This window comes from Mycobacterium sp. MAA66, from assembly GCF_041261665.1.
In the GTDB taxonomy this organism is placed as follows: domain Bacteria; phylum Actinomycetota; class Actinomycetes; order Mycobacteriales; family Mycobacteriaceae; genus Mycobacterium.
The window spans coordinates 171,746-229,416 of sequence record NZ_JBGCCC010000007.1; the positions used below are offsets into that span (position 1 = coordinate 171,746).

50 protein-coding genes and 1 pseudogene (2 of these 51 running past the window's edge) are annotated in these 57,671 nt (G+C 61.8%); 24 read left to right on the forward strand and 27 right to left on the reverse strand.

Annotated elements, in window-relative coordinates:
* Both ABIA30_RS19830 and ABIA30_RS19835 read right to left on the reverse strand, forming a co-directional pair.
* Window positions 1–778, reverse strand: the 5' portion of a protein-coding gene (locus tag ABIA30_RS19830) for an HpcH/HpaI aldolase/citrate lyase family protein (protein ID WP_370068467.1). It extends 17 nt beyond the left edge of the window; the window shows 778 of its 795 coding nt (coding positions 1–778); the start codon lies at window positions 776–778; its stop codon lies beyond the left edge, outside the window.
* A gap of 347 nt (window positions 779–1,125) precedes the next feature.
* Window positions 1,126–2,079, reverse strand: coding sequence for an NAD(P)-dependent alcohol dehydrogenase (locus tag ABIA30_RS19835; RefSeq protein WP_370068469.1), 954 nt, complete (start codon window positions 2,077–2,079; stop codon window positions 1,126–1,128).
* A 681-nt stretch (window positions 2,080–2,760) separates the two neighbouring features.
* Here ABIA30_RS19835 and ABIA30_RS19840 point away from each other — a divergent pair.
* The 4 genes from ABIA30_RS19840 (at window position 2,761) to ABIA30_RS19855 (ending at window position 6,659) form a co-directional block, all read left to right on the forward strand.
* A complete protein-coding gene (locus ABIA30_RS19840) occupies window positions 2,761–3,084 on the forward strand; it encodes a hypothetical protein (protein ID WP_370068470.1) in 324 nt (107 codons plus the stop codon).
* 381 nt (window positions 3,085–3,465) lie between these two features.
* A complete protein-coding gene (locus ABIA30_RS19845; RefSeq protein WP_370068472.1) occupies window positions 3,466–4,965 on the forward strand; it encodes a flavin-containing monooxygenase in 1,500 nt (499 codons plus the stop codon).
* Window positions 4,966–5,370: 405 nt separating this feature from the next.
* A complete protein-coding gene (locus ABIA30_RS19850; protein ID WP_370068474.1) occupies window positions 5,371–6,165 on the forward strand; it encodes an alpha/beta fold hydrolase in 795 nt (264 codons plus the stop codon).
* 239 nt (window positions 6,166–6,404) lie between these two features.
* A complete protein-coding gene (locus ABIA30_RS19855; protein WP_370068476.1) occupies window positions 6,405–6,659 on the forward strand; it encodes a hypothetical protein in 255 nt (84 codons plus the stop codon).
* 374 nt (window positions 6,660–7,033) lie between these two features.
* On the opposite strand, the gene ABIA30_RS19860 is transcribed toward ABIA30_RS19855, so the two are convergent.
* Window positions 7,034–7,699, reverse strand: a complete 666-nt coding sequence (locus tag ABIA30_RS19860; protein WP_370068477.1) for an SDR family oxidoreductase — start codon at window positions 7,697–7,699, stop codon at window positions 7,034–7,036.
* Window positions 7,700–7,701: 2 nt separating this feature from the next.
* On the reverse strand, window positions 7,702–8,538 hold the full coding sequence (locus ABIA30_RS19865) for an SDR family NAD(P)-dependent oxidoreductase (protein WP_370068479.1): 837 nt from the start codon (window positions 8,536–8,538) through the stop codon (window positions 7,702–7,704).
* Window positions 8,539–8,997: 459 nt separating this feature from the next.
* On the opposite strand from ABIA30_RS19865, the gene ABIA30_RS19870 reads away from it, so the two are divergent.
* The 5 genes and pseudogenes from ABIA30_RS19870 to ABIA30_RS19890 all read left to right on the forward strand — a co-directional run bounded on the left by ABIA30_RS19870 (window position 8,998) and on the right by ABIA30_RS19890 (window position 13,341).
* Window positions 8,998–9,513 carry a winged helix-turn-helix transcriptional regulator gene (locus ABIA30_RS19870; RefSeq protein WP_370068481.1) on the forward strand — a complete coding sequence of 172 codons (516 nt, stop codon included), beginning with the start codon at window positions 8,998–9,000 and terminating at the stop codon, window positions 9,511–9,513.
* The gene (locus ABIA30_RS19875) at window positions 9,510–10,538 is read left to right on the forward strand and encodes a zinc-binding dehydrogenase (protein ID WP_370068483.1); all 1,029 of its coding nucleotides are present in this window, start codon (window positions 9,510–9,512) and stop codon (window positions 10,536–10,538) included. Before ABIA30_RS19870 ends, ABIA30_RS19875 begins: the two co-directional genes overlap by 4 nt.
* A 108-nt stretch (window positions 10,539–10,646) precedes the next feature.
* On the forward strand, window positions 10,647–11,438 hold the full coding sequence (locus tag ABIA30_RS19880) for an SDR family NAD(P)-dependent oxidoreductase (RefSeq protein WP_370068485.1): 792 nt from the start codon (window positions 10,647–10,649) through the stop codon (window positions 11,436–11,438).
* Window positions 11,439–11,615: 177 nt separating this feature from the next.
* Window positions 11,616–12,900, forward strand: a pseudogene (locus ABIA30_RS19885) (acyl-CoA dehydrogenase family protein).
* A gap of 183 nt (window positions 12,901–13,083) precedes the next feature.
* Window positions 13,084–13,341 carry a hypothetical protein gene (locus tag ABIA30_RS19890; protein ID WP_370068487.1) on the forward strand — a complete coding sequence of 86 codons (258 nt, stop codon included), beginning with the start codon at window positions 13,084–13,086 and terminating at the stop codon, window positions 13,339–13,341.
* A 539-nt stretch (window positions 13,342–13,880) separates the two neighbouring features.
* On the opposite strand, the gene ABIA30_RS19895 is transcribed toward ABIA30_RS19890, so the two are convergent.
* A complete protein-coding gene (locus tag ABIA30_RS19895; protein ID WP_370068489.1) occupies window positions 13,881–14,327 on the reverse strand; it encodes a winged helix-turn-helix transcriptional regulator in 447 nt (148 codons plus the stop codon).
* Window positions 14,328–14,418: 91 nt separating this feature from the next.
* Here ABIA30_RS19895 and ABIA30_RS19900 point away from each other — a divergent pair, with 91 nt between their 5' ends.
* The 4 genes from ABIA30_RS19900 (at window position 14,419) to ABIA30_RS19915 (ending at window position 17,986) form a co-directional block, all read left to right on the forward strand.
* Window positions 14,419–15,324, forward strand: coding sequence for an enoyl-CoA hydratase/isomerase family protein (locus ABIA30_RS19900; RefSeq protein ID WP_370068491.1), 906 nt, complete (start codon window positions 14,419–14,421; stop codon window positions 15,322–15,324).
* 354 nt (window positions 15,325–15,678) lie between these two features.
* The gene (locus tag ABIA30_RS19905; protein ID WP_370068629.1) at window positions 15,679–16,581 is read left to right on the forward strand and encodes an NADPH:quinone oxidoreductase family protein; all 903 of its coding nucleotides are present in this window, start codon (window positions 15,679–15,681) and stop codon (window positions 16,579–16,581) included.
* Window positions 16,578–17,042 (forward strand): pyridoxamine 5'-phosphate oxidase family protein, encoded by a 465-nt coding sequence (locus ABIA30_RS19910; protein ID WP_370068493.1) that lies wholly within the window; start codon window positions 16,578–16,580, stop codon window positions 17,040–17,042. Before ABIA30_RS19905 ends, ABIA30_RS19910 begins: the two co-directional genes overlap by 4 nt.
* Before the next feature lie 194 nt (window positions 17,043–17,236).
* Window positions 17,237–17,986: an SDR family NAD(P)-dependent oxidoreductase gene (locus ABIA30_RS19915; protein WP_370068495.1), complete on the forward strand. Its 750-nt coding sequence runs from the start codon at window positions 17,237–17,239 to the stop codon at window positions 17,984–17,986.
* A gap of 348 nt (window positions 17,987–18,334) precedes the next feature.
* Here ABIA30_RS19915 and ABIA30_RS19920 read toward each other — a convergent pair whose 3' ends face one another.
* From ABIA30_RS19920 to ABIA30_RS19930, 3 genes are all read right to left on the reverse strand, one after another.
* Window positions 18,335–19,699, reverse strand: coding sequence for a cytochrome P450 (locus ABIA30_RS19920; RefSeq protein WP_370068631.1), 1,365 nt, complete (start codon window positions 19,697–19,699; stop codon window positions 18,335–18,337).
* A gap of 122 nt (window positions 19,700–19,821) precedes the next feature.
* Window positions 19,822–21,312: an adenylate/guanylate cyclase domain-containing protein gene (locus ABIA30_RS19925; protein WP_370068497.1), complete on the reverse strand. Its 1,491-nt coding sequence runs from the start codon at window positions 21,310–21,312 to the stop codon at window positions 19,822–19,824.
* Window positions 21,313–21,466: 154 nt separating this feature from the next.
* Window positions 21,467–22,084 carry a TetR/AcrR family transcriptional regulator gene (locus ABIA30_RS19930; RefSeq protein WP_370068499.1) on the reverse strand — a complete coding sequence of 206 codons (618 nt, stop codon included), beginning with the start codon at window positions 22,082–22,084 and terminating at the stop codon, window positions 21,467–21,469.
* 255 nt (window positions 22,085–22,339) lie between these two features.
* On the opposite strand from ABIA30_RS19930, the gene ABIA30_RS19935 reads away from it, so the two are divergent.
* From ABIA30_RS19935 to ABIA30_RS19945, 3 genes are all read left to right on the forward strand, one after another.
* Window positions 22,340–23,335, forward strand: a complete 996-nt coding sequence (locus ABIA30_RS19935) for an NADPH:quinone oxidoreductase family protein (RefSeq protein ID WP_370068501.1) — start codon at window positions 22,340–22,342, stop codon at window positions 23,333–23,335.
* Between the two features lie 59 nt (window positions 23,336–23,394).
* The gene (locus tag ABIA30_RS19940; protein WP_370068503.1) at window positions 23,395–24,441 is read left to right on the forward strand and encodes a phosphotransferase family protein; all 1,047 of its coding nucleotides are present in this window, start codon (window positions 23,395–23,397) and stop codon (window positions 24,439–24,441) included.
* Between the two features lie 896 nt (window positions 24,442–25,337).
* Complete coding sequence (locus tag ABIA30_RS19945) at window positions 25,338–26,828, forward strand: CoA transferase (protein ID WP_370068505.1); 1,491 nt, start codon at window positions 25,338–25,340, stop codon at window positions 26,826–26,828.
* Between the two features lie 84 nt (window positions 26,829–26,912).
* Here ABIA30_RS19945 and ABIA30_RS19950 read toward each other — a convergent pair whose 3' ends face one another.
* Window positions 26,913–27,794: an alpha/beta fold hydrolase gene (locus ABIA30_RS19950; protein WP_370068507.1), complete on the reverse strand. Its 882-nt coding sequence runs from the start codon at window positions 27,792–27,794 to the stop codon at window positions 26,913–26,915.
* A gap of 108 nt (window positions 27,795–27,902) precedes the next feature.
* The gene (locus tag ABIA30_RS19955; protein ID WP_370068509.1) at window positions 27,903–30,785 is read right to left on the reverse strand and encodes an AAA family ATPase; all 2,883 of its coding nucleotides are present in this window, start codon (window positions 30,783–30,785) and stop codon (window positions 27,903–27,905) included.
* 382 nt (window positions 30,786–31,167) lie between these two features.
* Between ABIA30_RS19955 and ABIA30_RS19960 the strand changes: the two genes are divergently transcribed.
* On the forward strand, window positions 31,168–32,097 hold the full coding sequence (locus ABIA30_RS19960; protein WP_370068511.1) for a PucR family transcriptional regulator: 930 nt from the start codon (window positions 31,168–31,170) through the stop codon (window positions 32,095–32,097).
* 135 nt (window positions 32,098–32,232) lie between these two features.
* Here ABIA30_RS19960 and ABIA30_RS19965 read toward each other — a convergent pair whose 3' ends face one another.
* The gene (locus ABIA30_RS19965) at window positions 32,233–33,282 is read right to left on the reverse strand and encodes a hypothetical protein (protein WP_370068513.1); all 1,050 of its coding nucleotides are present in this window, start codon (window positions 33,280–33,282) and stop codon (window positions 32,233–32,235) included.
* 1,063 nt (window positions 33,283–34,345) lie between these two features.
* Here ABIA30_RS19965 and ABIA30_RS19970 point away from each other — a divergent pair.
* The 3 genes from ABIA30_RS19970 to ABIA30_RS19980 all read left to right on the forward strand — a co-directional run bounded on the left by ABIA30_RS19970 (window position 34,346) and on the right by ABIA30_RS19980 (window position 37,904).
* On the forward strand, window positions 34,346–34,492 hold the full coding sequence (locus tag ABIA30_RS19970; protein WP_370068515.1) for a hypothetical protein: 147 nt from the start codon (window positions 34,346–34,348) through the stop codon (window positions 34,490–34,492).
* Window positions 34,493–34,963: 471 nt separating this feature from the next.
* Window positions 34,964–35,974 (forward strand): hypothetical protein, encoded by a 1,011-nt coding sequence (locus tag ABIA30_RS19975; RefSeq protein WP_370068517.1) that lies wholly within the window; start codon window positions 34,964–34,966, stop codon window positions 35,972–35,974.
* 1,009 nt (window positions 35,975–36,983) lie between these two features.
* On the forward strand, window positions 36,984–37,904 hold the full coding sequence (locus ABIA30_RS19980) for a hypothetical protein (RefSeq protein WP_370068519.1): 921 nt from the start codon (window positions 36,984–36,986) through the stop codon (window positions 37,902–37,904).
* A 316-nt stretch (window positions 37,905–38,220) separates the two neighbouring features.
* Here the strand turns inward: ABIA30_RS19980 and ABIA30_RS19985 are convergent, their stop codons facing one another.
* Window positions 38,221–38,973 (reverse strand): hypothetical protein, encoded by a 753-nt coding sequence (locus ABIA30_RS19985; protein WP_370068521.1) that lies wholly within the window; start codon window positions 38,971–38,973, stop codon window positions 38,221–38,223.
* A 179-nt stretch (window positions 38,974–39,152) separates the two neighbouring features.
* Between ABIA30_RS19985 and ABIA30_RS19990 the strand changes: the two genes are divergently transcribed.
* Together ABIA30_RS19990 and ABIA30_RS19995 are read left to right on the forward strand one after the other, a co-directional pair.
* Window positions 39,153–39,545, forward strand: coding sequence for a hypothetical protein (locus ABIA30_RS19990; protein ID WP_370068523.1), 393 nt, complete (start codon window positions 39,153–39,155; stop codon window positions 39,543–39,545).
* Between the two features lie 64 nt (window positions 39,546–39,609).
* Window positions 39,610–39,849 (forward strand): hypothetical protein, encoded by a 240-nt coding sequence (locus ABIA30_RS19995; protein WP_370068525.1) that lies wholly within the window; start codon window positions 39,610–39,612, stop codon window positions 39,847–39,849.
* A gap of 54 nt (window positions 39,850–39,903) precedes the next feature.
* On the opposite strand, the gene ABIA30_RS20000 is transcribed toward ABIA30_RS19995, so the two are convergent.
* The 6 genes from ABIA30_RS20000 to ABIA30_RS20025 all read right to left on the reverse strand — a co-directional run bounded on the left by ABIA30_RS20000 (window position 39,904) and on the right by ABIA30_RS20025 (window position 43,389).
* Window positions 39,904–40,047, reverse strand: a complete 144-nt coding sequence (locus ABIA30_RS20000) for a hypothetical protein (protein ID WP_370068527.1) — start codon at window positions 40,045–40,047, stop codon at window positions 39,904–39,906.
* Between the two features lie 27 nt (window positions 40,048–40,074).
* Window positions 40,075–40,422 (reverse strand): hypothetical protein, encoded by a 348-nt coding sequence (locus ABIA30_RS20005; RefSeq protein WP_370068529.1) that lies wholly within the window; start codon window positions 40,420–40,422, stop codon window positions 40,075–40,077.
* A gap of 98 nt (window positions 40,423–40,520) precedes the next feature.
* Window positions 40,521–41,687 (reverse strand): DUF6545 domain-containing protein, encoded by a 1,167-nt coding sequence (locus ABIA30_RS20010; protein ID WP_370068531.1) that lies wholly within the window; start codon window positions 41,685–41,687, stop codon window positions 40,521–40,523.
* A 51-nt stretch (window positions 41,688–41,738) separates the two neighbouring features.
* Window positions 41,739–42,230 (reverse strand): hypothetical protein, encoded by a 492-nt coding sequence (locus tag ABIA30_RS20015; protein ID WP_370068533.1) that lies wholly within the window; start codon window positions 42,228–42,230, stop codon window positions 41,739–41,741.
* Window positions 42,231–42,304: 74 nt separating this feature from the next.
* Window positions 42,305–42,709 carry a hypothetical protein gene (locus ABIA30_RS20020; protein WP_370068535.1) on the reverse strand — a complete coding sequence of 135 codons (405 nt, stop codon included), beginning with the start codon at window positions 42,707–42,709 and terminating at the stop codon, window positions 42,305–42,307.
* Window positions 42,706–43,389 carry a hypothetical protein gene (locus tag ABIA30_RS20025; protein WP_370068537.1) on the reverse strand — a complete coding sequence of 228 codons (684 nt, stop codon included), beginning with the start codon at window positions 43,387–43,389 and terminating at the stop codon, window positions 42,706–42,708. The genes ABIA30_RS20020 and ABIA30_RS20025 overlap by 4 nt, the downstream gene beginning before the upstream one ends.
* Before the next feature lie 540 nt (window positions 43,390–43,929).
* Here ABIA30_RS20025 and ABIA30_RS20030 point away from each other — a divergent pair.
* A complete protein-coding gene (locus tag ABIA30_RS20030; protein WP_370068633.1) occupies window positions 43,930–44,919 on the forward strand; it encodes a ParB N-terminal domain-containing protein in 990 nt (329 codons plus the stop codon).
* A 132-nt stretch (window positions 44,920–45,051) separates the two neighbouring features.
* Here the strand turns inward: ABIA30_RS20030 and ABIA30_RS20035 are convergent, their stop codons facing one another.
* The 9 genes from ABIA30_RS20035 to ABIA30_RS20075 form a co-directional block, all read right to left on the reverse strand.
* A complete protein-coding gene (locus ABIA30_RS20035) occupies window positions 45,052–47,391 on the reverse strand; it encodes an FtsX-like permease family protein (protein ID WP_370068538.1) in 2,340 nt (779 codons plus the stop codon).
* Complete coding sequence (locus ABIA30_RS20040) at window positions 47,388–48,155, reverse strand: ABC transporter ATP-binding protein (RefSeq protein ID WP_370068540.1); 768 nt, start codon at window positions 48,153–48,155, stop codon at window positions 47,388–47,390. Before ABIA30_RS20040 ends, ABIA30_RS20035 begins: the two co-directional genes overlap by 4 nt.
* A 244-nt stretch (window positions 48,156–48,399) precedes the next feature.
* Complete coding sequence (locus ABIA30_RS20045) at window positions 48,400–49,467, reverse strand: diacylglycerol kinase (RefSeq protein ID WP_370068542.1); 1,068 nt, start codon at window positions 49,465–49,467, stop codon at window positions 48,400–48,402.
* Window positions 49,464–50,855, reverse strand: coding sequence for an NAD(P)/FAD-dependent oxidoreductase (locus ABIA30_RS20050; protein WP_370068544.1), 1,392 nt, complete (start codon window positions 50,853–50,855; stop codon window positions 49,464–49,466). Before ABIA30_RS20050 ends, ABIA30_RS20045 begins: the two co-directional genes overlap by 4 nt.
* Before the next feature lie 5 nt (window positions 50,856–50,860).
* Window positions 50,861–51,733, reverse strand: coding sequence for a class I SAM-dependent methyltransferase (locus ABIA30_RS20055; RefSeq protein ID WP_370068546.1), 873 nt, complete (start codon window positions 51,731–51,733; stop codon window positions 50,861–50,863).
* Between the two features lie 36 nt (window positions 51,734–51,769).
* Entirely contained in the window at window positions 51,770–52,828 is a 1,059-nt protein-coding gene (locus tag ABIA30_RS20060) for an SDR family oxidoreductase (RefSeq protein WP_370068548.1), read from the reverse strand.
* Between the two features lie 18 nt (window positions 52,829–52,846).
* Window positions 52,847–54,505 (reverse strand): AMP-binding protein, encoded by a 1,659-nt coding sequence (locus tag ABIA30_RS20065; RefSeq protein WP_370068550.1) that lies wholly within the window; start codon window positions 54,503–54,505, stop codon window positions 52,847–52,849.
* Complete coding sequence (locus ABIA30_RS20070; protein WP_370068552.1) at window positions 54,495–55,484, reverse strand: acyl-CoA desaturase; 990 nt, start codon at window positions 55,482–55,484, stop codon at window positions 54,495–54,497. The genes ABIA30_RS20065 and ABIA30_RS20070 overlap by 11 nt, the downstream gene beginning before the upstream one ends.
* A gap of 17 nt (window positions 55,485–55,501) precedes the next feature.
* Window positions 55,502–55,747 (reverse strand): acyl carrier protein, encoded by a 246-nt coding sequence (locus ABIA30_RS20075; protein ID WP_370068554.1) that lies wholly within the window; start codon window positions 55,745–55,747, stop codon window positions 55,502–55,504.
* Between the two features lie 733 nt (window positions 55,748–56,480).
* Here ABIA30_RS20075 and ABIA30_RS20080 point away from each other — a divergent pair.
* A protein-coding gene (locus tag ABIA30_RS20080; RefSeq protein ID WP_370068556.1) for an amino acid adenylation domain-containing protein crosses the window boundary here: on the forward strand, window positions 56,481–57,671 show its 5' end (the start). It continues 6,027 nt past the right edge of the window; 1,191 of the gene's 7,218 nt are visible here — the first part of the coding sequence; it begins with the start codon at window positions 56,481–56,483; its stop codon lies off the right edge, out of view.

Sequence of the window (57,671 nt, forward strand, 5' to 3'; positions counted from 1 at the left end):
CATTCGACAGCGTGCTCTTTGCGTCGTTGAGCGCCCGGGTGAACGCCAGGAACAAAGCGGTGCGATCGCTGGTGAGATTGAATATCCGGGCATACTGCGCACAGTCAGACAATGACCCGGGATCCCATCCCAGTGTGGCAACGTATTCGATGCCGGCAGCCTGAACCGCATTGGTCACTCGGTTGTGCATCTCGATGATTGTGGGGTGGATGATGTTGCCTTCCAGGCCCGCCGACTGAGCGAGGTCGAACGGGCCGAACACCAGCCCGTCAAGACCGGAAGCTGCTATCGCCTCCACATTCTCCACGCCCTCCGCATCCTCTATCAGTGCAAAGACCAGGACGTCATCGTTGGCGCGACGGTGCACGGAGGGCCAATCGAAGGTGACGTGACCGACTGCACGGGTGAATGGGCACGCGCCCCTGACGCCGTCGGGCGCAAATTTTGCCGCAGCCACGATCGCGACAGCCTCCTCCGCCGTACGCATGTGTGGGACCATCACTCCGGTTGCGCCCAAGTCGAGCACGCGTTGGATGAAACTCGCACTGTGATCGGGTACACGGACGATGGAATCGATGCCGGCGGCGTCCGCAGCCCGTACGAGCAGGTTGATGTCGCCGAGGTCCATAGTCCCGTGCTCGGCGTCGATCCAGGCGAAATCCATGCCCACAAAGCCGGCGAGCTCAACGCAGTCAGGGCTTGGCAGCTGTACAGTTGCTCCGAACACCGGTTCGTCGGCTTCGAGCTTTGTCTTGATTCGTCGCGAAGGTACTCGCACGATGATCCTCCATCTATTTCGCTGGTGTGACGGTTCGCGACACCGCTGGTGCGACCAACAGCTACGCTCGAACTAGCTTGGGGGCCTGAGGATTTGAGCGAGGCCAACCGACCGCCCAGGCTATTCATATAGTGATCGTTCGGTGACTACTTATGATCTATTCTGCTGAGCGCGCACCAACCCAGCTCGGGTGAATCAAGGCGTCGCGCGATCTACTCTTCGACGGCGTGATGGTGCTCCTTCGATTGCGTTGCGAGTTCGGATAGTCGTCGCCGCAATGGGTTTCATGATGAACTCCGGGCTCGTGCTGGATGGATGACCGAAGTCGGTCATTGGTACGGGACGGGTCAGCGGACCTGCAGGACGAGTTTGCCGCGTGTGCGGCCGCTGCGGCTCTTGTCCAGGGCCGCAGCCGCATCGGCGAGTGGGTAAATGTTCTCGACGACCGAGCGGACGTGGCCCGCATCCATTAGTTCGATGATCGCGGCAAGTTGTGCGGCTTTGGGCGTGACCAACACCAACCGCGATCGACGGCCGCCAAACACGCCGGTGACCGCCGTGGTGGCCCAGTCGAGGGCCTCGCGAGGTTTCGGGTTGGTGGTCAGATAGTTTCCTGAACCGGCCAGCGCCGCAGCGCAATCGGCGAGGCTGCTGCTGCCGACGGTGTCGAAAACGACGTTCTGGTCACGCAAGACATCAGTGAACTTCTCGCTCTTGTAGTCGACGACCCGATCCGCACCCAGACCGCGCACCAGTTCGGCGTTGGCGGCGCTGCACACCCCGGTAACGATTGCGCCGGTATGGCGAGCAAACTGGATCGCGTAGTGCCCGACCCCGCCGGAGGCGCCGACGATCACGACCTTTGTTCCAGCTTGGATTTTCGCCATCTCGTACAACCCTTGCCACGCGGTCATGCCGGCGACCGGTACAGCAGCCGCGTCTAAATGGGAAACCGATGCGGGCTTGTGGGCGACCACATCTGCGTCGACCGCCATGTACTCGGCGAAGGCGCCCATGCCACCGAACGTGGTCTGCATCGCGAACACCTCATCACCGACCTGCAGATGCTCCACCTTCTTGCCGCAGTCGACGACCACGCCGGAGACATCGCTGCCCAGCACCATCGGCGGGCGCCCCGACAATCGCCGAAACGTGTAGTGCCCCTCGCGCATCTGCCAGTCGCGGGCGTTGACCGCGGCTGCATGGACCTCGATCAGCACTTGACCGGGCGCGGGCTTGGGTGTGGGCCGATCGCCGTACTGCACGACCCCGCCGAACTTGTCGATGTAGATGGCCTTCATGACTTTTGTCTCCTTCCGGGCGCTGCGCCGAGAGCCGTGATGAGCGCCGCAACCAGTCCCGTTCCCGAGACCAGCCCAACTGGGTGATATGCAGTTCACTACCGACCGTGGCTTGCCGATTTGCCGCGCAGGCTGGGCGGCACAGCGTCGCCCAGTCGGTAGTCGTCATGCCCCTCGACACCGACCAGTGGGCCGGCTTATGGCGGTTGGGGCACGGGCGTGACGTGTCGATGGCGCACAGTGCGGGGCGCCGCGCCCAAACTACGTTCGACTGAAGCCGCGGAAAAGCGGATTCAGTCCCGACCACGGGGCGCCTCCTATTGCAAAGAACAAGTACTTGCAATATGCTAGTTCACGTCGTAGGGCGGCGCAAGCCCTGAGTGAACGCGCCCCGGACGCCCGAGGGCACCTGCCTGGCGACGACGAATGAATGACCGTTCACTGAATTTTTTGCCTAAATCATCGCCATGCATTCGACACCGGGGGAGCAGTTGAACTCTTCGCGAACGCTCATGGCCGTCGAGCGAACCTTGGTCGCTCAGCTCGACGATCCCTGGGTCGCTGGGTCGATCCCGATGTGCGCGCTCGGCCAACTCCGGTCCATCAGCGCGGATGATTCCGGCCGCGAAGGAGACGGAGTTGCGTGAGGGCAGTCGGCGACGAGTGGAAGGTCTGGTGCGCATGTACGACGCCGGCGCGTGCGTCTTACTCTCGACGGATACGCAACTTCTGAGCCAATCCAACGGGTTGGCCGAGCGCCGCGACATCGAAGCGACGGTCGACGGCGGCACGCCGGCCTGCGATGCCCGGCGCGCTAGCACGATGCTTCCCGCTCAAGCGCTCGCGCTCGTCCACCGCGGTGTCGTGGTGCAAGGCAAGCGGGCTGACTTGGCAGTGCTCGCCGCTGGCCCAAAACCGGATACCCGGAACACGCGCAGGACTGAGCGTGTCGACCTCAGTGGCATCACCGTCGACTGGAAAGCCTCACGAGCACAATGGATTTAGTGGTTAAAGCTGCGATCTGTAGTTCTGCGGATGCACGACGGGGCGCGACTTGGCGCTTCGAGCCCGCGACCCGACGGCCCACGCGAGAACAAGAAGCTGCCGATTCAAAGGTCCACGGCGGCAACCACACCACCGATAAGGATGCGGCAGGCGAATTCCTCCGCATGTTATTCCACGAACCGGCGATACCGGCGACTCGGCCCCAGCTCGCCGAGCGCACCGGGCTGCGCTGCGACAACTTGAATGTCTTGAACGTCGTCCTATCGCTTCCAGACTGCGGCCTATTCCGTGGGACACAGTCGACGACGAATCAGACCGTACCGTGCCGCAACTGAATCCAGCCGCACCCGACACGAGGCCTAGTCACACCAAGGAGACGTCATGACCACTACAGCGGACCGGAGCAACACCGTCACCATCATCGGGGCTGGATTCGGCGGCATCTGCATGGGCATCAAGCTACGCCGCGCGGGCATCCCGTTCACCATAGTGGAGAAGGGCGATCGCATCGGGGGAGTATGGCGCGACAATACGTATCCGGGCGCGGCATGCGACATCCCGTCCCACTTATATTCGTATTCGTTTGAGCCTAGCCATGACTGGTCACGCAAGTACGGTACCCAACCTGAGATCCAGAGCTACATCGACCACTGCGCCCACAAATACGGTGTGGCCGAACATATCCGATTCGGCCACACGGTGCAGCAAGCGGATTTCGATGAGGCGGCGGGCCTGTGGACGGTCCGACTCGACAACGGCGACACCGTTGGCTCGCGCTTTCTGGTCGCCGCCACCGGCCAACTGAGCCTGCCCGCAAATCCGACGTTTCCCGGCCTGGAGTCGTTTAGCGGCAAAGTCTTTCACTCAGCACGCTGGGATCATAACTACGACCTTCGGGGCAGGCGGGTCGCCGTGATTGGAACCGGCGCCTCTGCAATTCAATTCGTCCCGAAGATCGCGGCCCAAGTTGCGCAACTCTACGTGCTGCAGCGTTCGGCGCCGTACGTTCTGCCTAAACCGGACCGTCCGTACACGCCATTAGAGAAATACTTGTACCGACATTTCCCGGCGATGCTGGTCGCCAGTCGCAGCCGCCAATATGCGTATCACGAGGCGCGAGTTTTGCCGATGACAAAAGGCATCGGCGTCAACGTGATCGAAAAAGCATGGGAACACTATCTCCGCACTCAGATCGACGACCACCACCTGCGAACAATACTGCGACCCGACTACGCGATCGGGTGCAAGCGCGTGCTGATCTCCAACGACTGGTACGACACGTTGAACCGACCTAGCGTCGAGGTCATACCCGCAGGGCTGTCTGAGATCCGGCCTGATGGCATCCTGGCGGCGAACGGTGCCGAGCGCGACGTGGACACCATCATCTTTGGCACCGGATTTGCCACCAATGATTTTCTTGCGCCAATCAACGTCACCGGGCGTCACGGCCACGAGCTGCACCAGGTGTGGAGTGAGCGCGGCGGCGCTGACGCTTTCAAAGGAATCTCGGTGCCGCAGTTCCCGAACCTGTTTTTGCTGTACGGGCCGAACACAAATCTCGGCCACAACTCGATCATCTACATGCTTGAGAGCCAGACGGAGTATGTCCTCGAAGCGCTGCATCACGCAGCAAGCCACGGGGTGAAGTGGCTGGACGTGCGCACTGAAGCGCACGCCGAGTTCAACGACGATTTGCAACGCCAGATGAAGAACACCGTCTGGCAGGCGGGGTGCGACAGCTGGTACGTCACGGACGCCGGCAAAAATACCAACAACTGGCCCAGCTTCACGTTCGACTACCGCCGCCAGGTCCGGTATTTCGACCCGATGAACTATCGGACGGATACGACGCTCCGGCACGAAATGGCCTCAGATTGCTAGCCGGCGACGAATGAACGTCGCCGAGTCCCGTGTGCCAACACTTCCACTGAGGTTGGTCAATCATCCGGCGCTCAACGAAATCCATTCTGTGCCTATTGAATTGAGTCTGAACTAGATGGCGTTCTACCTCGGCCCCGCCAACTACACTGGCAACCCGCGCCGGATCGGGTTCACCGACGCCGACCGTACCCAGCCTGGCAGTGATCGCATCATCGACGCCCCCACGTCGCCATCCAGCCAGCACAGCCGACGGCGACCCGCTCGCCACCCTCCGTTGCGCCGGCAACAACGCTCCCGTTCCAAGAGTGTGCCCGGTAGCCCCGCTTCCGATTGTGGTTGGAACTGCAAAACCAGAATGAACGCTGACGGGTGCCGCGCGCCCAGATGACACAAAGGAGTTGACTGATGACCAGATGGAATTACATCGAACGCGGCAACGGGCGGCCGCTGATCCTGTTGCACGGCGCCGGTTCCTCCGCACGGGCGTGGCTGCCGATCATGGACCGGCTGTCTTCGCAGCGGCACGCGATCGCGCTGGACTTTCCCGGTTTCGGGGAGACACCCGCGATGCGCGGGACGGCGTTCACGATGGACTGGGCGATGCAGGAGCTTGCAGCCGAGTTGACACACCACGGCATCGAGGGACCGGTCGATATCGCGGGAAATTCCATGGGTGGATGGTTCGCGCTCGAGGCAGCCAAGCGTGGGATGGCTCGGTCGGTAGTCGCGATCTCCCCGGCCGGCCTGTGGGCCCGCGGCCTACCGTTGCGCACTCAGGGTCAGTTTGCATTGGCCGCGTCCGGGGCGTGGATCGCTTACACCCCTGTTCGCTACCTGCTGCATGTGCCCGCGATACGCAAACGAGCCCTTTCAGTAGCGCTCGCTCACGCCGACCGAATGCCCGCGCGCGACGCAATCTCGAAGCTGCAGGAGGTCACCAGATCGGTACCCACCCTGCTGCGGATGCGGGGCGAGGCAGGGCGGACCCGGTTCGAGGGTGGGCAGCACCTGAGTATCCCGATCACTGTCGCGATAGGCACCGAAGACCGCATGGTCCGCCCCAGCGACGGTCAGTTCCGCGACCAGTTGCCCGCTCACACCCGCTGGCTGGAGCTGCCCGACGTCGGGCACACGCCGATGGCGGAGGCGCCGAACCTCGTCGCCGACACCATCCTGGCTGGCACGGACATCGGGACATGAACGGCCCCGTACCGACCAACAAATCGATGAGCGCACGTCGTCCTGGCGCGAGCGAGCCCTCAACGCAGAAGCGCACTGCAATAACGGTAAAACCGAAGTACGAGAACGTGACTCACGCATAGCAGACCTGATCGGGCAGCTCTACGACCCAAGCGGCACCCACCTCATTGATGAGGTGGCACGACTGCGCGACCTACTTCACCCAGCGCGGGTTTGTGCCAGACATGCCATGGCGGGCCATGGCCTACAGCGCCGACCGCGAGCTGAGACAGCTCGGCGCGGCTCTGCTTCCATACCTGCCCGAGCTGGATTACGACGCCATGGACGACATGGCAGGTGATGCAGCAGCCAACGTACGATCAGAGCTCGCGACGTCACTCAAAAAGATAACGACCAGCGGCGCCAGCCCCGACGAGGACAGAATCGCCCTGCTTGTCAACAAATTACGCGAGGACCCAAGCTTTCGTGTGCGCTCACAACTCAGCTTAAGCTGAGCAACTCGGTGCAAATTCGGGCAATTTGCGTGCAGTCCTGACGTTTCAAGATGAAATGTCATGCCAGGCAACTCATCTCGCAACTCATCGGCAACTCCCATTTGTGCCTCGACAATTCGCGGATGCTTTCGGCCGTTGCCCCAAGCACCTGGTGCGGGTAGCAGCGGCGCTCCTTGCCAGGTGATCGTCGCGGGAAGGGTACGACCGCTGATTCCTTCTGTGGTGAAAGCGTTTCGCGGAGTTCGTCAATTCCGACGCTGAGCTGGTTGAGTGCCCGGACCGTCGCTCAGACCGGTGTCGTATCTCGTGGCGGATACTCACCGTTGTCCTGCGTGCGATTTGACCTCACCCAGACTCGTCTTGGTCGGCGAAAACTACTGCGCGACAAACGGATTGACCAGTCCTCTCGACCATAACAACGACATAAGCGACTGGCGGTCTTCTGCAAGTCCTCCGTCGATGTTCAGTTCCGAGCCCGTGACGTAAGTCGAGTCATCAGACAGGAAGAACGCAGCGGCCGCAGCCATGTCATCGACGGTGCCGAGCCGATCCTGCAGCGGAATCGACGGATTGGGTCCCGCAGCGGGCAGCTCGCCCTGAAGGATTCCCGGTTGAATGACGTTGCTTCGGATGGCGCGATCCCCTTCCGCCACCACCCATCCTCGTGCAAGCCCGCGAAGCGCATGGCTCGCTGTGCTCAGTGCAACGATATCGCTATTGAACGCAGAGCCAGCAGAAGGCGTGATGATGACGATTGATCCATCAGTCGATTCGGATCTGCTGATCCGCCGCAGGGCGTCCAAAGCACCCTGAATCACCACGCTGACGTACTCCGCTAGGTGAATTGGGCCAATGCCGTAGTCGCTTGGGGTACCGGCGACGTAGACAGCACCGTCGAACGTGGCACCGTCGAAAGCTGTCTCGGTAACCGAAGCGAACATTGCAGATGCTCCTTCGTTTCGCAAGGCCGCGGCAAGCTGCTCGACGCGTTTGGTCTCCGGTCCCGACACGAGGATTGCCTTGTTATCGAGTGCGCCCACGCTCAATTACCTCCTGCGTTCGATTCAAACTGCATGACCTCGCTGCGGTAATCTTGTAGTCGATTCGGGAAGCGCACGGACTTGCCGCCGTCGATGACGACTTCGGCTCCGGTGATATAGCCCGCGCGATCAGAGCAAAGGAATGTCACAAGAGCCGCGACGTCTTCTGCGATTCCGGCGCGATCATCGGTTCCTGCCCGTCGCAACGGAATTTTGCCGAGAAGATGCTGGGGCGTAGCACCAGTCATGCCCGTTCGGACGAGTCCCGGGAAGATGGCATTGACCCGGATTCCATATCTGCCGAGTTCGATTGCGGCTGACTTGGTCAGCCCGCGCACGCCAAACTTCGCCGCGACGTAGGGAACCAAGCCGATGTCAGCCTCTCGGCCTTGCAGCGACGAAACGTTCACGATCGAGCCGCCGCCGGCCCTTTTCATGGACGGCACGACGGTCCTGATCCCCCACAGCGTGCCCTCGAGATTCACCGAGATTGCGCGCGCCCAATTGTCCGGGTCACTCTGCTCGATAAATCCGGGGGTGTGGGCGCCGGCGTTGTTGAAGAGGACGTTTACGGGGCCAAAGTGATCCTCCGCCTCAGCGACCACGCGCGCCCAACTGTCCTGCTGGGCAATGTCTTGGCGAATAAAGACTGCGCGAGGGCCAAGTTTCGCGGCACCTTCCTGGCCAGCAGCCATGTTGACGTCGGTCATGACGATGTTTGCGCCCTCAGCTGCGAACCGTTGGGCGCACGCAGCTCCCATTCCGGACGCAGCACCGGTGATGATCGCTACCTTGCCCTCCATCCGACTCTCAGGCGGGCAGTAACTCAGATTCGACATGGATACCAGCCCTATCCCTTGAAGGCGGCGGCAACGTCGCCCCAACTCAAGCGCACAGCGCCGGCCCCGTCCAGGGCGGCAACGCGCTCGGGATGCCACCGCGTCGAATCCAAGAGCGCTGCAGGCACGCTCGACCGACACAGCGGAGAAGCGGATTCGGTCTCGACCACGACAGGCCTTTCATTGCAAAGAACAAGTACTTGCAATATGCTAGTTGAAGCACGTTAGACGGTGCAAGCCCCAAGGAGTCATCAATGCCCCGGCGAGACGAAACCCGCATGAGCGAGGCCGAAGTAGGCGCCTTCCTGGCCCAGGAGTGCAAGGCCCGCTCCGTTCGCGATGGGGAGACGCAACTCGTGGACAGGCAAGTCGCCAAAATTGTTGGCCCGCGCTCCCGCCGGACGCGCATCATCAGCTGGGACCACAGAAAGCTCAGCGGTGTCTACTAGCCTGCCCATCATGGCCGACCACCGTCCCGCGAACCGTAATCCCGGCGCCGCCGCTGTCGAATTGATCGGTGAGCGGTGGAATTACCTCATCCTGCGCGAAGTGTTCTTCGGAGTGCGGCGCTTCGGCCAGTTGCAGCGCGCGCTCGGCATCGCACCGAACATCTTGACCTCACGGCTCACCGTGCTCGCCGACGCTGGATTCATCACCAAACATCGTTACCGCGTCGATCCCGACTGGTACGAATATCACCTCAGCGACCATGCGCGCGACGCCGTACCGGCACTGCTGTCATTGGCGCAATGGGCTGAGGAACACCTCGGCGACGAACCTGTGGTGCGCGCCCTACGGCACACGTCCTGCGGACAGCTGACCACCCCTGTGCTGATCTGCAACTGTTGCCGAGAACCACTGCGCGCGCGCGATCTTCAACCCGAAACAATCAGCCGCGAGTCCAAGTCCACACCCGACGAAGTCAACGCTACGTTGGCCCCCGACAAGACGCCCGGAAGGCGAAAAGGGACATGAGTGGTGCAACGCACAAGCGCATCGTGGCGCGCCGTTTTGGTGGACCCGATGTCCTTGCTCTCGAAGAGACGGTCACCGAGGAGCCGACCGGCGATCGTGTGCGAATCCGCGTGCTCGCTGCCGGCGTGGCCTTCGGCGACGTGCTGCTGCGCGAAGGCTTGCGCCGTCAACCCCGCCCGCCGATGGTCCCTGGCTATGACGTCGCCGGCGTAGTCGACGCGGTTGGGCCTGACGCCCCCACCTCCCTGGTGGGCGAACACGTGGCCGCCTGGACCGGCGGTGACGGTGGCTACAGCGAAGTCGTCACGGTCCCGGCTTGGGCGGCAGTAAGGCACGCGCCCGAACTGGACCCGGCCAGGGTCGTTGCCGTCGTGCTCAACTACATCACTGCATGGCAGATGCTGCACCGCGTCGCCCGTAGCCGGCCCGGAGATCGCATCGTGGTTCACGGCGGCGCTGGCGGCGTCGGTACTGCGATGCTGCAACTGACCGCAGGCACCGACATCGAAGTCTTCGCCACCGCGTCGCGGCGAAAGCACGATCTGATTCGGTCGCTCGGTGCTCACCCAATTGATTACAACGCGGAGGACTTTGTAGCCGTCGTCAACGCTGCCGGCGGTGCTGACGCCGTGTTCGATCCGATCGGAGGCGACAATTGGCGCCGATCGCTGCGGGCGCTGACCAGCGCGGGCATTCTCGTGGGCTACGGATTTTCCGCCGCTACCGAGAACGGACGGCGCCGCCTGCGCAAAGCGCTGCCTGCCTTCGTGAAACAGCCTTTCCTCACCCCGCTCACCCTCATCCAGCAATCCAAATCTGTCGCCGGCTATCGCATCGATAAGCTCACCGACCATCGACCGGGCTGGTTCTCGGAAGACCTGGGCCACCTGCTGGCGCTGCTCGCCGACAAGACGATTGACCCGCTCATCGACCGCACCTATTCGCTGGATCAAGCTGCCGACGCCCATCGACAACTCGGCTCAGCCAACCTCACCGGCAAACTAGTTCTGCGGGTCAACAGTTGAGTGTGGGTCCGCGTCTCGCCGCGCAATCGGCCCGGCACGGTCCCCGAACCAAGCGGATCAAACAAGCGCGTGAATTTGGCACCACCAAATGGCAGAAGGTGACGAACGTTGACGGTAGACAAAGCACGCCTTTCCAAACTCCGTCGAACGTTATCGGAGAGCGTCGTCGTGGTCACGGGGGCGGCCAGTGGTGTGGGCCGCGCGACGGCTTGCTTGCTCGCAGACGAGGGAGCTGCGGTTGGACTCGTGGATCGAGACGCTGAACGACTGGAGGCGGTTTGGCACGAGCTCACTCACGTCGGTGTCCGCGCACATGCTGTGGTCGTCGATCTTGAAGAGGCTGGGGCGCCCTCGCGGGCGGTCCTCGAGATCCGCAACCAGCTAGGGCCGATCGACGCTGTGGTGAATAACGCTGGCTTTGCCGCCGTCGCCGGAATAACCGATGAGAGATTCGATTCGGTTTGGTCGGCTAGTTTGACGGTGAATCTGAGCGCGTATGCCGAATTCGTGCGTGCCACTGTCGACGATCTCGCCCGAAATGGCAACGGACGCATAGTGAATATCGCGTCATCGGAAGGATTGGGCGCCACCGCTGGCCTACTTCCTTACACCGTGGCCAAGCATGGGGTGGTCGGACTCACACGGTCACTGGCCGTCGAGCTGGGCCCCGTAGGCGTGACAGTCAATTGTGTTTGTCCGGGCCCGATTGAGACTGCGATGACTGCTGCCGTGTCAATTGATGCCAAACGAGCCTTCGCTCGGCGACGAACGGCCTTGCGGCGTTACGGTGACCCGGAAGAGGTCGCCCACATCATCGTGTCCTTGTTGATGCCTTCGGCTTCTTACATCACCGGGGCGGTTATCCCCGTCGACGGCGGCCTGATGGTGAGAAACGCATGAGCGCCCGTCCGTTTCTCGCCAGACAAGTGAGCCCGGGTGTCCTTGGGTGAGCGCTGGAGTCCGATGCCGACCATGTCACCCACCACGACGGCGGGCGCTGGGCACGCCTCCTGCTGCCCGAGCGAGTTCGCCGCCTTCGTGCTGGCTCGCACCGAATCGACCGGAAGGCCCCAAAGAATGTGGGAGTTCAGCACCGACCCGGACTACGCCGCAAAGCTGGATTGGGCGCGTAGCTTCGTCCACGACGAGATACTGCCCTTGGAAACCGTGCAGTGGGAACTTTCCGATCTCCGCACCGCCATCGCTCCGCTGCAGGAGCAGGTCCGCACGCACGGACTTTGGGCAGCACACTTGCCACCCGAACACGGCGGCCAAGGTTTGGGCCAGGTTCAGCTCGGCCTGCTGCATGAAATCCTCGGCACCTCACCCTATGCGCCACTGGTATTCTGGTTGCTCTGCACCGGATTCGGGCAACACCGAGATTCTCGCTCTGGTCGGCAACGAACAGCAGAAATATCGGTGGCTGCGGCCGCTGTTGGCCGGCGACATCTATTCATGTTTCATGCTGACCGAGCCCGGGGCCGGAGCCGATCCCACCATGATCACCACCTCGGCAGTGTCCAACGGTGACGGCTGGATTCTGAACGGCGACAAATGGATGGCCACTAACGCTTCCATCGCCGACGTGTTTCTGGTTGTGGCGGTCACCGACCCGGATGCGCTCAGACACGAACGAGCCTCAATCTTCGTCGTTCCGGCTGCAACACCGGGTCTTTCGGTGGTCCGCGACATCGCTACCATGGAGCATCCCGAGGAGACCTTCGGCCGCTTCGGCAACCACGCCGAAGTGACTCTGCGCGACGTCCATGTCGGTGCGGACGCGCTGCTCGGCCCTCGCGGCAAGGGGTTCATGATCGCCCAAGCACGGCTGGGCCCGGGCCGCATTCATCACTGCATGCGCTGGCTTGGTCAAGCCCAACGTGCGCTGGACGCGTTGTGCGAGCGGGCGCTGTACCGGTACAGCCACGGCAGTCTGCTCGCCGACAAGCAGACCATCCAGAACTGGATTGCCGACTCGGCCGCCGAGCTACAGGCCGCTCGGCTGATGACGCTGCACGCCGCATGGAAGATCGACACCCAGGGCCAACGCGCCGCTCGCACTGATATTTCCATGATCAAGTTTTTTGGGGCCAAGGTGCTGCACGACATCGTTGACCGGGCGGTGCAAGCCCACGGATCGCTGGGTTACTCCACTGATCTGCCACTAGAGCGTATGTACCGATTCGCGCGCGCCGCGCGGTTCTACGACGGACCTGATGAAGTGCACCGCCAATCGGTAGCCCGCGCAGTGCTCAAGAACTACGCGCCGCCGGCCGACGGAATTCCAACCGAGCATGTTCCCACCCGCCGTCGCGCCGCCGAAGTACGGTTTGCCGCGGTACGCACGAGCGACGTCTCCTGAACGCCGCTTACGCCCATCCGCGTTGTCGCGCGATGATCGGCTGTGGGTGCGCTTCCGCCCACGTGCGAGCGGTGATACGAACAATGGCGCCCTGATGCTGACCTCGGCGCGGTCGACACATACCTCCGACGGTACTGCGACCAACCTGCTACGAGGTTGGACCGGAGAAGTTCGATCTCACCGTTGGGAGGCGGCACCGAGCGGTTGCAGCAGAGCAGTGCAGCACTTCAGCAGGCCGGTACTCGGATTAATGCCGTCGCCGCGACCCAATATCACGCCGCCGCGTCGCCAACCACGGTGATCGATCAGCTGTCTGCCAGTCCAGATCCGTTGGCCGGCAGAGCCGCCGGGACATCGCGTTCGGCGCTCGATCCAGTAGGTGTGGGTGGATGGGACCACTTCGCCAAGCTGACCAGACCGCGCGGCGGCGTCCAGCAGTGAGCATCCGGGCGAAACCTGCAAGCGGCATGGCCAAATTAGATGACCCAACACGCACCTTACAGTCGTGTCCTGCCCTGGCGCGGTTCGTCGATCACATCCGTGCTGACCAAAATGTTTGCAGCACAGTCAAAGACAGACCACGGGCGGTCGATGCGACTTCGGCGTGGCGGCGGAGATGATCGGCCGGTTCCGGATGGTTCGCCCATGCGATCGAAGCTCGATCTGTGCTTGAGGGGTGAGACGACTTGCCGCCGATTGAGCTGACTAGAGTCGATCCAAAAGCAGCTGCCACTCGGCGCATTCCGACTCCGGCATGCATTGAACCGTTTTGCGTTCCAGGCCTGGAGTTTGACGCCGCGGCCTGAGGCGATCATCGTCAGCAAACATGCCCGTGCGCACCGAGTCCGGCGTGATTATCGGTCAAAGAAATTGGCCCGCAACCGATTTGCATTACGCAATCCGACTTGATCGCTGCTGAGGCGAGGGTCTGGGCACCGCCACAGCCGCCTGGAACCTTCGAGGCGCTGACGGTATTGCGCTCAGTCGTTAGCTATCTCGGTGGGCTGGTACTCGATATCGTTGACCGCGAGGTGATCGCCGCAGCAGGTGCAGCGCAGGACTTGTTCGATCTGTCCTCCGTCAACCTTGTGTCGCAGTGTCAGTGGGGGTTTGTCGACGATCCAACGGTCCGCCCAAGTCATCAGTGCCACCGTCACGCCATAGAGATCGCGTCCCTTGTCGGTCAGTCGGTATTCGTCTCGTGGCGGTCGTTCGGTGTAGCGGTGTTTCTCGAGGATCTGCAGGGCAACCAACCGGGTGAGTCGGTCCGCCAAGATGTTGCGCGCCACCCCAATGTTGCGTTGCATGTCGGTGAACCGTCGTACCCCGAAGAAGCATTCGCGCAGCACAAGAAAAGTCCACCGGTCGCCGACTTCTAAGAGAGCTGCTGCCACGGAGTCGTTGCGGTGATCGTCGAGGGATCGCATGCACAAAACTTTACCCATTAGTCGGTTGCAGATCAGTACCTTCTGTGCTTCACTTTGTCGGTAGTAATTTACTACCGACAGCGAGGGAGCAATGACTCACACACCCATGCAGGCAGCGCCTGCACCGTCGGCGCACAACGTTGATGGCAACTACAAGTACCTCAAGTACGTTGAGGACGGTCCGGTGGCTCGGCTCACACTGAACCGACCGCAAGCACGCAACGCTCTGTCGATCGCACTATCCGACGAACTCATCCACGCCATTGAGCGCGTGCGCGACAGTTCCGCGCTGAAAGTGCTGGTCATCCAAGGTGCCGGCGGAACGTTTTGCGCCGGTGATGACATCACCGAAATGGGCCAATGGGGTAACCCCAACGAGGCCATGCGCCGCGTCACCGGATACCAACACATGGCCGACACCCTCGAACAGCTCGACAAGGTGACAATCGCCCGCGTCGACGGCTACGCCGTCGGTGGCGGGTTGGAAATCACCATGGCGTGTGATTTCGTCGTCGCGGCCGCGTCAACAAAATGGGGGATGCCGGAGGTCGACGTGGGCATCACCCCCGGCTGGGGCGGCACCACACGTATGGCCCGTCTCATCGGACGGCGTCTCACCAAGGAAATCAATCTATTGGGCGCGCTGCAGCCCGCCTCACGTGCTGCGCAGCTGACCCTGTGGAACCGCGTCGTGCCTGACGAACGACTCGACGCCGCTGTCGATGAATTGGTCGCTGTCGTGCTGAGCAAGAACCAGCAGGCTGTTCGGCAGTTGAAGTTCATCATCAACAACGGCGTGGAGGCCGATCTGAAGACCGCTCAAGCTTTCGAGAAGCTTTCAGCCGGTCTGACCGGTGCGGTCAACGGAATCTGGCAGATCGCCGATGCCGACCACGGAACCGGCGTCATCGGCTTCCGTGACAAGAACGAACTCTGGGAGCGGCGGCGTGGCCAAGCCCGCGACTTCTGGATCGACGGACCGATCGAAAACGCCTAGCAGCGCGTCTTTGGATTTGCGGCCGCTCGGCGCGACGTTCCCGTTGAGCCGAGCGGTTTCGTCGTAGTGGTCCACGGAAAAGGAATGCCCTGATGAGCGAAAGCACGACCCCGCTTTGAACACCTCTGGTAGCTGTCCCGACGATGAAACGGTCGAAGTGTGATGCGCCCATACGCCGATGAATCTCGATAAGCATGTCAACCAATCGATGGTGCTGCCGCACCACACCGGAACATCGCATAGTTGCCATACGAAGGAGGACTTTCTGTGAAAGCGTTGGTGTGTAACGAGTTAGGGTCGCTGGATCGGCTAGCAGTCGAGGAAGTCGCCGAACCAGTCGCCACCGGCTCCAACGTGGTTGTCGAGGTGGCCGCCGCCGCAGTGAACTACGTCGATTCCCTGATGGTGCTGGGCCGCTACCAGCTCAAACCGCCGACACCGTTCACTCCTGGTGTCGACATCGCTGGAACGGTCATCGCCGCCGGTCCTGACTGCACACGGTTCGCTGTCGGCGACCGCGCGCACGGACTGGCGCCGCTGGGGGCATTCGCCGAGCGCGTGGCGGTGCCTGAGACGCTACTGCGGCCGACACCCGATGGACTGCCTTCGGACATCGCGGCCACGACAGGGACGAACTGCCGTACCGCGTTCGACGCTCTGTATTCGATTGCGAAGCTGTCCCCAGGTGAAGATCTGGTCATTCTGGGCGCGGCCGGGGCAGTCGGATCCACCGCCATCGGGATCGGAAAGGCACTGGGCGCACGGGTTATCGCCTGTGCATCGACACCACAGAAGCGAGCCTTTTGCATCGCATCTGGTGCCGATGAGGTCATCGACAACTCCGTTGACAGTCTCAAGGACGCGATCCGGGCAGCATGCACCGACGGAGCCGACGTTGTCCTTGATCTCGTTGGCGGCGAAGCTAGCGAACAAGCTTTACGGGCCACGGGATTCGGGGGCCGCTTCATCGTCGCAGGGTTCGCGTCAGGGGCAATTCCAAACGTGCCACTGAACTTGGTTCTGTTGAAGGGCAGCAGCATCGCAGGCTACGAAATCGTCGATTTCGAACGCCATTGTCCGCGCGATGCCCGAACAAACCGGGATCGCCTGGAGGAGTTGGTCGCTAATGGCACAGTCAAGCCTGCGATCACCGCACGCTTCAGTCTTGACGAAGCGCCGCAAGCGTTGGCACACGCCAGTCGCCGCGACAAATTTGGAATAACGATCCTTGATCTGGCCGATGGCGGCAGCCGATGAGGCCACAGCGGCGCGGTCAGTCGATCGCCATGACGTCCGAGGAAGTCGACTCCTTCCTCGATCGGGAGCGCACCTGCAGAGGTGCCACCATCAGCGCATCAGGGCGCCTGCACGTTGCACCGCTATGGTTCGTCTGGGACGGCGATAATTTGTGGTTGTACTCGATCGTGAAAAGCCAGCGCTGGACGGACATTACCCACAATCCGCAGATCGCAATCGTTGTCGATGCCGGAACGGAATATCTCGAGTTGCAAGGAGTCGAGATACACGGACAAGCAGCAGTCATCGGTGAAGTTCCGCGCACCAGCACGACGGATCCGGAGCTAGAGCACCCGGAACGGCTCTTCGCGCTCAAGTACATGGGAACCGACCAGTTCTTTGCGGATCGGCGACACGCCTGGCTTCGGGTGGTTCCCGACAAGGTGACGAGTTGGGACTTCACGAAGCTCACCGGCGGATAACTGCCGGACTACAGGAAGCAGTTGACTTCGCGCCGCGAATCTTGTTGCGGCCGCTCCTATCACGCTTCGAGCGGCCCGCGGTATTCCTTAACGGCATCGCGCCGTGCTCGGCCGCACTAACCTATTCTCCCGGAATGACCGCCGAGCGCCGGTCGCTCGATCGTCGAGGGTCTCGATCGGTAAGGAGTTATCACATGAAGGAAGCTGATCTGACCGGCAAGGTCGCGTTAATCACCGGCGGCAGTAGGGGATTGGGGCGGGAAATGGTACTCGCTTTCGCCGAACGCGGAGCCGATGTCGTCATCGCAAGTCGCAAGGTGGAAAGCTGCGAACAACTCGCTGTCGAGATCCGCGAGCGGTTTGGCCGCACGGCCCTGCCGGTCGCCGCGAACGTCAGCGACTGGGACCAGTGTGATGCTCTGGTTGACACTGCATACACCCAGCTCGGAACCGTAGATATTTTGGTCAACAACGCTGGAATGTCGCCGCTGTATCCCAGCATGGACCAGATCACAGAAGCCTTGTACGACAAGGTATTCGCCACGAACCTGAAGGGTCCGTTCCGGCTCTCCGCCCGTATCGGCACGGCGATGGCGGCCGGCAACGGTGGGGCCATCATTAACATCTCGTCAGTGGGCTCGATAAGGCCCCATGCGGCGATCCTGCCCTACGCAGCCGCCAAAGCCGGGCTGAACGCCCTCACGGAAGGACTGGCTCAAACGTTTGCGCCGAAGGTCCGGGCCAACGCGATCATGTGCGGCACCTTCAGCACGGACATCTCCAACGCTTGGTCGCCGGAGTTCGTCGAATACATCGAGGCGCAAATCGCCATGCGACGCATTGGGGAGCCCCGTGAAATCGTGGGTGCAGCACTTTACTTGGCATCCGACTTGAGCTCATACACCACCGGCTCGATACTGCGGGTCGATGGGGGAATGAAATAGCGTCCGGGGCTTTTGTACCGATTGCCAGTTGCCGGAACCGCTCAACAGGACGGACAGCTCGCCCGCGAGCACGCGGAGCCGCTGGAGCACCCGGCGCTCCCGCATCGCTGATGCCGTCGCCGGTGGGGGCTGGGGGCCCAGAATTCGGGAAACGGTTGCGCGCCTGCATCGTTGCGCATAAGACGTGGCATTGACCGAGGGTGCTGTCGAGGCATTTGTCAAGAACAACTTGGCCGGGTGCAAAGTGCGGGCGACATCGTGCCACCGCATCGCTGAAGAGAATTCAGTGACTGTTGACAGGCAAGATGAGGAAGCTGATACCAGCCGCGCGAGGGTGTAGGTGAGCCGTCATCCGGGGGCTGCGGGCCGTTGTCCTGGAGCGGCCGACGGAATATCTTGCGACACGCGCGGAGTTACCCGTGCGAGTCCACCACGTCCGGGGGCAAACGCGATTCCGCGGTTGTGCCACTTTTCGTTTTCGGCGGTCGTGGTCGCCAACTGGTATTCGCGCAAAATAGTCCGCAACACGACGTTCATCTCCATGTTGGCGAACGCCGCGCCCAAGCAGCGGCGGGTGCCGCCACCAAACGGCACCCACGAGTAGCTGTCAGGGACAGTGTCGAGGAACCGGTCCGGGTTAAACCCGTTGGCATCTGGGTACACCGCGTCACGGTGATGGGTCAGAGTGATGCCGACGATCACGGTGTGGCCGCGCGGAATCGTCCATTGACCCAGGGGCATCGATTCGGCGCACACCTGACGCACGGCGCCGTTGATGACCGGACGGACGCGCTGCACCTCGTAGATGGTGGCCTGCAGGAGATCCGCATCCCCGGCGTCGACTGCCGCGACCAGACGCTTCAATACTCGCGGGTGACGACGCAGCCTTTCGATCGCCCAGGCCAACGAGGTGGCGGTAGTTTCGTGTCCAGCGGCCAACAGAGTTAAAAGTTCATCGGCGACATCACTGTCGGTCATTGGCGTGCCGTCCTCATACCGGGCCTGCAACATCAGAGATAACACGTCGGCGCGTTCGGCCAGCCGAGGGTCAGCTTCCGCGGTGGCGATCAAACTCCCGACGATGCCGTTGAACTGGCGTCGCAGCCGCACGTAGCGCCCCCAGGGGCTGTACTTGCCCAGGTCGCGGTGCAACGCCGGGAACAATGCCAATTTAGAACCGAGATCGACAATTTTGGGCATCAGATCGCGTAACACATCAAGCTCGGCACCCTCCGCGCCAAACACCGCTCGCAGAATGGCGTTGAGGGTGATACGCATCGTCGATGGCAGGATAGGAAATTCGCGGTCCTTGGGCCACCACGCGATCTCTTTGAGGGTCTCCTGCTCAATCAGCCCCTCGTAGGCCCGCATCCGCTTACCGTGAAACGGCGGCACCAGCAGTTTACGGCGGCGACGGTGCGCCTCGCCTTGCAACCCGAACGTCGAGCCGGGTCCAAGAACGAGGTCCAAGTTAGGCTCCATGCCACGGGCAACGTCAGTGGATGTCTGGAAAAGCTGCTTGATCAGATCGGGGTCGCTGATGATGACAGCCCGTCCCACGGTGGGCAACCGCACCGAATAGGCGGTGCCATATCGGTTTTGCATGCGCTGCATCGTGTTGTGGCGGTCGGCGAGAAACATCAAGCCCTGCACGATCGCCGGAGCGCGCGGGCCCGGTGGAACGTTGTTCGCCAGCGGTATTGAGGTATCCATCGGTGTTCCTTTCTCGATTTGACGGAGGCCGCGAGGCCGCGGGTTGTTGTTGACGCACACGCCTGCGTGCGCACCCGGAGTTCACAACGGCTCAACACGTCGCTCGGCGTCGGCCTCCTGCGTTACTCCGATTCCTCGAGGTCACTGGATGTGCCGGTGACCGGTTCGGCCAGAGTCGTGAGGTCTTTTCGCCCGCGCAGCAATACCTCCTCCTTTGTGCGCCAACGTATTTGCTCACTCGCACCGCTCTGGGTCACCGCAGTAGCACTGGCCAGGATGCGGCCCGATCGACATTTGGCCAGGTCTGACAGGCGTGCCGCCTCGTTCACTGGATCACCGATCACCGTGTATTCGTAGCGGTCTTCGGCGCCGATATTGCCAGCGAACACCCGACCACAGGTGACGCCGATTCCGAAGTCAGGCATGTCAGAGTCCTCGGAGAGCGCGTCATGCAGCGATCGTGCGGCGGCCAGCGCGCGCGCCGCGGGATCGGCCAGTGGCAGTGGTGCCCCAAAAATGGCTAGGGCGGCGTCTCCCGCGAATTTGTTGATGTACCCGCCGTGTTCATTGATGATTCCCACGACGATCCGGAAGAAGCTGTTCAATACAGCGGCAACGTGATCGGGCGCACTGCTAGCCGCCAGGGCTGTTGAGCCGGCAAGGTCGATGAATACGACTCCGGTTTCACATACTCGCCCGGTGAAATCGCCGCCGCGCTCTAAAGCATGCTGCGCCACATCACGTCCCACGTGACGGCCGAAGAGTTCTCGCATCCGCTCCCGTTCGGCCAGACCAGCCACCATCTCATTGAAGCCAGCCTGCAAGATACCGATCTCAGAGCTGTCGTAGACCCGCGTGCGGGCCGCGTAATGCCCTGCGCCGACGCGTCCCATCTTTCCGGTAACTTCGCGCAAAGGGTCGGACACCGAGCGCGCGGCAAGGGTCATCCCACGGACTCCCGCGACGAGGCCTACCGCAGCGAGGATAAGCACGGGCGCGCCGATGGCCGCCCCGCTTGGTATGAGCCAATCAAAATGAGCGCCAAGCACAATCCCAGCAATGCCTGCCAGCGGGATGGCGCTGTACAACCCCCATGTCACGAGGAGCCGCGTCCCCACACTTTGGTGTCGCCGCGGCGGCGGCGCCGTGCCGCCTGAGAGCGCGGCATCGAACACCGGCCGAAGCACGCGCTGCAGAAGCAAGAAACCCATGAATCCTGTTGCTGCGCCGGCCCCGATCACGCAGATGCCAACCAGGACCAGAATGTTTGCTGCCGCATCGTGGTGAACCGCGATCAGTGCAACACCGATGACAACCCAGATGATGGCGTGCATGCGGGCATGTCGAAACGGCAAAGTCGCTGCCGCGGACCGCTGCTGAGGGGTCGGGACTGTGCCAGCTGCGTACCACTCGAGGTCTGAGGACAGGGTGAACGCCATTACGCTCGCGCCTATGATGGCGACGGCCATTGCGACGAAAAGGGCTGCAGCGACATGAATACGGGGGCCGATGATCAAATGCAGAATCGCAATGATTTCGACTGATGAGACAAGGAAGCTGTAGAGCAGCGCGAGTAGGTAGCGAACACCTACGCGGTATTGAAACGTCTGCATGGCGGGTCCTTTGTCAGACTGACTACACCGTCGCAGGAACATCGCCGCGACCGCGCCGGACAGGGTGATCTGACCGTCTGACACCGCTGCGCAATCGAGTTCCTGGGCGTTTCGCGATCACCGATGCCGCACCGCTACTCGATCCCCGACAACGTCACTGTTGCGGTCCGCGGCGACCGGCGAGAGCTCCACGGACAAAAGTGGCGAGCGCACGTGCATGAAGATTGGCCTTCAGGGACACGTCGGCTGCCCGTTGTAGCGCCAGCCCTTGTGAAAGTGCGATTTGCGCCACGCCGAATTCGTAGGGGGTGAGGTTGGACTCGATTCCGAAGCGCTCGAATTGGCTGGCGAAGAGCTCACCGAGACGACGGCGATAGGACTCGTAGATCTCCTCGAACTCCTCGGCTCGGGGACCCCCGCGCATCGAGTAGAGCTGGAATTCGGTGGTCAGCAGGCACCAGCTGCTGTCCTCGCCGAGAACGTGGTAGCGGCGCTCGATCGCCGGAACGAGGTCAGAAACAGACTTGATGCGACCGAGCGCACAGCTGAGAAATTCAAACTCCGCATCAAGATGCTGGCGGATGAGCGCGAGGAACAGATCGTCCTTCGACTCGAAATTCGAATAGAAAGCGCCACGCGAAAAACCTGCTTCTTCGGCGATGACATCAATCGGTGCGGCCGCGAAGCCGACACGGCAGACTACTCTGCGGGCCGCGTCCACCAGACGTTGGCGAGTCTGCTCCCGCTGCTCAACTCGGGTCAGCCGAGCCATTCGCGGCCTCCTGATCGCACATCGCTACCCGTGTTCCATCTGCGCTTGACACGAACGCAACAGAACCACATTATCATACACAACTGTATCTGAAGCCGAATTTTCATGCAGATTTGGTCGCGAATCAAGAGGTAAAGGCGCGGTGAGAGTCAAGCAGCCATTCCGAGGACGTTGTCTTGCCCCGCCCGGTGACGCGCCAACCGGCCGTCGTCAGCTGATCAGGCAGGCCACCGCAACGACAGTGCGGATGAACCGATGATCGGCAACACTCATCGCGCCGCAGTATGCAACGCACTCGATGGTCCGGAAGCCGTTACGACACAAAGCGTTCCGAACGCGCCGATTGGCCCGGGACTGGTGCGTATCGCCGTTCGGGCAGCAGGTGTCAACTTCCCCGACTACTTGCTGACCCGCGGCGAATATCAGCTTAAGCTGCAGCCGCCATTCGTTCCTGGCATGGAAGTCGCGGGCGTCGTGACTGAATGCGGTCCCGGTGCCGCGGGCGTTCCGTCGTGGTCGCCGGGCTCGCCGGTCATCGCACTAACCCAGAACGGCGGATACGCCGAAAAGCTGGTTACCCGGGGCGACACTGTCTTCCCGTTACCTGAGACCTTCTCGTACCAGGAGGGCGCAACATTCTTGGTAGCTGCGAGAACCGCGTATCAGGCGCTGGTCAACCGAGCGGGGGTGCGTGCCGGGGAAACCGTATTGGTATTGGGGGCGACCGGCGGTGTTGGCCTCGCCGCAGTCCATCTGGCTAAGTACCTTGGGGCGCGCGTTGTGGCAGTCGGCCATCCGGCGAAACTCGCCGTCCTCGAAGCAGCGGGTGCCGATCACGTCGTCAGCTACCACGCCGGCGATCTCGTGGACTCTGTTCGCGAGCGTGTAGGCGGAGCCGACGTGGTGTTCGATCCGGTAGGAGGGACACTTGCTGCACGGGCGATGCGCCTGCTGAGGTGGGGTGGCCGCTACCTCGTTGTCGGATTCGCCAGCGGCACGATCTCCAGCTTTGACGGCAACCGCATTCTGCTCAAAGGCGCCTCGGTTGTCGGCGTACGAGCCGGCGAGGCGGCCAGACGAGACCCAGACGCGTTTCGGCAGAGCATTGGCGAACTACTTTCGATTGCGTCGCTGGGCGGCTTGCGGCCCCACATCTCTCACGAATTCCCGCTCAATGAAGCCGCAGCCGCGCTGGGGACACTCTCCGAACGTCGAGCAATTGGTCGGATCGTCCTCAGTACCACCGTTTGACCGGAATAAAGAACTCCCACCCTCTCGCGAACACGAATTCGTTGAACAAGGAGCCTTTCATGACGCCGCAAGAATCAACCCCTTACATCCCTGAGAGGTTCAGGTTCGACGGTGATGCGCTGCGCCAGTACCTGCTCGGGGTCGTGCCCCAACTTTCAGGGGGCTTCGAAATCTCCAAATTCTCTGGTGGGCAATCAAACCCAACGTACCTACTTCAAAGCGCAGACAGCCGGTACGTTTTACGGCGCAAACCGCCCGGAGCGGTGCTATCGACTGCACACGCGATAGATCGCGAAGCTCGCGTGATGAAAGCCCTTGCACCCACTGGCTTCCCGGTACCCGCAGTCGTACACGAGTGCACCAACGCCGACATCATCGGCAGCCCGTTCTACATCATGTCCTTCCTGGACGGACGAATCTTCTGGGACCAGCTCCTCGACGGCACCGAGCGCGCCGAACGCGCGCCGATCTACTTCGCACTGACCGACACACTCGCCGATCTGCACGCGGTCGACATCGATGCCGTAGGACTCGGTGACTTCGGCCCGCGAACGGGTTATTTCAACCGACAAATCCAACGCTGGTCTAGCCAAATGCAAGCCGTCGGCCGCTACCCCACCGAGGCAGGCCGACTCGTTGACTGGCTGACCTCGCACGTACCTGCAGATGATGCAATCGTCTTAGTACACGGCGATTATCGAATCGACAACGTAGTCTTCGATTACGATGCCCCTTCTCTGATCGGGGTTATCGATTGGGAATTGGCGACATTGGGCAACCCCATGGCCGATCTGAGTTACTTTCTGCTCAGCTGGATTTTGCCCGTAAACCACACTGGCGGACCATCGTTGGGCAGCTCGGATCTGGCCAGTTTAGGCATTCCCACGGCAGAGGCAATCATAGACCGTTACTTTGCGCGGTCCACGCACAGTCGACCAGATAGTTTCGCATTCTACTACGCCTACAACCTCTTTCGGGCGGCCGCCATCCTGCACGGCATCTCTGCTAGGCACCGCAGTGGGAACGCATCGAGTGAGCATGACTCAGGACTTGGCGCATTCGTTAGCCCACTACTTGAATTCGCCGGCCATGTAGTCGGACTCTAAGAATCGGCGCGTCCCGCTCGGTGGCCAGCCGGGCCTTATCCGCCCACAGCGCGTAGACCTCAGCCAGGAGTTCTCTAGCGTGTTTCCAACTGTTGGTGTCGGAGGTTAGTACCCCGTTATCTGTAACGATTTGACGCAGCTGGAGAGTTTGCTCCTTTCAGACCGTTGGTGACCTGTCTGAGAGGTTCGGCCAATGGCCTTGCCCCTCCTGCACATCAACCTGACGAATCTCCCGTGCAGATTCCAGCTCCTGCCAGCCGGGTTGATGCTTTGGTGGCACCGTAGATGCCGCCCGCTCGGTGGCAGGGTGGTCGCGACGACGCTGCTGAGGTTGACGATTGCCCCGCGCCAGCGTTCGGGCATGCCTGGGGCGAGCTGTTGCACGAGATGTGCGTGGCCCGCACGTTCGGGTTGAAGTGATCGTCCAAGAGCTCGTCGTCAACGTCGGTCGACGAGCCGGGGCAGTGTGGGTCGCCGAGTCCCGTTACCCGCGAGATGGGGCACTGCGCGGCGGCATTCGAAACCCCAGAAGCCTTGCGGGACTTCCGCCTATCCGCCGAAGTCGCGGAATCCGTCCCGTCGGGCGAAATCACGACGACAGCTGGAAGTTGTTAGTCTCAAGCGTTCCCCGTGCTATCCGCTGGTGGAGGGACGGTCTGTAGCTTCTTCGAAGCGTGACTTACATCGGGGATCGTAGGGAACTCGGCGCGGGCGTCGTCCCGTTGCAAAGAGACGCTTCTACAACCGACCGCTCTGTCCAATGTGTGCTGAGTACAACGTCCCGCGCGGTTCACTGTTCCCGAGACATTGATTCCGCCATGGAGTCCCGGAATGATTCAAGTAAGGGTCGCCTCCGGCCCGGTAATTTCCGTCAATCGCCCTAAGGGGGTGGGTTCATGGACGCCGCTGACGAATTGGCTAAACGCATATTGGCAAATTATGCGCATCCATTGCAGAACGTGATCGACGTGCCCGCGCATGTCGAATCCCTGCTGCAGTCGTTGGGGGCAACGACTTCCGACTCGGGAGGCGAGGTCACCTATTACGGCGCCGATCCCATTACGCCTGATCGCCTTCCGTATGGATCGATCAGCGCCATATCACTGGCCGCCAAGGCAATCCTGATCGCAAAAATATGGAAAGAGCGCACCGGCGAGGGGCAAGATATTCATGTCGACGTGCGGAAAGCTCTGCGGCGCCTCACCCCGTTTCTGGAAGGAAAATGGGAACTGGTCAACGGATTTCCTGGCCGCACCGACCCATACAGCCCCTACCTCGACGGTCCAGATATCGTGCCCACCAAGGACGACAAGTGGGTCATGTTTGCCGAAGTGTTCCCCGCTCTACGCCAGCGCACATACGACCTCCTGAAACCCCGTGGCGGCTCGTACGGAGCCCTCGCCGCGGCCGTCAAGGAATGGGATGGCGCCGAGCTCGAAGCGGCCAGTGAAAAGGCCGGCATTCCCTTGCCGCTGGCCCGCAACATCCCGGACGTCCTGAAACTCGACGCTTTCACCAAGAACATAGGCCTGACTCCCGTGATCAGTGTCGAGAAGGTCGGCGACAGCGATCCGATACCGTTCACCCCCAATCCGACGACGCCGCTCGACGGTATCCGTCTGCTCTCCGCGACTCATGTCATCGCGGGCCCGTCGATCGGTCGAGCCGTAGCGTTACACGGGGCCGATGCGCTCAACATATGGCGGCCATCGGATGTCGAACATACGCTGTGGCACTACACCTCCCACGTCGGCGTGCGCTCGGCCATGCTGGAGTTGGCCGCCGCTGAAGGCCGAGAAAAGTTCAGTGAACTCCTTTCCCAGGCAGACATTTTCGTCTGCAACCGCCGTCCGGGTTGGCGTCAACGATTCGGCATTACACCCGAGGAACTGATCGAAGAGCGTCCCGGCCTGATCGACACGCAGCTCACCTGGGCCGGCGAATCGGGACCGTGGTCGAATCGCGTGGGCTTCGATGTGACGGCCGCCTTCGCTTGGGGTCTGGACAATATTGAGGGCAGCGACGAGAAGCCCGCCCACCCGTCGATCTACGTGGCGTGCGACTACGTCCTGGGCTGGCTTGCAACCTGCGGAATCCTGTCCGCACTAATGCGTCGTGCGAAAGAGGGTGGAAGCTACCGTGTCCGCGGTTCGCTGGCACGTACGTCTCTGTGGCTGCCTGAGCTCGGCATCTTCGACCGCGATTACGTCACCAAGACGGCCGGCGCAACCGAGGAACATTTCTACCCGGACCCCGACGGATTTGTGGTCGATACGCCTATGGGCCGCTACACCGGGGTAAAGGAAATGGTCGAGATGTCCAAGACGCCAGGTGAATACAAGTACCCACTCACTCCGTTGGGGTCGTGGCAGCCCAGCTGGCTGTAGCGGTTGCGCGGCTCGGCGTCTCTCGCATTTCGCGTCAGACGCTTCATGGGCGTCGAGCACCGAACGGACGCACGATGATTCGGATCAGCGCGGACAGTTCTGTACACCCAGCTTAGGGCTGGTGGTGTGCCACCAGCTTCTGACTAGGTCTGCGTATTCGCGCGATTGTTCTTCCCACACGAAGTGCCCAGCATCGACGCTCACCAATCGGCAGGTGCGCAAATGGCATGATAGAAACTCGGCGTTGCCCCATGGCACGAGCCGGTCGTAACGGCCGGCAATGATTTGAACAGGGGTCAAGATCTGCGACAGCATTTCTTCAAATGCTGGCAGCTGGGTTGAGCAATTCCTAAGGTAGGCAAGCGATTCGATAAAGCGGTTGCCATCGTAGCTGCGCAGATAATCGGCGCGAACGTCATCGGGGAGACTGCAGCGCAGCTCGTGCTCAAAGAACGCCTGTAGTACTCGCGGTGAGTCGAGCAGACGCTCATCAACCACGCTGTCGGGCCGAACCCAAGTTCGAAGCTCCTCACCCACCTCCAGCGGCGCGCACAGGGGGCCCGGTCCGATCGTGAGGCTGGCGATTCGACCGGGATGGCGCGCCGCTGTGAACAGGCTCGCAAGCGTGCCGATACTGGGTGCGACCAAGTGTGGGCATCGCATGTCGAACGCATCGGCAACGGTGACAATGAATTCGCCCATCGCCGATGGGGACAGCAAGTGCTCTCGCCGCTCGGAACGGCCGAAGCCGGGAAGGTCAACTGCGACAAGTTCAGCGTCGCCGGCCAACGGCAGCCACATCTGCTGATACGCCAACAGGCTCTCGGGCCAGGGGCTGAACAGGAGCGCCTGCGTTTCGTTGGCCTTGTCGCTACGGGCGTATCGGATCGTGATGCCATCAACTGTGGTGAACCGGGGCTGCGGCGGTGTCGAAGACCATTGAGTCACGGCAACAACCACTTTCACGTCACGACACCCGAGTAAGCACCGTTAAGCGTCGCACGTTGAGCCCGAATATCGCATCCGCCAACGGCTAGCCCCGACGCTAGCCGCAGGCGGTGTCGAGTGCCGATGTCAGTGATCGAGTTCGCTCGTGCCGGTGTGGGCGTCGAGGACACGAGCAAGTTCGGTGCGCGACCGAATACGGAGCTTACCGAATACTTTGCGAAGGTGATATTGCGCGGTGCGGGAACTGATGAACAGTCGGACGCCGATCTCCGCATTCGAGAGCCCATCCCGAGCGAGCAGCGCTACCTGCATTTCCTGACTGGTCAATGTACTGCGCGCGGCGTCCGTGGACCGTTTGCGAAGCGTCTCGCCGCTGGCACGAAGCTCGCGACGCGCACGCGCAGCGAACCCGCTCGCACCGATTGCTGTCAGGTGGCTTTCGGCTACTCGAAGCTGGGCGCGGGCGTCGACCCTCCGGCCCGCGCGACGAAGCCATTCGCCGTAAAGCAAATGGGCACGTGCGGTTTCGGTCTGTAATCCCGCACGGTCGAGATGGCCGATCGACTGCCGGTAGAACTCCTCGCCGTCCTCGACTGACAGGGCGTGTAATCGTGCCTGCATACCCAGAAGCCAACCGGTAGAGGTGGCCTGGGCACGCTCGTCGATCCAGTTCAGCGTTTTGCGCACGGTGTCCACGTCACCGGCGCGTGCAGCCGCTTCGGCCAGCTCAGGCACCAGGAACGTACTCATCCCGAATAGACCGTGGGCCCATGCCGCCTGTGCGCTTTCGAGCGCCTCGCTGTGACGGCCCAGACCGTTGTAGAGCACCGCTTTGGCATATAGGCACAGGTCGGTGACCAAGCCCAGATTGCTTGCCGCGGCCGCCGCGATAAAGGTGTCGATCAATCGGGCTGCATCGCCGTCATCGCCCCGCCACGCGGTGACCACGACACTGAGGAAAGGCAGGCGGGCATTGCCGGACGCTTCAGCGACCGCCTGGTCTTCGCTCACGCGCAAGGCGGCCGCGCGTAGATCACCGCTGTATATCTCCGCCCATCCGAGGTTGCCCAGCGCCGATTGCAGGTAGAGCAGCGCGCCCGCGCTGCGCGCGAAATCGGTTTGACTTCTGGCTATTTCGCGCCATGAGTCAAAGTCCCACACTTCTGCAGCGAGCAGCGAGTTGCATCGAGCTCGCATCAGCCACGACCAATCACGATCGTCCCGTCCGTCTCGTTCCAACTCACAGCTCCGGGCCACCGCCGCCGATAACATCGGTGCCGCGGCGGAGTAGTTGTCGCTGATTCGTAGGGACAGGGCATCCAGGAGAACGTCGATGGCACGGTTGGGCTTGGCCGCCACAGGCCCAGCAAGAGCCGCTGCAGCGACCTTGGCCAGACCGTCAGAACCTTCGTGCTCTCCGACCCATACTGCCGCGACAAGTGCATCCAAACGCGCTTCGCGCGCCAAGGGAGCATCGAGCGGTTCGAAATGAGTCGCCGCGGAGTTCAAGAGTACGACCGCATCCGCTGCGCGGAGTTGATCGAACGCTATTTGCCCACGCAAGTGGGTAATTTCGGCCTCCTGGTACTCGCTGTGAGGGATCGCTTCGGCGGCTACGAGCAATCCCAGAGCGCCATCGAGCGAGGCCGCGTCACGCTTGGCTCTAGCTGCGGCAATCATGCGTTCAGCACGACGTTGCGCTGAGGAGGTCAGCATCGCCGAATGCTCCAGAAACGCTGCGGCGGCAGCGAATCCACCGCGGCTATAGGCGCGTCCAGCGGATTGTTGCAGTTCTTCGGCGACGTCTTCGTCGGGCATTGCGCACGCCTGGGCTCGGTGCCAGGCTCTGCGGTCTGGATCGCAGATCGGGTCGGTTACTTGGGCCAGCGCCCGGTGCACATCGCGGCGCTCCGATAGTGAGGCCGACCGGTACGCCGCTGAACGGGCCAGTGGGTGACGAAAGCGCGTCCGCGAACCGAACGTCACGAGCCCAGATTCAGAGGCGTCCAGTGCGGCGTTTTCGCCGATACCTAGAAGTGTCGCCGCACGCCACACGCGCTCCGTGTCACCGACAGGGTCAGCGGCGGCCAACTGAATGAGTCTGCGACTACTCTCGCCGAGGGCGGCAACACGTCGTGCAAAACTTTCCTCAACTCGCCCTGCGACGGCCGCCTCAGGTAAGCCAAAACCTCCCGCCAGCTGTGCAGGCGTACTACCGCGAGGCAACTCCAAGATCGCCAGGGGATTGCCAGCGGCCTCAAGTATCAGCTGGGCACGCACGTGCGGGTCGATAGGGCCACTGAGCGCAGTGCTCAGGAGCGCGTCGGCATCCGCGGCGGCCAGGCCTGAGACCGTCAATTGGGGAATGCCGAGCAGTTCTTCACTGGGCGTTCTGGCGGCGAACACTAGCGCCACCCGATCAGCATCGAGGCGGCGCGCCACAAAAGACAAAGTCTGCGCCGTCGCGCGGTCTAGCCATTGTTCGTCGTCGACCAGACACAGCACGGGCCGCGTTTCGCTCGCCACGGTCAGCAGGTTCAACGCAGCCAGGGCGATGAAGAAACGGTCAGGAGTCGGACCGTCTTTGATCCCGAAAGCGACAGTCAACGCGTCGCGCTGTGGCGGAGCCAACCTATCCAGGTGCCCCATGATGGGCGCGAGCAGTTGGTGCAGACCTGCGAACGGCAGCTCCATCTCCGCTTGCACACCGCCGGTGCGCAACTGAAGACATCGGTCGCACTGATCTGCCAGCTCGTCGAGCAGTGCCGACTTGCCGATGCCAGGCTCGCCGCGCACGACTAAGGCCCGACTTGTCCCGGCGCAAACGTCGTCCACCAGTGCAGCGAGTTTGCGCATCTCGCTGTTGCGACCAATGAGCCCGATGGTCACCACAGCCTCAAATGACTTGCGGACATATCGAGTGACGTTACAACCGGCGGTTGCAGGGTGCGCACCGATCAGCACACCCGCGCCGACCGGGCGGTCGCAGCCCAAAGGAGAGCCTTGCACGTGCAAACAACTTCGAAGCCATCGGGACACACAGGACAGCCAGACGACTAGCCGATTGGCGGACGCGGACGGCAGACGCCGAGGACAACACTGGCGTAGTCACGCTCGCGACAGGCGAAATCACCGATACCCACCTATTGCCGCCAGGAGATTGACACCGAAATGACAGCGAACACCACTGGCACAACTACATATCGCGCAACGGTCGACCAATCTGCGAACGGACTCGGCCGGAACCGATTTCGGCATAACAGTCTAAATAGGTGATATTTCTTGTCCCACTTCAACTCCACAGCATCGAACCAGACGCCAGCGCAAGAGAGCGCAAGGGAGACAGTCGCGACCATGGCCGTACATCAGAGGTGCATACCAGTAAGTCGAGGTGCCGGCCGAGCGGATCGCCGGTGCGGTGCGGCCACTTGCGGCCTCTTGGGTCCGCACGACTATGACCGTTAACGACATGCACATCAGGTCCAACGGTGCGCCCCACCAACCGACGCGCGCTGTCCGACTGGTCGAGGGCACTCCTGAGCTAACCGAACTGCTGGAGAAGGCGTACGCAGGCCACGGGTCTTCATACCGCGGCGAGGTCATAGACTCGCTCCTGCAAGGCAGGCATCGAAACCTTCAGGCGATTTGGTTGGCCGCAAACCATCTGTGTCTGCCGGCCGCAGGGCCGTATGTCGTTGTTGCTGCGGAGGTTTCCACAGTCGGATCCGTCGCACTGCCGGAGATCGAATCGAAACTGCGCAGCCTGGACGTGTACTCGGCCTGGCGGACGCTACCCGACCTGCAAATCGGGATCGCGCACGTGATATCACCCATGCATTTGCAACGGATGGTCGCGCTGTTGACGCGGATGTCGGCCAAACACTGCTGCGTCGGGGTCAGTGCGCCGTTCGACGACCTCCAGGATTGCGCCGACGCGCTTCACTTTGCCAAGGTCGCGATGCGATCTATGAGTAGACAACCGCCCGCGGTGGCCGTGTTCGACGGGAGCGTGCTAGCGACCGCAGCCGCCAGTGCACCCGAGCTCATGGTGAAGTCCGTCCGCCCCATCCTTGAGCGATTCGACGAACTACCGGAAGACGACCGGGCACTGCTCTTCCGGACCTTCCACGTCTGGCAGGAGACCGGAGGATCGTTCCGTGCAACAGCCGAACTCCTTGCTTGCCACACAAATACGGTTCGCCACCGGATTCGACGAATCGAACAACGGACCGGCAGATCCTTGGCTCGCCCGCGCGACCTCGCTGAGCTCTGCCTGGCGTTTGAAGTGCGTCGTTGCCTGTTGGAGGAATGGGTCTCTTGACACCGCATCACCTACGGGGGGCCAGTGATCACCACTTTTCGTTTGGGGTCAGCGGCCAGCACGTCCAGGTAGGTGAGCATACGTTGCAGGTCCGCGGTGGAATACCAGGTGAGTTCGCGGGTCCCGCGGCGCCACTCACCCCTTCATGAGGCGGGCGAGTGCTTTAACGCCGGCGCTGACCTTGTGCACCGAGGTGTGCGGGGTGATGGTGCCCACGCTCGCGGCAGGCAGGGCGTCCAGTCGGCGCAGAAGCCGCGCGAAGCTGTCCACCTGCCGCGCAAGCAGCCCTACATCCACATAGTCACCGGGCTCGGTGCTCAGCAGGTACTGCGGGACGGTGACCAGCGAAATGTTGGGGATCCGCTCCAGATACAGGGGCTGGCCCTCACCCAACTGCATCAGTTCATTGGGCATCGACACCCGGACCAGCCCGGGTTCGGCGCCCCGCCATTCGAGGTCGGCGAGCCTGCGCAGCTCACGGGTCGACGCGTACAACAGTTCCGGCTCAGCACCGCCAGTCGGACCGTAGTCACCCGCAACCGGATCGTCGCGGTACTCGCGCGCACCCAGATGCTCAATAACCAAGCCGGACACCGCCCGCCGCTGCGCCGGGCCACCGGCCCACCACTGGCGATGATCGGCCAACCAGCGGGTGGTGTCCTGCCCGTGCCCGGTAACTACGGCGGGGATGCGCAGGTGCCCCGCGGTGAACACGAACACGATGGTCCGCTCGGTCGGTCGGGCCATCACGTCACGCGCGAGCTGCAGCAGGCCGATATGTCCGTTCTCCTCAACAACATTCGTGCCGTCGCTGTGACTGACCATCAGCACGGTTTCCTGTGGGCGCTGGGTCCCTTCCACGGCCGCCCGCACGGTTCGCGTGGAAGCGTTCTCGGTCAGCGTGGCGTCGAGCACAAGTTCGGCCTGCCCACCCTGCTGCGCCGCGTGCAACACGGTGTCGGCGTCCTCACCGGCGACGAAGACCGCTGGAATACCGCGGTAGGACAAGGTGAATGGCGCGTACTGACCGCGGGCGTTGGCGGCGCTGACACCGCGCCAGAGCAAGATGACACCCTTGACCCCGGCCCGCGCAGCGCGTCTGAGTCCCAGTCCAGCGAGCATCGCCGGTCCCAACGGATGCGCCAGCGTGCCCCACGGGTCGTCCGGGTCCCAGCTGCCGACCACGGCGCCATGGCAGGACCGACTCCTGCTCGGGGGTCTCGATCCCGACCCCGTCACCACCAGCGGCGGGGGTCGATCGGCGGTGCCGGATCGCAACTCCGTGCGTCTTGCACGAAAGGCCAACAGGAACAACCCGATACCCAGGGGCCATCTCACCTGCGCCCACACGCCACCTCAAAGACGCACAATCGAAATCAACATCACCGAGAGGTGATCGGTGGATCGAGGCTAAGGAGAAATCCAGCGTCGGGTCGACGTTATAGGTGGGGCCCTACGTCACTGGAATGGGGATCGAGATGCCCTGATCTTGGTGTGCCGGAATCCATGTCGATCCAGCATTCGTCTCACCGTCGGCTCGACGAATCGGTACTTCGCCTTCGGACCGATGACCACGTCGACAAGAGAATCGGGGTCGAACGGGAGCTCCGTGTATGGCGTAAAGCGGCGGGCGGCAAAATTGCCATCTCGATGAGCGATCGTGTCGGCAGCCCCGACTATGCCGGATTTCTGACTGTGGAGGGCCCTCCTTCGCGACGGCCCCGGCCCCGGCTTCGCGAGAAGGCTGTTTCTGCTTCATCTGGCGCAACGAATTGCCTGGCCGTCGCCCTCGTTGGCAATGAATAGTACAGTGCGGCAACACTATTGGGTGTTGACGCGGGCCGGTATCCTCGCGATGAGGATATGGGTACCCAACGTAATTGAACGTTATCGGCGGCTGGATACTGCGGTGACTCTCGCTTGTGTCAGTCGCTGGCCGGCGGACTACGGCCTGTACCGCACCCGATTCGGTTGCGGTCCAATAAGAATCGAACGAACTCGTCTTTGGCCGCTACTGGATCGGATGCACTTCGTGAGTCGCTGATCGCGATCGCTAATGTCACTGATGTCAGCCATCGTTACGTGAGGGCTGTCGACGACGCTCGCCTCGCCAACCGACACGGTCCTTGTGGCGTCGATGCTGAATCGGGCTCGACCCCAGATGTCCTCTGGGCGGCCTCAGCGCCGGTGGTCACGCCACGCGACAGTTCTTTAAACTCGTATCAATCGGTTTGCGACAATGAAGTGCGTGGCGTTGGACATGCGCGCCGTGATCGCTGGCGCTGGTCTGGTCGATGGTGACGGCGCTCGGAAACGCGCGGGGCTGGGGGCGAACACCGAAGCGCTGGTGGCGTTGTCAGTTCTGATCATCGTCAGCTATGTTGTGCGGCTTTGAGCCGAACGGGTTTGTCAGATAGTGCGACGACAACACGCGATCGGCGGTGTCAGAGGTGTCGTCGTCCTGCGGCGCAGTCTTTTTGGCCGACTTGGTACGTTCGTGTTCTGCTAGCGACTCCCGGAGTGCCTGCTGGTAGGACATGCCCGGATGCTCGACTTGGTATCTGCGTGCTTCGCGTTTTGCGCGTGCATTCTTTACCACCAGTCACCTCCAGGTCGTCGGACGCTTACCCGCGATCTTAAGTCTGACGCCCAGATAATCGTGAGGCTTCAGTTGCGCTGTCATGTGCGGATCTCACGGCGTTGATTTGCCGGTAACCCACGGTATTCGAGCGATGGTTGCCTGCAGGGTGTGCCGCCCGTGGGCCAGGGTGGGGGTATCCGACGTCGCGCATAAGGTTGACCTCGCTTGGACAGATCACGCAATGCGACGGGGGAGAGCGCCAGGATGGACCCGAGGCTGGCGGATATGGACCCTACCGAGTTGTTCACTCGACTGTCCGAGAAGCTGACGACCGCTGACGCGATGCACCGCACCCTGATACGGGCACAGCGAGGAAAGGAGCTGTACGCATGGGGGCTCAACCCCCAGCGCGCGGACCCGAACAGTAGCCTGGCCGCCGATGACGCGGGGTTCTTGAACGAATACGCGGGCGACATGGTTAGTGGGACAGCCCGGTTCCCGATCATGAACGCTATCGACTGTCTCTGCGCGACAGCAGAACTCATTGAGTGGCGACCAAAGTCGCGTGACAGTCACACAACGTCGATCCTTGCCCAGTGTCGAACTGCGATTGAATCGTCGGCGACGACGATATGGCTACTGTCCGACCGTGATCGTCAGATGCGGCGGAGTTTGAGCGTGCGGTTCACCACCTCGGAGTTGAATACTCAACGTTCCTACCACGCGTCGACCACCAAGTGGTTCGACACTGACCCCAATCATGCTGATACCCAACAGTATAAGGACTTCGCGGAGCACGTTCGGCTGTTTGACAATCGCGTGAACATGCTGCGACGAGGCGAGAACATCACACCTAAAGCACCCGTACGCAAGAACGACGGGGTCGTGCGGTTCGCGGCGAAGTGGCTGGACAAACACCCACCTGCCCACGCGGCAGAGGGCGAGCCATACGGCCGCAAAGTGTTCGGATTCGAAGATACGGCAGCGGGTTTCTACCTGACTAGTTCTGCCATCATGCACGGGCTCAAATGGCCGCTGGACTACATGCCCAGCGGCGAACTGGACATATCACGCTTGATGGTGGACGGGGTCAGCATCGCTGTCGGGATGGCAGAATGCGCCGTCGCGTTGTTCGAGGTACACGCCCAGCAGCGAGTACCCAAAACACAACGAAAACCACTGTATCCGGATCGACTTCGGCCGACGATCAAACGGTGGGCTCGACACTTTTACGAGCCGGTACACCCACCCGTCGATCCGTCGTTGCTTGCGCTGCACGGTCCGGCGAGCATCTAGCCGTTCATGACCCGCAGGTTGGCCGGCGACCGTGCGGCCACCTCGTGGTAGCACCAGTCCGGTCTCAGTGCAGCTCGTAGGCGAGAGGACTCTCAAAACCATTGGACCACAATCAAAAATGACGTACTCAAACCGACATAGCCGGGAGTTATCGGCGACCGATGAGCTTCACGAGCCTAGCGATCCTCCAGTCCGCCGATCCCCCGTGGACTGCGATTGGAACATGGCGCACAACTCCCTTCGTCACGGTTGATGCGACCGGTTTGAGACCTCATGAGCTGGCCGAAGGCGGTGACGCATAACCGGAGCCCGCAACGAACCCCGAAGAGGATGTTTCCGTCGGGACCTGTCGAAAATCCCAACGCTGCTGATCAGCGTCGATGACGTTCGTGGCTCCGGAACGCGACTAGACCGATTTCGGAACGCATCCGCAGGGTCAACCAGCGCCAATTTATTTTAGGACTGGCCGCGACCGCCGTCGTAGCCTGACCAGACCTGATCCTGGCAACAGGTGGGTCATTCGCCCCGCCGAAACCGATGCAAGTGGGCGATCTTGGTGGTCACGCGACTTGGACGGGACACTATGATCTCGCTCAACCGCAGCAGAGATGCGCGGTCGCCGGCCGCGTTGAACATGTCGGCTTCAGGGTCGTAATCGAAGCTGCTGACGAGCCGGGGACCTCGCTTACTACGAGGGGCGCCGTGAGCGACTGGCGTCTTCGATTTTGGGCTGCTGCGGAGGATGCAATTGTTGCCACTATCTAGCTGGCGACGTCTCGCCAGAAGTCGGCGCTGGCCGCGTGCCCGCGTGACGCGCCACTAGCCCTGACTGAACGCGTGCGGACGAAGTGCGGGGCGTCGGTCGAATTACATGATGCTCTCTGGAGCGCTGCCTATGGGATGCTGATGAGGCCCAAACTTTGACCAACGATAGACGATCTCTTCGCTTACCCAGCTCGCCGTTGACCACAAGGATCTTCGGCAGCGACAAAGTTGCAACCGAAGGGCAATGAGCGTGGCGGAACCAACAGTCGAAACAGCCGCTATAACTCCATCGAAGACACCCGCCGTGATGCTCGTTTTTGCGATGGCAATTGTCTTCATTTATGGAGGCGACGTGTTCGGGTTCTTCTCGATTTTTGTCGATCTAGCTATAGTAATCACTGCATTTTTCGTAAAAAAACGTATTGCTCGGGCTGACTCAGAATCCCCACGTTTGTGGCGGTGGTGGTGGGCAAGTGTTGTCGGCATCGCCATCATCGACTTAGGTCTTTTCACGGGCGGCCTCCACTACGCCATTGGAGATTCCGGCCCCGCGAAAGTTCTCACGTGGGCGGTGCTATATCCCCTGCTAGCCACATTGTCGTCAGGTGTCCTACTGATGACCTCGCTGCAAGCGGATCCCATGACAGTGATCAGCAGGAAGCGCCGGAACGACCGCGAGGGTCATTGGCATAGGGCTCGGGCGCTTCTGCCCGTTCTCGCCGGCAGCTACCTTGCGTTGATCGCCCAAAGTTTCGGAGTTCCAATGCTCTTGGGGTTACACCGCGACAAGATCACCTGCGGACCATTAGTCAGTTCGCTGTATTACGCTCAAATGACCCAGGTGCTACCGTTGCTACTGATAACGCTTGGTATTGAGCTGAACTTTTTTCGCCGAGCAAGCGCCTCAGCAGACTTCACCGATAGCGCAACATCCGTTACGACCATCATTGTGCTTGCCGTAGCTGAAATCTGGTCCTTCGTGGCTCTGGTGATCCCCGATGGGGTGCTTGCGCTAACGTCGAACGATTTCTGTATTTCTGCCATGAATATTGGACTTGTTGTCACGCTGCAGGCTCTTGGAATTGGCCTTGCAACGATCGTTTGGCTCTTGTTCGCTCGAACCGACTCAACGAATGATGCCGGCGGCGGCGAGACGACCGCATGACCCGACGCAGAACTGCGGGGAGCGCGCCTTGTGAAGAACGCAACAGCGCCGGACGTCTGCGGCGAAATCACACACATCACTTGGCATAACCCGTCCCCGCACGTCACTTCTGCAGTGCGCCAACGCTATATCAGTTCGAACCCCTTGGATGGCGCCCACGTAGCCTGCCAATTGGCGGTATGCGGTTGGATGATCCGGAGAAAGTGGTGGCGACAACAACTGTAGCTATCGCCCGCTCATCGAACGACGTGCCGACTACACCCCATGCCTGCGCTTAGGGCGCGAGTACTTCTCGCATCACGGCCGCCGCAGATCTTCAAGGCTGTTCCGTCGGGTTGGTGTCGAAGACGATCTGTCGGAGCGGTGCACGCACTTCCGCGAATTGACTCTCGGGGACAAGGGCTCTGTCGATTGGCGACACTACTGGGCCTTGGCCAGGTTCGAGATCTCGCAGGAGGTAGGGGCGCCAACGGCCGAGTGGGCGCGGTTGTCCTACAACACGTTTGACGGTCTTCCATTGCTGGCGCTGTCCCCAACTTTGGATCCGGCGCCGTTGTCGCATGAATCGGAACCAGCGCCACTGCTCCAACTGCACGATCTTGCCAGCCTCGTCGCGCGCAGCGGTCTCGCGCAGAGGGCGTCGGAACGCGCAGACGCGGACTCCGTCTCCGTAGGGTTCGATCCACGATAGGACACACCAAAGGCCTGCTAGGGAGTCCTTTTTGACGGTGAATGTATGGTCGGAGGTGGATCCAGGCCAGAGCGTTTGGTTGAGTGCGATGGGTTTCTCGACGCGGTCGGAACCGCTCGGGTCGTTGTATCGCACCACACCGAGTGAAACTCCGTCTCGGGTGTTACCAACGAAGCAGAGCTTGATACGAAACTCTGCGTCTTCACTCACATTTGGGGTGAAATTGAGGCCGTGCCGCGGGGCCGTCACGTCGAATATGAGTCCTCGTCCTCCGGCTGCGTCGCGCTCAATATGCAGTTGCGACCAGGCGATTGCGAGGGCCGCGACCGACACCGTCAGCGCGAGGACCGTTGCCAGCAATGACAGCGTGGAGTTCATCTCAGTGCTTTGCGATGCGGTGTGGTGTGGCGTTCTCCCGAGGCGCCTCAACTGTCTGCATGGCGCTTTAGTGTGCCACGTCGACCACCGCCGAAACAGATCATCGTCACCTCGCAACCGAACTCTCCGCCGACGCCCGATACCAGGCGGCTCCGACCTCAGATGCGGTCAGCACCCTGGTGGAGGACGTCTACAACGCGTGCGCCTCGTACTGGACCTGGCTGGCCTACTGGGCTGCGCAATTTCGCGGCAATCAGTTCATCGTCGACGCAGCAATTCAGGACCTCAACCTCTGGAACCGCTATGTCGGGCCCACTTGGACCGAGCTAATGGCGATTCTCAACGACATTTCGGTCGAGAACCTCGGCACACCCGAAGCGAAGTTAGGCGAAGCCGCGGCTCGGGTTGCACTTCAGTGGATTCCGCTGTCGCTCAAGCAGATAGGATTTCGCCATCTAGTGATGCCAGAAGGAGAAGCCCTCTATATCGACCGCCACGATTTTCCGGGTGCGCCGTGGGGCGGTTGGCCTGGAATAACAGGAGCCCGCGCAGGATCTGCGTCTGCCCGTTAGGGTCGCCACGACGACGGCTGGATGCCCGCCGCGCGAGGAGCGCCTGTTCGATAAAATCAGCACCGTGCCTTACTGGACGGTCACCGGGCCTGACGGCCCCTACAACGAAGATGTCGAACCGCGAAAGCTGGATGACGGCCGACTGCACCTGCACTCAGGCCCGACCCTCACCGCCGGCACTTGGCAGATCTTTCCCCACAAAGGCGACAAACCTCAGATGCCCGGTGGGTCGACTCCGCGCCCTTCAAAGAAGCCCGAACGCCGCAACCCCGCTGGCGGCTACGGGCCGGACACCGTCAAATAGGACGCTCGACTGTGCGCGATCACAAATCGCGTTCAGGGTCGGCGTCGAATCGGCCTACGCGTTGGAATCTGTTTCAGAACAAAGCAATTGGATGCGCAGCGTGATCCGCGCCAGGGCTGAAGACTCCACGCTCTGCAGGAACTGACGCAGCGTACCGGAATCTCCGCGGTCGCTGAGTTCGTCGGCGACCGCGTTCATCTGCAGGTTCAGTAGAAGTGGGTCATCTCATCGCGATCGTTTATCGTGATCGGGCGCCATCTCCCACCAGCTGCGGTAGCGTAGCCCGCCTGAGAATGCGACCACGACCGTTCCCGGCGAGCGTGGAATCCCTTTGAGAGCAACACCTTCGATGAACGCCGGACGCGAGGGCCCTGATGGGGTGTATTCGGTGACCTTGTCGAACGTGATGCTCGGGTGGCGTAGCTCGGTGGGTAGGTGGCAATGCTCTAGCAGAACCGGCAGGACAAGGTCCCGGAAGATGTTGTCGAGGTCTTTCCCGTCGGCTCCCGGAACGTAAAACGCCGTCACGCCGATCGGCATCTGCGGCGGAAGTAGCAGTGGGTACCGCTGCATTCGCGCGAGAACCGCGCTTTGGACGGCCTGCTTGAACGCCTGCGTCTGCCCTGGTCCCGGGAGGCGGTGGCGCCGGAGGCCGGACGCGTCGATCGGTCTCAACGAACGAGTTGTTTCGCCTGATCCCAATGATCGGCGAGTTGACATAGTTCTTCTGTCTCGTCCAACAGTTCCGCGGCGGCAAAGCGCTGTGCCGCAACGTTCTTTGAGGGCGGATGCCCATGCGCCTTGGCGGACCAGGCCAAAGCCAGACGAGCTGCATGCCGAAGAGTTGGCTCAGCGGCGATCGTGCGCAGCATGGCCTCGTGTCGGTGATCGGCATAGCGCGACAAGATCAGGATGCAATCGCGGATTTCGATCACCGTGCGGTGTAGTCGGTAGCGTGACCGGTTATTGACGGATTCATTACCGGTCAGATAAATGGTTTCCGGACAGGCCAACGTTAGATCCTTCCACAATGGCAGCAGTCGCCTTCGCTGCAGCGAATACTTATCGATCTGACAGGCTTCGAGGACACGATTAACTAGTGGTATCGATGCAACGACAGCAATCACGTACGTGAACACATCCACCGTGAATCGGTCAAATCTTCCGACGGCTCGAATGTAGGGATCATGCTGTCCTGTCGCCGCGATAACCGTGGCGATGGATATGCTCAGGGTTAGTATCAAGATGCCGGTCGCTAACGCTGCCATGGCCGCGGAAACGGCAACTCCCGACCGACTTCGGTGTCGGCATAATTCACGGACGGCGGCGGTCATGATCATTATCGAATACCAATAAGTCAGTGAGTCGTGGCATACGAGGGCCAGGAGCGTCACTTTTGGTGAGCTCGAATACGCAATCACCGCCCAACCTGTATGTACGGCGAGCGGCGGGCTGTGTGCTCGAGCATTCAATTCCAACAGCAGGGTGAATAGGACCGCCGCGGTCACGGCGAACAGCACTACGCGGGCCAGGTACTTTGGTTCGCGCTCGACGAACCACGAGTATGTCAAGAGAAACAGCGCACCCGATGCGGGGATCACGGCCAGTTCGCTCAGCGTGTACAAGAGGGCTGACGAAATGGCCGAACCGGACGCATTGATTATTGTGGCCTGAACAATGCGGTGCCGAAGCAGGCAACAGACGAACAGGAAAATGAGCGCGACGTTGAGTCGTCGGTCGGCCGTGGTTGAGTTGACGGTCGCCAGCCGCGCTACCAGGACTGCGCAGATGAACCCCAGCAGAGGTACTGACAGTGCGACTGGAATTCCGGCGTTCATTGGTTTGAGTGGGGTAACCCTATTTGGCGTGGTGGATGCTTGATGTCGGGACTAGCTTTGTAGGAATGTGCTTAAGAACCTGGAATCGCGATACGGCCTTCGCGAATTTGCCATTATCAACGAGGCGAATAGCTCGGCTTGGCTCTCCTGCTCTGTGTCATATGCGGTGCGGCCGAATATGTGTGAGACGGTGGTTGGATCAATATCGGGAACGAACTCTTGAATGGAGAAGTGCTCATCAAAGTGTGCATCGGTGCCGTGGTGTTCGAGTAACATATGGCCAATTTCGTGAAGTACGATTTGCTCGGCGTGATAGCTGGACGTGGTGTCGTCGTACACGATGAAGTCGTCGGCCGACCGTCCGATCCAGATTCCGCAGGGCTGGCCTGCGGTCGATAGCCCGGAAGAAGGAATCAGTCGTATCGGCTTTGCACGCTGCGAGGCCAGATGCTCGATAAAGATTTCCAGATTCCATGGGATGGGGATGGTAAGCCGACCCACGAGCTTGCAGACCCGTTCAGCTCCGTCGTCGACATGACTCACGACAGCCTCGTTTCCGCGGCGTGCGTGCGATTGGCCGCAAGGTTCGGTGGACTACTCCGATCGTATCGGCAGTTCTACTCCGGGGGCAGCTGCTTGAGTACGCCTACGACGTCGTCAAGAGTTGCGTTCGCGAGGCCGCCGCGAAGGGCAAGGTGTCGTACGCCGGCGTCGCGCGCGGCCACGAGAAATCGCAGCTGCTTGTCCACTTCGTCAGCCCGTCGACCCCAAGTGGTCAGATACTCGCCGGGCACACCGAAGTGTCGGGCAAGGCCGGCCATCACATGTGGGTCCGCGTCGACCGTCGGATCCGACCTGAGCTGACGAATGTATGTGGGGGCCACCTTGTGCTCGATGATCGCGCTGATGGATTCCGCGACGGCCTCGACTGATTGCTCTGATTCGTCTCGTCGTCGAAATACGTCAAAGAGTCGGTTGATTCGGTCCGCTACGGTCAGGCGGTCGTCGGGCTTGTCGGTCATGTGGCGCCTTCCTCCCGTTGCTTCGTGCGCCGGCGTAATCGCCGTCGGAAATCGGTTACCAGTGTGTCATCGAGAGGGTCGATGTTGCCCAGAAGCCACCGGCGGTAAAGCTTCTCGCTTCGCGCGGGATCATCGTCGGAGACGGGGGGTGCGAGCAGTTCTGCAAATGCGTACTGCAACAGGGGCAGGGTGGCGTCGTTGTGGCTTTTGTGATTGCGTTCGAGCATGTCGGTCACGAACGTGCCGACTACGACGCTGATGTGGTGGTCGAGTGCTCGCGCGATCGGCCGGATCTCGTCGGCGGGAATCGATTCGTCCTGACGGCGGTCGATGACGTCGTGGAGTTGTCCCTGGGCGGTCATCAAACCCAGGATCTGATCGAGCGGGAGAGCAACGGTGCCGGAGGTCGGTGCCAGTACGGTCTGCCTACCGGCACCTTCGCGAGGTTTCGGGTCGTCGCCGTCCCAGTAAGCGCCCGCGGCGCTACCCGGGAGCCACCGCAGACCCGCATCGAACTTGGACAGTGTGCTCGGCCGCGGATCGTCGAGTTCGCCGGCCTCGGCCTTGGCCACCGTGGGCGCGCTGGGTCCGCCGTTGTGGTTGACGTCAAGGAAGGTCATACCGAGCTTTCTGCGTCGCTCGGTGACCTTTGTCGCGAAGTGTTGTGCGTGTGCGATCACCGCGGTCAGCCTAGCAGTTCTGTCACAAGCAGAGATAAAATAACTAAAATTAACGGACGTGAAATATTAGTTCGGATCGTACGTATTTGGCGATGCGCGGAGCGCTACATCAATTTGGCAATGCGAGCGGTTGCCAGGCAAAATGCCTAGCTGTGCAGGGAATTTCAGGATGAGCGCTCGGCTTGCGGTGGGCCGTCGGTCCGCGGCCAGGGGGCGGTCGTGGTCGATCGAAATCTCGCCCAACTAGATAATTAGTTCGTACTTTGCTTGTAATTTTTTCTTGGCTTGACTAATTTCGTCTGTACGGGGGATGGGGGCAGGTTTCTACGCATCGCGTGTCGCGCGCGGCCTACCGGCCCAAATTCTCTCGCGAGCTGACTGCTCGCTCGGGTGTGGACAGATCCCTGAAGGGACCGTTGCGACGTGAAACTTGGGATAGACGCGATCGGGGTTATACCTGCTCACTCAACCGTCGAAGAGGCACGTAAGTCGGGTCCGCGGTCGGGGGTAGCACCGCCAGCGGTGACCGGCTGGGGCCAAATGGACCGCAACCGCAGTACCAACGTTGACATCGCCGCTCTTGTCCGCGAAGGTTCGCCCAGGTCAGAGGGTGAGGATCCGGCCCATATTCAGCGGTTGGTGGAGTCCGAGTGGCCTTTACCGCCGATTCTGGTTCACCGACCTACCATGCGGGTCCTCGACGGCTTTCATCGAGTCGAGGCGGCGATACGCAAACAGATGACAGAGATAGACGCGATCTTTGTCGATGGGACCGATGACGAGGCGTTCATCGCATCCGTGGAGGCGAACGTTCAGCACGGTCTGCCGCTGTCACTCGGCGACCGTCGGGCTGCCGCTGCTCGGATCCTCCAGACCAGTCCCACGCTGTCAGATCGGGGCATCGCGAGATCAACCGGCCTGTGTGCGAAGACAATTGCCGACCTGCGCAGTGCAACTGCTGATCCTCAACAGTTGAACAGACGTCTGGGGCTTGACGGACGCACCCGTCCGCTGGATGCGTCGGCCGGACGCAGATTCGCCGCTGAACTGATCACCGAAAAACCCGACGCATCGCTGCGAGAAATCGCTCAAGCCGCGGGAATATCGCCCGGCACGGTCCGCGACGTCCGCGCCCGGCTCAGTCGCGGAGACGATCCGGTGCCTGCCCGCAAGGACAAACGCGACCGCGTGCCACACCGAATCAAGCCATCATCGAGCACCGATGACCGGGCGCACGAGTCGGTCGATGTCAGCCCGGTGTTACTGGTGCTATCGAGTGACCCGGCGCTTCGTATGAGCACAGCGGGTCGCGAAATCCTTCGGTGGCTGCACCTTCACGCGGTCAACAGCATTGACGCAAGAAGGATCGCCGAGTCGGTTCCCCAGCATTGTGTGCAGCACATGGTGGAACTGGCCAGCCGTTGTTCGGCCAATTGGGCAAAAATCGCCGAAGACCTCGGGGATTATGAGCCCGTTTCGAGCCCCACGGGACCGACGAAGAAAATCACAGTCGACAGGACAACGCGATGACTCGGGGCCGCGGAAGAAGCGTTCGGGGGTTACCCGCGCACCGGTAGTTCGACCTCCAGACCATCGTTTAGGTACAGCGCATGAGGATAGGTTAGGCCCTCCGCCGAATCAGCTGACCCGCAGCGGCGCACTTCACATCGCACGCTCCCTGACGATTCGCGACAAGTCGATACCGTAAACCCTTCGTACAGCCGGTATTTGAGCGAGAACAGCCGCGATGACGATTCCGCAGACCACCACGAGGGGCGTACTAGGCGCCATCTCCAACCGGAGGTGGTACCCGAGCCGCTGATAGGTAGAAAGCAGCCGGTCGGCTAAGAGGATTCCTCCGAGAACACCCAACGGGATCGCGGCGAGCGCCACAGTCAAGTTTTCGGCGGCGATCAATCTGGAGAGCATGCCGGCACCCATTCCCTGCGCATGCAAGGCGCCCAGTTCGCCGAGGCGCTCAGAGATGTTGGCCGACATGGCGTTATAGAGCATCGCGGCCGCCATCACCCCGGCGAACACCAACATGATGCCGACCAACGTGTCGTAGAGACCAAAGGCTTTGCGCATTGTCGACGCCAGCGATGTCGTCGACCGGTAAGCCACGACGCCTGGTGTGGCGGCAATCCGGTCGCCGATCGCTCGTTCAGCGGTACCAGCAGGCAGCTTGACGAGTACACCGGTGGCCGGCACGGGGCCGGCGTCAGCCCGCAGTCGATCTGTCGAGATGTAAACGACCGGCGAGAATGGTTCGTCGACGAACCCAGCTATGCGCTCAGAGAATTGACGGCCCGACTGTGGCATCACAATGTCAACGTGGTCGCCCAGCGAAACCGACAACAGATTTCGTAGCCCGAGCCCAAGGAGCACGCCGTCGCCCGCGAGTTGGTCAGACCCGGATTGCGCTGTGAAGGTGTGCATCTGGGTGTGCGGATCGAGCGCGACAATCAAGGTTTGGTAGCGGTGACTGCTCGACGAGACGGTGACATCGATCGACGTGTACGGCTCGGCCGCGGCCACGACGTGCTGACTACGGAGCGCGCCGGCAACCTGATCGGCCGAGCCGGAAACGACGACTTCACCGTCTTGCCGCTCGATCTGACCGAACTGCCGATGGACCATGCCGGGAAGGGTGTCCCGCATGCCGGCGAACACCATCACCAAGATCACCGCCATGGCGACGCCCACGACGGTGAATACGGTCCGTCGCCGATTTCGGACGATGGCCCGCAGCATCATCCGCCAACGTGCAGACACGCGATCCGTACCCGGTATGAACCGCTCGATGACGCTGCGTTGCCCCCGGTCCATCGGTGGCGCCACACGCATCGCCTCGGCGGGTTGCATCCTGGCGGCCGCGTTGGCCGGCGCTATGGCCGCCAGCAGTGCCACAGCGACCGCAGCGACCGCAGCGAGCACGTACGTCGCAGGATGCGATGACGCGACATGCAATGGCAGCGCAAGAGCGTCGGTGTACTTGGCCGTGATCCACCGCCCCAGGGCGTAGCCCCCTACCAACCCCGGCACCACCCCCAGCGCGGAGCACGCCACACCGTATCCGAGGTAATGCCTGCGCACCGCTCCCGCCGAAAGTCCATTGGCGATCAGCGTGCCAATGATGGCGCGTTGGGACGCAACGATTCTCGAAAGCAGCACGTAGGTCGCGAGCACCACCGCCGACAGAAATAGCCAAGGTAGGAGCCGAGCGAGAGTGCCGAACTGTGCGACGTCGTCGGCCAGTGTGCGATAGGACGCCTGCTGATCGCGGGCAACGAACTGCAATCCGTGCCGTTGGGCGAGGTCGCCGGCGGCCTTCGTCAAGGCGTCGGTCTGCGAGCGGTCCCGCGCGTACATGATGATCTGTTCGACCGGCTGGGGCAGAGTGCGTTGGAGGTCGCTGTCCGCGATGTAGACGACCCCGAAGTCCTCAGGGGTGGTCATGATCTCCTGACTGGAGCGCGCCGGCCAGAGGTATTCGGTCGATATTGCCGACCCTGCCACGGTGAGCGGCCGCCAACCGTGGGTTGTCAGCAATTCAACGACGGCACCAGCGCCGAGACGGTAATGATCGGCGATGTGTTGCTCGACGACAAGCTGGCCGGCGTGCGGCAGGTTACCTGTGCGCAGGTCAAGTAGTGCGACATCGGGTTGTCCGGTATCGGGTATTCCGATCGCGCGGCCGTAGAGCGCGTGCCCGTTCACGCGAATACCGACGTCGGATTGATGGCGGACCTGGACGATCGGAGAGCCGGGAAGCGCGGCGGCAGCGTCGGATAACTGTGCTGCCCCAGCGCCGGTCAACGATACATCAGGCAGTCGTTGGGCGGCATAGACTTTCGTGAACGACTGATCGAGGTTTGCGTACCCGTCTGTTGCGGCCACAAAGACGGCTACGCCAATGGCAATCACGACGGCGATTGCCGCGAACCGCCAGCGGTCCTTCCACACGTCGCGCCGCACCTTGCGGCGTAATGCGCGGCTCACCAGTCCAACTCCGAGGCGTCGATGGGTGTTTTGATCACGTCCGATCGACTGATCGCCCCAGAGTGCAACCACAGGACTCGATCTGCCATACGGCCAATCTCAGAGTTGTGCGTGACCATGATGACCGTCTGCTTGCTGGACCGGGCCAGATCGCTCAGCACGGCCAGGACTTGCTTGCCGGTAGCCAAATCGAGGCTTCCGGTGGGCTCGTCGCAGAGCAGCAGCGGAGGCTGTTTCACGATCGCCCGGGCGATCGCCACCCGCTGTTGCTGGCCTCCGGACAGTTGCCCGGGGAATCGGTCGGCGACGTCACCGAGCCCGACTCGCTGCAATGCGGCGGCACTGCGCGTGCGCGCATCCAATCCGCTTAGTTCCGCGATGATTTCGACGTTCTCGAGAGCGGTTAACGTCGGTACCAGATTGAAGAACTGGAAGACAAAACCCACGTGGTCGCGACGGTACTGCGCGCGTTGCTTGCGACCAAGACCCACGATATTTGTTCCGTTGACTTCGATCTCGCCGCTCGACGGTTCGTCGATGCCGCCGATAATGTTTAGTAGCGTGGTCTTTCCTGATCCGGATGGCCCCAATAGCACCACGAATTCTCCGGCTCGAACCTCCAAGTTGAGCTCGTGCAGGGCGGTGACCCGCGTTGCACCCGTGCCGTAGGACTTGGCAATTCCAGTTAATCGCAACGCGTTTGCGTCGTCGTCTGGTGGCGTGCGTGTCGAGATGGCGTCACGGGCATCTGACTCTGCGCTCATTTCTTCACTATTTCACTTTGGTGAGTGTGTGTGAAGACACGCAGGCCGGCACTGCACCGGGCCGATTTGCCGCCGGCGCGCGCGCCTCTGTCCGGCAGCGCTGACGTCGGATGAGAATGGCGGGGCCCGCGATGAGTGGTGCCCGCAATGGGTTGGTGTGCAACGCAAATGTGGTCGGCCGCAGCCCTGGCCGGCGAATGCCCGAACCGCTAATCCGCACCAACGTTGGCGGCGGTCAACCACCTTAACCGGAGAGTGTCCCGCGCCCGGTGAAAAGCGGCATGTCCAACGCGGTCAACCATCCGGGCATCGACTGCACCACCGTGGGAACCGCACTGACCAGTCGTGCGGCCGTGCCGACGAAGACTGCATCGGCATGGTCGCCGAAGGTGGACAGCCGCAGATCCAGGGCGTACTCGGGAATTCCTTTGACGTCGACCCGGTAGCAGCCTTGGCCCGTAGGTTGGGGCCAATCCGGCGCGAGGTCTGGACGCAGTCGCATGACATGTTCAACAGCGATGACTGCACGCTCACCCTTGATGCCTTCGACACGAAACCGCAGTGCTGCTGCGGTGCCTTCAGCGATGGTGTGGCCCTTCACCTCGAACGCCTCGGGTGCCGGCAACCGTTCGAATGACTCGCTGACGTTGTCGAGTTCGATGTCGAGGCCCTCCGCCAGTTGGCGTACCACCCCACCCCACGCCAGCGTCAGAACACCGGGTTCGAGCAAGAACGGCAGTTCGTCCATGCTCCCTCCGAACCCCATGACTTTGAACAGGATCGTGGGATTGTCGAAGCACGAATAGTCCATCACTTCCGAGCACACGATCTGATCGATGCGTTCGCACGCGCTGCTGAGCAACAGGGGCAGCCAGTCATTGGCCCACCCGGGATCGATGCCATTCACCCACAGTGTTGCCTGCCCGAGCTGCGCCGCGTCCCTGATCGGATCGATCACTTCGGCGGGAAGTGTCCCGTGGGGGTACTGCAGGAAGGTCGGACTGCACGACACCACGTTGATACCGGCGGCCAGGAACAGTTTGAGGTCTTCGATGGCGTCCTCAAGCCGATCGTCGGCCATCGCGGTGTAGACGATGCAGTCAGGGTGCAGGGACAACAGCGCCGCCGCGTCGGTGGTGGCCAACACGCCGACGTTATCGTCGAGTCCGGCCAGTTCGCCGGCGTCTCTGCCTGCTTTTGCCGCGCTGGATACCCAAACGCCGACAAGGTCCAGATCGGGTCGGCTCAGTATGGAGCGGAGCGCGCGTTTGCCGACATTTCCGGTACTCCATTGCACCACACGATATTTCATAGCAGTCCCTTCCTAGGCGGCATCGGAATACGATCGCGCGCGGACAACACCGCGGATATGCCTTTGGCCGCGAGATACGTCAGCGGTTCTCGGGGGAACGATGGTTGCTTCTGGTTGACGAACAAGAGATTGGTGTAGGTCGATTCGCGACCCAGAATGAGGTCACGAAGGACCTTGCCGGTGGTGTGCGTGAGGGCAATGCCGTTGCCGCAGTAGCCATATCCGTAGAACACGTTGTCACCCAGGTTGCCGACGTGGGGCACGAGGTGCCGGGTCATCGCGATACATCCGCCATAGGTGTGGCTGAACTGGACGTCGTGCCAACACGGGAAATAGCGGTTGAGGGCGGCTCTCAATACGCGGGTGGCGGCAGGGTTGTAGATGTGGTCGGCCACATCCATGTCGCCGCGATAGTGATACCTCACCGGGCCGCCCCCGATGAGGAGACGGTTTTCGGCAGTTAAGCGGCCAAAGACGATGATGTCCTTCGCTTCGACGAAGCCTTCTCGCCCGGGCCAGGTGACCTGGCTGAGCTGCTGATCCGAAAGCGGTTCAGTGACAGCGGCGTAACTCCACACCGGCGCGATGTTCCTGCGCGAACTCGCCGAAATATGTTGGTAGGCATTGGTTGCCAAGACCACCTTGGTGGCAGTGAGCCGCGCGAGCGGCGTGTCGACACGCACGCCGCCCGGTTGTTGATGGAATCCCGTTGCCGGAGTGCGCTCGTGGATCTGCACGCCCTGTTCGCGGACCACCCGAGCCAATCCTCGCGCCAACCGATGCGGGTTGACCAGGGCGCCCCCGCCTCTGACGGCGGCCATAATGTTCGGAGAGTCGAGCGTGTCTCGGAGCCGATCGCCCTCCAGCAGTTCCAGGCGTGTACCCGAACCCATTCGCGCGGCGGTGTCCAAGTCAGCTCTGAGCCGGGCGAGCTGTGCCTTATCGGTAGCGACCTGCAGATAGCCGCTGGTGTCGTAGTCCGCGTGCACACTGTGCTTATGGCAGAAGCGGGAAATCTCAAGGATGGATCGTCCGACCACCGCGTAGGCCAGCCTCGCTTCCTCTTCGCCGAACCGGCGGACCAGCGTGCTGAGATTGTGTCCGATGGTCGGGGTGACGAAGCCGTCGTTGTGTCCCGATGCGCCGGCGCCCGCGTAATCCGCCTCGACGATGTGGATGTCTAGCGTGGGCTCTGCGGCCTTGAGAAAGTATGCAGTCCACAGACCTGTGTATCCGGCCCCGATCACACACACATCGCAACTCACGTCATGACGCAGCGGTGTGCCGCGCGTGACGGGTTCGGTTTCACGCCAATAGATCTCATGTCGCGCAGAGGCGAACCTAGCGCTGTGGCCCTGGTTCAACATCATGCGCCGGGCGGTCGTCATGGCGGTCAGCTCTTTTCGAGGACCAGCCAGGCCAGTCCGAGGTGATGGTTGTCCAACGCATCGGCCGCCGCGGTCAGATAGCGTGCATAACTTCGTACGGTATCGATGCCCACCAGATCCTCAGCCGCAGAGCGCCGTTCGCGCAGCCGGCGATGCCACTCCCGGCAGGTGCGGGCGTAGTCGTGGGGGCGGTTGACGACCGTGATGGGTTCGAACAATCGCTCGCTGGCTTCGATGATCTCTGACAACCAAGGGATTTCGGACTCAGGGAAAATCTCGTCGATCATGAACAGCAGGTCCCGCACCGTGGTGCGGCTCAGCCGCGTGTTGTTGCCCTTGGTTGTGGTCTCCAGCGCGAGTCGGCCGCCCACAGGTAGCCACAGTGCGCAGCGTTCGAAGAACTCGCGATAGGCACAAATCCGCGACCTGCGGGTCATACCCATGTCGGCAAAGTGTTCGAAGGCGCCGATCGATACGATGGCGTCGTAACCGGTCACGGGCCGGTGGTCGATCCAGTTTTCGACGTACACATCGATTTGTGGGTGTGGTGAGCGATTGATGTGACGTGCTTGTGCCTCGCTGAGGGTCAGACCTACGGCGTGCGTGACTCCATGGTTTTCGGTGAGTCGCCGCAGCATGGCGCCCCACCCGCAGCCGATGTCGAGGACAGACCGCGTGCGGTGTGCCTTGGCGCCGGCCGCGATGTAGTCCAGTTTCCGATTCTGTGCGGCCAGGAGCTCGTCGTTCTGGCCTTCCCACAACGCGCTCGAATAGCACAGGCTGGGATCGAGCCACAGTGCATAGAAGGCGTTGCCGACGTCGTAGTGGTGTTGGATCGCTTGCGGCGATGCCCCTTCATATGTCGGGGTTTGCGTCATGTCAGCTCTCCTTCATATTCGGGTCAAGGTGTGTGTTCATACCGTGGTTCGCGATCGGGGCCTGGCGTCATCACGGTGCTCGGGCGGCGAACCGTCGTATCGGGCTTTCAACGCCCAGTACCGCAAGGTGACTCGAAGGGCGTCGGTGTCGCGGATGACCGAAATGCCATGGCTACCACAGAATTCGGCCAGGGTGCTGGGAAGCTCACCGCCGCACGCTCGGGTGACCTCGCTGACGTCGATGAGAACTTGAAGGTACTGGCGCGATAAGCGGGGAATCTGCTCCAGCGGTATCGGTAGCGGGGCGTCCGGGTTCACGACGGCCACTAGACCGATGTCGCGCCCCAGACCGCGAGCGTGGTCGACCATGATGCGTTGAGCGGCATCGAGTGTCATCGCCTGGGGGCCGTAGCTGAGCCACATCAGCCGTCCGAGGTCGTCGGCCCGCACGGCGTCGCTGATGGCCCTCGCAGCGATGTCGAGCGGTATGACATCGACCCGGTTGCCGGGGTGGGCAGGCAAGTACGGCGCCTTGCCGCGGCAGATCCACTGCGAGATCTGATGCACGATCTGTGGTCGACGGGACGCGCCGGTTGTGGAGTCGCCTATGACGTTGGTCAGCCGGTAGACGGAGCTGGGCACCGTGGCTGCCGACACCAGCTGTTCGGCTTGCCACTTGGACCGGACATAAGGAATGACGATGTTGCCCGGTCGCCACCGGGCGTCCGGTCGCTCGAGTGCGTGCACGAAGCAGCTGCTGATCAAGTGGATGGGTGCATTGGCGCGCTGCGCGAAGTCGACAACGCGCTGTGTCCCTTCGACATTGACGGCTGTGTAGGACGCCGGGGACAGGCCCCAGGTGGTCAGCGCTGCACTGTGGATGATGATGTCGACGCGATCGGCCAGGCTATGCCATGACCGGTCGTCAAGTCCGAGACGATGCGTTCGGATATCACCGCGGATCGATTCGTTGACCGCGATGCCTTCATCGTCGTCGTGCAGGAGGCCGATCACGTGGTGGTCGCTCAACTCGGCAACAATGGCGCGTCCCACGACGCCGCTGGGTCCGGTCACAAGGATGGTTCGCTTTGGCATGTCGGTGGTGTCATTCACTCAGGGAAAGCGAATTATGGCTAGTGGTACGAGTTTTCCGGCCTCATAGAGCGATCGGCAGCGGTGTCGTTGAACCTTGCCGCTGGGTGTTTTTGGTAGGCTTCCACGTTCCAAGATGACGCATTCGTCGACGGGAATTGCTGCTTTAGCCATCGCCGTCGCCGCCGCCGCGTCGGCGAGGTCCTTGTAATCGTCGACTGCCGTGCGTGGTTCGATGAGCAGCGACATCCGTTGGGTGCGGCCGGTACCGCTGGCAATCAAGGTGGAACACCCGGGCCGTAAACCGTCGAGCCGCTCAACTGCCTGCTCGACCTCCTGGGCGTGGACTTTCCGGCCGGCGATCGATATGACGTCGTCAACCCGGCCAATCGGATACAGCTCGCCCTGGTGCACGATGCCCAGGTCCCCCGATCGGACGGAGCCGTCACGGAATTTCTGTTGTGTGGCTACCGGATCGGCCCAATATCCGCGGGCCAGGCTCGGTGTGCGAACGGTGACCTCGCTGACCGTGTCTTCGGTCATCGTCGGAAGCGTGACACCGCTGCAGGGTGGTCCCGCGCTGACAATCGACGATGCTTCGGGGTCATCTGGCGCCGCTTCCTTGAACTCGCCCGCGGCGAGCGCCGCGGCATCGAGGGCGAGGCGGCGAGGGCGCTCGGTGCACGGCACCGCCGAGACCGCGAGGGTCGCTTCCGCCAATCCGTAGGCGGGCATCATGGCCTCCGGTCGTAGCCCGAGTTTCCCCAAGGAGGCCTGTGCATATGCCACGGTTTGCCAGTCGACCCGTTCGGCACCGATGATGCAGTTGCGCAACGTGGTCAGCCCGTCGTGGGCGATTGCGGTCGAGCGGGCCGTCGCCCGCGCGGCCAGGTACAGACTGGTGCTAGTGCCGGCGCTCGCCGTTGCCCCACACTGCGCGATGTCGGCGAACCAGCTTGCCGGCGCGCCGATAAAGCGTTGCGGCGTGGACATGAAGTACTCCATGTCGTTCGTCAACGTGAGGAGAAGGCTCCCGAACAACCCCATGTCGTGCGACAGCGGGGTCCAGGTGGCGACCACTTCATGGCTTGGCCTCGCCGCGATCATCGAAGTCAAGATGTCAATCTGGGCGGCGATTGCCCGGGGGGTGAGCATGCAGCCCTTCGGAGCGCCGGTACTACCCGAGGAGTATTGGATGAAGGCCACCTCGTGGTCATCGGGAGGCTCAGGAGAAATGCGCCCACTGTCGATCACCGAATCCCAGCTGTGAAAACGGAACCCGGCCTGTAACGCTTCTGGGATTGCGCCGAGAATCTGTCCGTCCACCAGGACAGCCACAGGGTCGAGTTGTTGGCAGATAGTTCGGAGATGGCCGAAATATTCAGCCGCGTCCATGCCGCGAGCGGGGGTCGGTAAGGAGGCCAGCGCCCCGCCGGCGAGCCAGACTCCGAGCAGGCCCCTGACCGCAAGGGCATCGTTGGTCAGCACGGCGGCCACCCTCGCTCCTGGCTCGACACCGAGCCGACGTAAGCCCGCCGTCGTGCGCTCACTGTCAGTAACGACCTTGACCCATGGCGTCGTGTCGTAGTGACCGCCGGCCCAGCAATGCAGTGATGACCCGCGTCGGCGTGGCTCGGCGATCCGGTCCCAGAGGCCCCACACGGGACCGCTATTCGACATCGGCGAGTCCCGCCGAGGCAGTGCCGTATCGCAGCTCCGCGAGCGGTCGTGGCGGCGATGAGGGTGCTGTTCTGCCGCCCCCGACTCGGGTCAGCCCTTCTGCGCGCTGCGCGATGCGTTCGGGCGCGATCCGCACCACATCCCAGGCCAGGCCGGACGCCTCCAGCGCGCGAATAGTGAGGGCGCTCAGATCAATTTCCCACCAACGAAATCCGTGAAATGCCGACTTGGGAAACGCGTGGTGATTGTTGTGCCAGGATTCGCCGAACGACAGTACCGAGAGCCAGGCGACATTGCGTGACTCGTCAGGAGTGTCGAATCGACGGCGCCCCAAGTAGTGCCCGATCGAATTGATCGCGTAGGTCACGTGGTTATTGACAAAGAACCGGACCAGTCCGCCCCACAGGGCTCCCGTGGCAAACGACTGCCAGGTGTGCCCAATGCTGAATCCGATGAGGCCCGGCAATACGATTCCGGCCACCACAAAAACCAGGAAGTATCGTGAGATGACACGAATGTCCTTGTCACGTGCCAGATCCGGACAGTATCGAATCGGATCCGACGTCAGTTCAGAATCGAAGAGCCAGCCCAGGTGGGCGTGCCACAGACCTTTCAGGCCACCGCGAATGCCGGGATGCTGCCCGACGTAGGGGCTGTGCGGGTCGCCCGGTTTATCGGCGACTCGGTGATGACGGCGATGGTGAGATGTCCAGATCAGCGCCGGACCCTGCCCAGCCATCGAGCCTGCTGAGGCGAAAATGATTTTCACAGCGCGATTGGTTTTGAACGATCGATGCGTCAGCAGGCGGTGATATCCGATCGAAACGCCCAGGCCGGCAATGACATACATCACCGCGAACGCGACGACATCTGACATGCCCAATCCGCGGTTCCACAACAGTGCGCCGGCAACCACGACGCCCAGCAGCGGCAAAATTGAGGACGCCAGGATGAAACCGTAGTGTTCTCGCCCGTCCATGTCGACTTCCTCTCCCTCTACAGCGCTACCGGCCCAGCCGGCAAGGCGAGGGCGGCGTTGCCCAATGCGATGAGCTGCCCGACAGTCTTGGCATCTGCGGCCCGCGCCGGATCGAACTCGACTCCGCGACTGTCCTCCAGCGAGAAGACGATCTCGGCGATCTGCAGACTCGACAGGCCCAGGTCGCCGAGCTGAGTATGCTCCTCGACGACGACTTCGTGAGCGCGCCGACCACGCATCGCGTGCTTCACCAGCGACGACACTTCATCAACTGTGATTGGGTTCACGGCGTTCTGTTTCCTTCCAAATCCATTGGGCGCTCAGTGCGCAGGACTCGATCACTGCTTCACCCGCGCAACTCTGGGGCGAAACAGACTGTGCCAGAATAAGTCTGGTCATCGGTTTGTCGATAGTGTCACACCAGAGCGCCTGCCCACTCGCCCACAAGACGCCCCACGCACTCCGGCACAGTGGTGCCGGAGTGCCCCGATCACGCTGGCGCCGAAGGAAATTGGGTCGCGATGTGACCACCCTCGGACGCACCGGGCAACGCGACATCGCGATAGCCGGTCCCGCTTCGGCGCGGGCGCTGGCGACCAGATGACGAGATACGCCCCGGGCCACCGCGTGCAAGTGTGAGTTCTCAGCAGTTGTGCGAAGTGCCGGCGAATCGGCAGGGACTATGCGCTCTACCGAGGGCACCGCGATGAAAACCCGCGTTTGGCGTGGTGAATGAGCCTGCTGCACAGGATGGTTAGCCACCAGCAGACAGGCGTCGGCGCCGGTGTTGTTGACAGACGGTTCGCCGGTAAGAAGCATCCGTTGTAGACGCAGGACAGCCCGTGGGGCCCGGCACGTGCGGTGCAGCAGATGTACGGCACGCCTTGGCCGGTTGTTCGCGCGTCCTCGGCTGGCCGCGCGCTGAGTGCCTGCAACGACCTGTACGAAGTGCGTCGGGAGCTGGCCTGGTGTACGAGGGGAAAAGGGGACAGGTGAATGTCCGTAGGCACTGAGGCATCTCGATCAGCGACGCTTCTCGACCTGATGGAGACGCGCGCCGGCCAGCTCGGCAACAAAACCTGTCTTCGATTCCTTGCCAATGGTGAGGACGAGCAGAGCCAGCTGACCTATGCACAGCTGGATCTGCGGGCCCGCGGGTTCGCGAGTCGTTTGGTGGCGTTCGCGGCGCCCGGGGACCGCGCGGTCTTGGTGTATCCACCAGGCGTGGAGTTCCTGGTCGCGTTTTTTGGCTGCGTATATGCCGGGGTCATAGCGGTCCCGGTTGCCCCACCCTTTGACGGCGCCACCTCCGCCCGGTTGTTCACGGTGGTGCGCGACTCCCAACCTTGCTGCGTGCTGGTCGATGCGGCGCTCGACGCCCTGGTACGCGCGGCCGCTGAGGGCACCGACTGGTTGGTGGCTTCCATCGACGAGGGGCTGGAGGCTGGGGCCGCGAAGTGGCGTCGACCGTCGACCCGGGCAGATCACGTGGCCATGCTCCAGTACACGTCCGGCTCCACGCGGATGCCTCGCGGCGTCATGGTCACCCATGCCAATCTGCTGTCAAATCTGGCTTGGCTCAAGGCGGCAATGCGATTGCCGACCGGACCGACCATCGTCAGTTGGCTGCCCGCGTTCCATGACATGGGCCTGATCGGCAGCCTGTTCCAGACCCTTTACAACGGTGGTGACTGCGTACTGATGTCGCCACTGGACTTTTTGGCCAAGCCTCTGGTCTGGCTCAGGGCGATCTCGAACTACCACGCATTCGCGTCTGGCTCTCCACCGTTCGGCTATGAGCTCGCTGCCCGAAAAGTGACTGCCGACCAGCGCGACGAGCTCGACCTGCGCGCCTGGCAGATGGCGTGCGTCACGGCCGAACCCATCCGGGCCGCCGGATTGACCCGCTTCGCCGAGGCCTTCGCGCCATGCGGATTTCAGCGCGAATCGTTCTATCCATGCTACGGGCTCGCCGAGGCCACGCTCATGGTCACTGGCGCTGAGGCGCGTACCGTGCCGCAGGAATTGGTGGTGCGCGAGTCCAAGTTGCAGCTCGGTGTCGCCGCGCCGTGCGGGGCGAGCGGAGCGGACACGGTCTCACTCGTCGCGTGCGGCACAGCCCGGCCCGGCGAGCGTGTCGCGATCGTCGACCCCGACACGGGAACCGAACGCGCCGCGGGCCACGTC

Coding starts and splice junctions, on each gene's coding strand:
- ABIA30_RS19835 (WP_370068469.1), bottom strand. CDS start 2,079: ATGAAGGCCATCTACATCGACAAGTTCGGCGGGGTCGTGCAGTACGGC.
- ABIA30_RS20020 (WP_370068535.1), bottom strand. CDS start 42,709: ATGACCGACAAGCCCGACGACCGCCTGACCGTAGCGGACCGAATCAAC.
- ABIA30_RS19850 (WP_370068474.1), top strand. CDS start 5,371: ATGACCAGATGGAATTACATCGAACGCGGCAACGGGCGGCCGCTGATC.
- ABIA30_RS19875 (WP_370068483.1), top strand. CDS start 9,510: ATGAGTGGTGCAACGCACAAGCGCATCGTGGCGCGCCGTTTTGGTGGA.
- ABIA30_RS20030 (WP_370068633.1), top strand. CDS start 43,930: ATGGACCGCAACCGCAGTACCAACGTTGACATCGCCGCTCTTGTCCGC.
- ABIA30_RS19985 (WP_370068521.1), bottom strand. CDS start 38,973: ATGAACTCCACGCTGTCATTGCTGGCAACGGTCCTCGCGCTGACGGTG.
- ABIA30_RS19935 (WP_370068501.1), top strand. CDS start 22,340: ATGATCGGCAACACTCATCGCGCCGCAGTATGCAACGCACTCGATGGT.
- ABIA30_RS19895 (WP_370068489.1), bottom strand. CDS start 14,327: ATGCGATCCCTCGACGATCACCGCAACGACTCCGTGGCAGCAGCTCTC.
- ABIA30_RS19840 (WP_370068470.1), top strand. CDS start 2,761: ATGTACGACGCCGGCGCGTGCGTCTTACTCTCGACGGATACGCAACTT.
- ABIA30_RS19865 (WP_370068479.1), bottom strand. CDS start 8,538: ATGTCGAATCTGAGTTACTGCCCGCCTGAGAGTCGGATGGAGGGCAAG.
- ABIA30_RS19940 (WP_370068503.1), top strand. CDS start 23,395: ATGACGCCGCAAGAATCAACCCCTTACATCCCTGAGAGGTTCAGGTTC.
- ABIA30_RS19910 (WP_370068493.1), top strand. CDS start 16,578: ATGAGGCCACAGCGGCGCGGTCAGTCGATCGCCATGACGTCCGAGGAA.
- ABIA30_RS19945 (WP_370068505.1), top strand. CDS start 25,338: ATGGACGCCGCTGACGAATTGGCTAAACGCATATTGGCAAATTATGCG.
- ABIA30_RS20010 (WP_370068531.1), bottom strand. CDS start 41,687: ATGAACGCCGGAATTCCAGTCGCACTGTCAGTACCTCTGCTGGGGTTC.
- ABIA30_RS19920 (WP_370068631.1), bottom strand. CDS start 19,699: ATGGATACCTCAATACCGCTGGCGAACAACGTTCCACCGGGCCCGCGC.
- ABIA30_RS19925 (WP_370068497.1), bottom strand. CDS start 21,312: ATGCAGACGTTTCAATACCGCGTAGGTGTTCGCTACCTACTCGCGCTG.
- ABIA30_RS20070 (WP_370068552.1), bottom strand. CDS start 55,484: ATGGACGGGCGAGAACACTACGGTTTCATCCTGGCGTCCTCAATTTTG.
- ABIA30_RS19930 (WP_370068499.1), bottom strand. CDS start 22,084: ATGGCTCGGCTGACCCGAGTTGAGCAGCGGGAGCAGACTCGCCAACGT.
- ABIA30_RS20050 (WP_370068544.1), bottom strand. CDS start 50,855: ATGACGACCGCCCGGCGCATGATGTTGAACCAGGGCCACAGCGCTAGG.
- ABIA30_RS20055 (WP_370068546.1), bottom strand. CDS start 51,733: ATGACGCAAACCCCGACATATGAAGGGGCATCGCCGCAAGCGATCCAA.
- ABIA30_RS19845 (WP_370068472.1), top strand. CDS start 3,466: ATGACCACTACAGCGGACCGGAGCAACACCGTCACCATCATCGGGGCT.
- ABIA30_RS19975 (WP_370068517.1), top strand. CDS start 34,964: ATGGACCCTACCGAGTTGTTCACTCGACTGTCCGAGAAGCTGACGACC.
- ABIA30_RS19900 (WP_370068491.1), top strand. CDS start 14,419: ATGACTCACACACCCATGCAGGCAGCGCCTGCACCGTCGGCGCACAAC.
- ABIA30_RS20000 (WP_370068527.1), bottom strand. CDS start 40,047: ATGAACGCGGTCGCCGACGAACTCAGCGACCGCGGAGATTCCGGTACG.
- ABIA30_RS19855 (WP_370068476.1), top strand. CDS start 6,405: ATGGCCTACAGCGCCGACCGCGAGCTGAGACAGCTCGGCGCGGCTCTG.
- ABIA30_RS20045 (WP_370068542.1), bottom strand. CDS start 49,467: ATGAAATATCGTGTGGTGCAATGGAGTACCGGAAATGTCGGCAAACGC.
- ABIA30_RS19870 (WP_370068481.1), top strand. CDS start 8,998: ATGGCCGACCACCGTCCCGCGAACCGTAATCCCGGCGCCGCCGCTGTC.
- ABIA30_RS20005 (WP_370068529.1), bottom strand. CDS start 40,422: ATGCAGCGGTACCCACTGCTACTTCCGCCGCAGATGCCGATCGGCGTG.
- ABIA30_RS19980 (WP_370068519.1), top strand. CDS start 36,984: ATGAGCGTGGCGGAACCAACAGTCGAAACAGCCGCTATAACTCCATCG.
- ABIA30_RS20060 (WP_370068548.1), bottom strand. CDS start 52,828: ATGCCAAAGCGAACCATCCTTGTGACCGGACCCAGCGGCGTCGTGGGA.
- ABIA30_RS20040 (WP_370068540.1), bottom strand. CDS start 48,155: ATGAGCGCAGAGTCAGATGCCCGTGACGCCATCTCGACACGCACGCCA.
- ABIA30_RS20065 (WP_370068550.1), bottom strand. CDS start 54,505: ATGTCGAATAGCGGTCCCGTGTGGGGCCTCTGGGACCGGATCGCCGAG.
- ABIA30_RS19915 (WP_370068495.1), top strand. CDS start 17,237: ATGAAGGAAGCTGATCTGACCGGCAAGGTCGCGTTAATCACCGGCGGC.